Below are 56,037 nucleotides of genomic sequence, written 5' to 3' on the forward strand. Positions count from 1 at the left end.
AGAACACGTTCAGGCGTGCGGCCGGAATAGCGCCAGCGATAGACCGGCCCGGCGCGCAGGCGTCGACGCGTCTTGCGCCAGAACTCCTTCGCGACCAGCGTCCACAGACGCGTCGTGTTGCCGGCAGCAAGTGCCAAAAGCCCTCCTGGTCGTCCTCAACCCCAAGCACGAGTTTACATGATTGAACGAGACGTGCGAAGGCGAATTCCCGGGAACGGCTGCGGTTCACCCGGTTTACCCAGGCTCTCCCTAAAAAAGTCAGCAAAATGCATTAGCCGGCTCTGCGCATGCGCGCGGCGAAGAAACCATCCAGGCCCGAGCGCTCCGGCGCGCCGAGGTCGAGATCGGCGGGCGTTGTGCGCAGCGTGCCTTGCACCGTCAGGAGCGAATCGATGCCGGCGATCTCGCCCTGCCGCAGCGGATCGTCGACGACCGTCGGCGTCTCTTTGAGAAAAGCGCGATAGAGCTCTTCGCCTTCGAGCGGGTCGAGCGAACAGTTGGAAAAGACGATCCTGCCGCCCGGTTTCACCAAGGTGACGGCGCGGGCGAGCAGCCTGCGCTGCAGGTCGGCGAGCTTTTCGACGTCGGCTGTGGTCTTGGTCCAGGGCACGTCGGGATGCCGGCGCACCGTGCCGGTCGAGGAGCAGGGCGCGTCGAGCAGCACGGCGTCGAACAATTCCCTTGGTTCGTAGTTGAGCAGGTCAGCCTGGACGATATCGGCGGTGAGCCCGAGACGATCGAGATTCTGCGCCAGCCGCGCCAGCCGGTTCTTCGAGGTGTCGACCCCGGTGACCCTGGCGCCGGCCAGGATCAACTGCGCGGTCTTGCCGCCGGGCGCGGCGCAGAGGTCGGCGACGCTCAGGCCGGTGACATCACCGAACAGCCGGGCGGGAAGGCTGGCGGCTGCATCCTGAACCCACCATGCACCTGCTTCGAAGCCGGGCAGTTCGGGGACGGATGCGCTGAGTTTTTCCACCCGCACCGTGCCGGTCGGCAGGACGATGCCGCCGAGCTTTTCGGCCCAGAGTTCGGGATCGGCCTTGACCGTGAAATCGACGGGCGCCTCGTGGCGATGGGCCGCGAGGATCTGCCTGGCCTTGTCCACGCCATAGGCGGCCTTCAGACGGTCGGAAAACCATTTCGGCGCTTCGTCGGTGGCGGCGAGAGCGGCGGGCAATTCGGTTTCCTTGGCACGCGCCAGCGTGCGCAGAACGCCATTCACCAGGCCGGAAAAGCGCTGTGTGCGCGGATCGGATTTGGCGTGCGTCACCGCGAGGTCGACGGCGGCGCTGTCTGGAATGTCAAGAAATAGGATCTGCGCCGCCGCCACATGCAGGACGTGCGACAGCGCGGTGGCGTTTGGCGGCAGCGGCTTCTCCAGGCGGCGCGCCAGCAGTTCTGATATGGTCATGCGATAACGTAGCGCCGTGACAAGGATAGCGCGAACCAGACCGCGGTCACGCAAATCGAGCGCCTTGTATTGCGGATGGCCGTTCTCGTGATCGGTCAACCCGTCTAGCGGCGTCTTGGCGTCGATGACGGCGGCAAGCAGCCGCGCCGCCGCCTTGCGCGCGGCGAGGCCGGCGACGAATTCGCCGCCGGCATTATGTTCCTGATCGCCTGAAACGGTGCGTCGAGGTCGGCCGGCCACGCTCACGACCACCGGCCCTTGGGCCCGGTCGGATTGCGACCCCATGGATTGGGCCTCGGCCTGGCGGGTTCCTCCGGCTGTTCGGGCTGCGCGGCCTGGCCCCATGGGCCTGTCGGGTGCTGTTCATCCGCCCGCCGAGCCGTCGGGGCCTGGCGCGGCGCGGCCTTCGCGTCGCTGCCCCCCATCTGTTGCGCCATCGCCTGCAAGGCGGCGATGCGGTTCTCGGTGCTCGGGTGGGTGGAGAACAGACTGTCCATGCGCTCGCCATGCAGGGGGTTGATGATGAAGAGATGCGCCATCGCCGGGTTGCGTTCGGCATCGGAGTTGGGAATGCGTTCGGCCCCGCGGGCAATCTTGTCAAGCGCGGAGGCCAGCCACAGCGGGTGTCCACAGATTTCGGCGCCGCGCCGGTCGGCTTCGTATTCGCGGGTGCGGCTGACCGCCATCTGCACGATCATGGCCGCGAAGGGCGCCACGATCATCGCCGCCAGTACGCCGACAAAGCCGAACGGGTTGTTGTTGTCGCGATTGCCGCCAAGGAAAAAGGCGAAATTGCCGAGCATCGAGATGGCGCCGGCGAAGGTGGCGACAATGGTCATGGTCAGCGTATCGCGATGCTGCACATGGGCGAGCTCGTGCGCCATCACGGCGGCGACCTCTTCGTGCGTCAGCCGCTGCAGCAGGCCGGTGGAGGCGGCGACCGCCGCGTTCTGCGGGTTGCGGCCGGTGGCAAACGCATTCGGCTGCGGGCTGTCGATCAGATAGGTCCTGGGCATCGGCAGGCCGGCCTGCTTGGCCAGGGCCTGGACAATGGCGTGATATTCCGGCGCGTTCTTCTCGTCGACCTCGACGGCATGGTTCATCGACAGCACCATCTTGTCGGCATTCCAATAGCTGAACAGATTGGTGCCGGCGGCGATCAGCAAGGCGATCATCATGCCGCCCGAACCGCCGATCAGGAAGCCGACGCCCATGAACAGGGCCGTCATGGCGGCCAGAAGCATCGCGGTGCGCAAAGTGTTCATCGTCTGCTCCTGTCACGCTGGTGATGAAAGGGGGTCGATAGTCCCAGGCTCATCGCTATATGATGGGAAACGCCTGCCCCTGTTTCAATCCGCCCGAGATGTCGCATGAACGAGGAAACCAGTAAAACGCCAGCCGCCGGTCCGAATGACGGAGCGTCGCCGAAGGCACTCACTCCCGCCGCCCGCCGTGCGCTGGCCGAGGCCGAAGCACGGCGGCAGGACTACCGCCGCAAGGAAGCCGCGCTGCCCCGGGAAATCGGCGGCCGTGGTGGCAAGGAACCCGGTCGCTATGGCGACTGGGAAGTCAAAGGTCTGACCAGCGACTTTTAGAGATCGATCTAGGCTGCACTGCGCTGCGGTTCGAGCGCGATCCAGCCGCGTTCGTCGATGGCGATGCCGATCGCGTCGTAGCCTGTGATCGACGCGTGCTGCGTCGCCATGGGATGCCGGTGGGTGGCGTTGATCACCATGACCGCGGCATCCGCCGCCTCGGCCGCCGTGATGCCGGCCGGAGCATCCTCGAACACAAGGCAGTCGCGCGCATCGACGCCGAGCCGTTCGGCACCCAGCAGGAAGCAGTCCGGCGCCGGCTTGCCACGCGAAACATCTTCCGCGGCGACGAGGATGGCGGGAACCGGAATGCCGGCGGCCTTCATGCGCAGCAGCGCCAGTTCGCGCGGCGCGGAGGTCACGATCGCCCAGCTTTCGCGCGGCAGCGAATTGAGGAACACCACGGCGCCGGCGATCGGGACAATGCCGTCCAGATCGGCGGCCTCGGCCTTCAGCAGCAGGTCCGCCTCATGCGCCGGATCAATGCCTGGGAGGGCAAGGCCGGTGATGGTCTCGATCGCCCGCACGCCGTGGATCGTCGGCAGGAAGGCGGCGACGTCGAGGCCCTGTCGGCGCGCCCAATCGCTCCACACCCGCTCCGCCGACGCAATGGAATTGATGAGTGTGCCGTCCATGTCGAAGAGGAAGGCGGCGAATTTTCTGCCAGCAAACATGATTTTCCTTGAAATCCGGGGGTGCGTCGAGGGAGGGCGCAACGTAACTTCCAGCCGCGGACATGGAAAGGCGCGCCGGCCTATTTTGCGGCGGCCCGGGAACCACCGCCACCTTGCGACGTTGCAATCGCACATCCCCAACATGCGACCCAAGGGACGACGCCCATGCTGATCCGCCTCGGCTACGAGATCGCCATTGAATGCGCCGAGGCCACTCCCGTGATTTCATTGCTCGAGATCCACAAGGACAGGCAGGCCGACATCAAGCGGCAAACGCGTGTGCTGACCTCGCCCTCGGTGCCGACCAGGCTCCACGAGGATCTGCACGGCAATGGCTGCCGCCGCTTCACCGCGCCTGCCGGCACCTTTCGCATCCTCTACGACGCGGTGGTCGAGGACAGCGGCGAGACGGACGAGGTCAACACGCTGGCCAGGGAAATGCCGGTCGCCGAATTGCCCGACGAGGTGCTCGGCCATCTCCTCGGCAGCCGCTACTGCGAGACCGATCATTTGAGCAATCTCGCCTGGCAACTGTTCGGCCGTCTTCCACCCGGCTGGGCGCGGGTGCAGGCGATCGTCGACTATGTCCACAACCGCCTGTCCTTCGGCTATGGCTACGCGCGGTCGACCCGCACGGCGGCGCAGGCGCATGAGGAACGGGTCGGGGTGTGCCGCGACTTCGCCCATCTGGCGATCACGCTCTGCCGGTGCATGAACATTCCGGCGCGCTATGTGAACGGCTATCTCGGCGACATCGGCGTGCCAGCCGATCCGGCGCCGATGGATTTCTCGGCCTGGATGGAGGTGTTCCTCGACGGCAAGTGGTACACGTTCGATCCGCGCCACAATCAGCCCAGGATCGGCCGCGTCGTCATTGCGCGCGGGCGCGACGCCACGGACGTGCCCCTGCTGCACAGCTTCGGCCCGCACCGGCTGACCCTGTTCAAAGTCTGGACCTATGAACAGGAAGGCAGGCTGTTCAATCCTTCCAATCATCGCATCGACAGGACGGCCAGCGCGCAGATGTTGGGCTAAGGTGCGTCGATATTCAGGTGTGTTCGTGCCTCAACTTACCTGGCAATTTCGGGACAGGTGATCCGCTTCGGCACAAGAGGCCTGTGCCGCGACAGGACGGCTCGGAGCATTCCGTGATTGCTCCAGTTCGAGCATGGTAAGCGGTCCGTAAACGCTGCGGGCAGCCTGGTTCTCGCGTTTACCGGTCGTTCACCTTTGCAAAGGCCGTAATCAAATAAAAACAATGGGTTGACGTTGAGGGTTCCGTTTCGGCCCACGGTTGGCGCCGTCCGGCTGGAATCCTGCATTGCCCTGTCCGCGGCGACGAGGCCGAGGCATGCGGAGGCTGTTGGATGCGAAATTACGGGGGTCTTGTCCACGCGGTCGGCGGGTTCGCCAGGGATCGCGGTGGAAATTTCGCAATCCTGTTCGGCTTTGCTGCCTCGGTCTTGGCGCTAGCCGCCGGCCTTTCGGTCAACATCTCGCAGTTGTACAATGCCAAATCGAGCCTGCAGGGCGTGGTCGACGCCGCGGTGACGTCGACCGCGCGTGACCTGACGACCGGCGCCATCAAGGAGGCCGATGCCAACAAGTCGGTGCAGGCCTTTCTCGACGCCAACAGCATGGCCGGCATCCTCCAGGCCGACCAGGTCGTGCTGGACAGGCTGACGGTCAACAGGACCGCCAGCACGGTCCAGGCGGACGTCCACGCGGATGTCGCCCTGTTTTTCCCGATCTTCGGCATGGGCGACACCAAACGGGTCACCGCGTCAACGACGGCGCTCTATTCGGACAAGCGCGTCGAAGTGGCGATGATGCTCGATGTGACCGGTTCGATGGCCGCCAACTGGTGGGCCAAGACCGACAAGATCGGCGACCTGCAGGCTGCCGCTTCCGGGGCCGTCGAGGATCTGCTGAACAACAATATCGATCCCCAAAATCCGCGCGTGCGCGTGGCGGTCGTTCCCTATGCCGAAGCGGTCAACACCGGCGGTCTCGCGGACAGCGCTTTCGTCGAACAGGCGGGCGGCCCGAATTTGCCGGCAGCATTGGACGCACCGATCAACGTGAACTCATCCGCGCCTCGAAGGCCAGACAAATGCGCCACCGAGCGCAAGGACAAGGACGGCTATGCCGACTATTCGTCCGACGGCCCATCGGAGCCGCGCAAGAACAACCAGGGGCAGTACTATCCCGCCAAGGTCAACCGCGACGATCGCATGAAAACCTGCCCGAAACCGGAGCTCATTCCGCTGACGGCTGACAAGCAGACATTGCTGAGCACGATTGCGAGCTTCAAGGCGGACGGCGTGACCGCCGGCGGCATCGCCGTGCAATGGGGCTACTACATGCTCTCACCCGACTGGCGCTCGACCATCGCCGCCGCCAGACTGGGCACAGGTCCCGCCGATTTCGACAGCAGGAAGGTGGCCAAGGTCGCCATCCTGATGACGGACGGCCAGTTCAACACGGCATTCGCCGGCGGCCGCGGCGCGCCCAGGTCACAGAACGCAGGTCAGATGTCGCGGAGCAATGCCGAGAACATTTGCGACAACATGAAGCGGGACGGCATCGAGATATTCACGATCGGCTTCGACCTCGACGACCCGTCGATGACCGCGACCGAGAGGGATCAGGCAAAGAGTGTGCTCCAGGATTGCTCCACTGCGGACACATCCACGCTGAAGCACTATTACGAGGCCGCGACCGGTCCCGAACTGGACGACGCCTTCAGCGCCATCGTGCAGAACATCGAGCGCCTGGCGCTGACCAAATAGGCCTCAGCCGCATCGCGGCCCCATGAAAAGGAAAAGGCCGCCGCTTCTTTCGAAGCCGGCGGCCTTCCGTGTTTCCGTCCATGGCGCGGCTCAATGGCGGCGACGCTCACGTCACCGACCGCGCATCTCGCGCCTTAACGGGAAGACTGCTTCCCGAAAGTGCAATCCGCTGAGGCCACGTTCTGGAAAACGAAATCACTCGACATCGGATCACCTCCTTTCGATTTGTTGAACACGCCCTAATGATGGGGTGCGTCGCAGCAAATGGCAAGGTGCCGCAACGGAATGGCCGAGCCCCGCCCGGAAAATCGTCCGGCGCGATGTTTTTGCGCAACAGATAGGGATTGCGGTCCGCGGACCGATTGGACGACAGTGCAATTCGGGAGCAGGGCGATATTCGACGCATGGGAGGTGGAGATGGACGCTGCCGGCAAAGCCGCACGGATCGTGCGAAGCGTCGTCGAGACGCTGAAGCCTGGTTTCGCGGTGAGGCTGTGGACCGGTGAGCGGATCGGCCCGGCGACGGGGCCCGTGCTTGCCATCAACGACCAGGATATTGTTTGGCAGATGGTCCGGCGCCCCAGCTTTTCGACGCTGGTGGAGATGTGGATATCCAAGGCGGTCGACGTCGAGGATGGGTCGCTGTTCGACTTCTACGCCCTGCCTTCGCAAGGCAAGTTGAAGACAAAGCTCAGATCACTGCCGAAACTGGCGATTCTGCGGGACCTGCCGGCCGTGCTGTTTTCGCGAAAGCAGATGACGGCGCGGACCGATTTGTCCGGCCGCAACCCTTATGTCAGCGGGTCGAACAAGGAGGCGATACAGCATCACTACGACATATCGAATGCTTTCTACCGGCTCTTCCTCGACGAGCGCATGGTCTACAGCTGCGGCTACTTCACGGATTTTGCCAACAGCATAGACCAGGCGCAGATCGACAAGCTCGATCATATCTGCCGCAAGCTCCGGCTGAAGCCGGGCGAAAGCCTGCTCGACATCGGCTGCGGCTGGGGGGCGATGCTGATCCACGCGGCGAAGCATTACGGCGTCGTCGGCCATGGCGTGTCGCTGTCCGAAGAGCAGACGAAGCTGGCGCGCGAGCGCATCCGCGCCGAGGGGCTTGAGGACCGCATCACCATCGAGATCAAATCCTATGCCGAGCTCTCCGGCACGTTCGACAAGATATCGTCGATCGGCATGTTCGAGCATCTGGGCCTCGCCAATCATGCCGCCTATTTCTCGACCGTCCACCGCTTGTTGAAGCCGGGCGGCGTCTACCTGCACCACGCCATCACGCGGCGCAGCAAGGGCGACCCGAAGAAGACCCTGCGCAAAGGGCCGGAATACAAGGCGCTGATCAAGTACATCTTTCCGGGCGGCGAGCTCGACACGATCGGCATGACGCTCGGCAATCTCGAAGCGCATAGCTTCCTCGTCTACGACGTCGAAAATCTGCGTGAGCACTACGCCCGCACCTGCAGGCTGTGGGCCGAGCGCTTGCATGCGCGGTTCGACGAGGCCATTGCCGAGGTGGGCGAGCCTAGGGCGCGCCTGTGGCTGCTCTATCTCACCGGCTGCTCCATCACCTTCGAACGTGCCTCGGCGCAGATTTTCCAGACCGTCGCCACCAAACGCGCTCGTGGGCCGAGCGGCCTGCCGCCGACGCGGGCCGACCTTTACCGGTAGCGGCGCCTGGGCGCTTGCCGCCGTCTCACTCGGCGATGCCGAGCGAAGCGATATAGGCAGCCGACGCCGGGATCTTGGACTTGTCCTTGATCTCGATGATGAGACGCGGATTGCTTTCGAGTTTGGCCAGCGCGGCGAAAACCGAACGCCATTGGATCGTGCCTTCACCGAGGCTCCAGTGACGATCGGCGTAGCCGTCGGCATCCTGCAGGTGGACATGCTGCAGGCGGTTGCCGGCGGCGTGCACGTAGTAGTCGACCGGCGGCGCACCGGTCGAACCATGGGCATAATAGGCGTGGCCGGTGTCGATCGACACGGCGACGGCAGGGGACTTGAAGCTGTCGGCCAACGCCACGCGGATATGCGGATCCCTGTCCTCGATGTTTTCGAGAACCATGGTGCAGCCGATGTCTTCGGCCCGCCTGACGGCTTCGCTCAGCGTCAGGTGGCAATATTCGACGATCTTTTCGCGCTCGCCGGGATTGTTGTCGAGATTGTTGTAGGACCAGGTCGTGTAGGGGCTGTGGACGACCATCTGCGTCGCGCCGATGGCAGCGCAGACCTCGATACCTTGCACCAGACGTTTGCTGACCACGGCGCGAATATCGGGGTCCTGCGAGGCGATGACGAAGCCCCAGAACGGCCCGTGGATCCCGAGCCGTCCCCGGTGGCCGTCGAGGAGCTTTTTGGCGCGGGCGGCGAGCGGTGCCCAGTCGCCGTTGAGAACATCGGCGTTGGTGAAGCTCTGCAATTCCAGGTCGCGCTGCTTTTCGAGAAGCCAGCCGCGGTGCATTTCGACGTCGTCCAGGGTCATGGCGGCGCCAAGGATGGGTAGGGAAGTCATTGGTACTCCGATCGGTGGGATTTGAAATTGGCGAAAGCGACAGGGTGGGGTCGCGCCGGGCCCTGTATGGCGCCGTTTTCTGTCACGCGTATTACAGGCTGCGCGAAGGGATTTTCGAAGGCGTCGTGCCTTTATACGCAAGAGCCCGCACTTGGCGCGGCGGCTATGCCGCCAGCTAGACGAACCGCATCGTCGCGCCGACCTCGATGCTGGCCGGCCGATCGACCGTGCAATAGACGCCGAAATTGTGGGCGTTGTGTCGGACCAGGTTGCGCAGGATGCCGGGATCGTTGTCGAAGCCATCCTGGGCAATGATGGTGAAGCCGCAACGGCGGCAGGGTTCGGAGATGGTCAAGAGCAGATCGCCGATCGTAACCTTGCGGCCGATCCATTCCGTCTCCGGAAATGAGCCTTCGACCGCCGCCATATCGACGACGATGTTGGGACGGAAGCGGCGCGCATCTGGCGTTCCTTCCGGATGCAACGCCTTCAAACGCGCCAGCGAAGCCGTGGTCAAAAGATGGATGGGCGCCTTGTTGTAGCGCGCTTGGGTGAGCGGACCGGCGTAGGCGGGCGGCGCGTTCTCCGGGCCGAACGGCCGGATCGAGGCCGCGAAGCCGAGATAGGCCGAAACGGCGGCATCGCTTTCCGTGCCCGGCGCCGCCAGCCAGTCGCCGCCGGGAATGGCGATCTCGAGCTTGCGGTCACCGGTCAGCCGGGTGCGGATGCGCGGCACCTTGTGCCATTTCGCCTCGCGATCGGGCCGTGCGATCTCATTGTCGGCGGCGTCGACCAGACCGAACATGCGGTCGCCGTCGATGCTGTCGGCGCCGACCGCGACCGCTTGCAGGCGTTCGCCGGCGAGCGAACTCGCCGGATAGCGCCAGAGTTCGACAACCCTGCCGATCGCGGCCATGGCTCGTCTCAGCCTTTCCTGTTCTGCCGGTTGGCGACGAGATCGTCGACGACGGCCGGATCGGCAAGTGTCGAGGTGTCGCCAAGGGCGGCGAAATCGTCCTCGGCGATCTTGCGCAGGATACGGCGCATGATCTTGCCCGAGCGTGTCTTGGGCAAGCCCGGCGCGAACTGGATCTTGTCGGGCGAGGCGATGGCGCCGATCTCCTTGCGGACGTGGGCGATAAGGTCCTTGCGCAACTCTTCGGTAGGCTCAATGCCCTTCATCAAGGTGACGTAGCTGTAGATGCCCTGGCCCTTGATGTCGTGCGGGTAGCCGACGACGGCGGCCTCCGAGACCTTCTCATGGCTGACCAGCGCCGATTCAACCTCGGCCGTGCCCATGCGGTGACCGGAGACGTTGATGACGTCGTCGACGCGGCCGGTGATCCAGTAATAGCCATCGGCGTCGCGGCGACAACCGTCACCGGTGAAGTATTTTCCCTTGTAGGTGGAAAAATAGGTCTGCACGAAGCGGTCGTGGTCGCCATAGACGGTGCGCATCTGGCCGGGCCAGGAGTCGGTGATGCAAAGGTTGCCGTCGGCGGCTCCTTCCAGCACCTTGCCCTCGCCGTCGACCAGCTGCGGCTTGACGCCGAAGAAGGGCCGGGTCGCCGAGCCTGCCTTGAGATCGGTGGCGCCGGGCAGCGGCGTGATCAGGATGCCGCCGGTCTCGGTCTGCCACCATGTATCGACGATCGGCACCTTGCCGTTGCCGACGACGTTGAAATACCACTCCCAGGCTTCCGGATTGATCGGCTCGCCGACCGAGCCCAGCACGCGCAGCGACTTGCGCGAGGTCTTCTTCACCGGATCGTCGCCGGCGCCCATCAGCGCACGCAGCGCCGTCGGCGCGGTGTAGAAGATGTTGACCTGATGCTTGTCGATGACCTCCCAGAAGCGCGACTGCGAGGGGTAGTTCGGCACGCCCTCGAACATCAGCGTGGTGGCGCCATTGGCGAGCGGGCCATAGACGATGTAGCTGTGGCCGGTGACCCAGCCGACATCGGCGGTGCACCAGTAGACATCGCCGTCATGGTAGTCGAAGACATATTGGTGCGTCATCGAGGCATAGACGAGGTAGCCGGCGGTGGTGTGCAGCACGCCCTTCGGCTTGCCGGTCGAGCCGGAGGTGTAGAGGATGAACAGCGGGTCCTCCGCCTTCATCTTCTCCGGCTTGCACTCGGGCTTAACCGTCGCGATCTCGTCATGGTACCAGCGGTCGCGGCCCGGCGCCCAGCCGATCTTGCCGCCGGTGCGGCGCACGACAATCACGTTTTTCACCGTCACATCGTGCTTGGCAGCGATGTCGATCGCCTTGTCGGTGTTCTCCTTCAGCGGGATCGGCTTGCCGCCGCGCAGGCCCTCGTCGGCGGTGATGACGAAGGTCGATTCGCAATCGACGATGCGGCCGGCCAGCGCGTCCGGCGAAAAGCCGCCGAAGACGATCGAATGGATGGCGCCTAGCCGGGTGCAGGCCAGCATCGCATAGGCGGCTTCCGGGATCATCGGCATGTAGATGGTGACGCGGTCGCCCTTCTTGACGCCGTGCTTCTTCATGACGTTGGCAAGCCGGCAGACATGCTCGTAAAGTTCGTTGTAGGTGATCTTCTTGTCGTCGTAGGGGTTGTCGCCTTCCCAGATGATGGCGGTCTGGTTGCCACGCTTCTTCAGGTGGCGGTCGATGCAATTGTAGGAGACGTTGGTCAGCCCGTCCTCGAACCACTTGATCGAGACCTTGCCATCGAAGGACGTGTTCTTGACCTTGGTGAAGGGCTTGAACCAGTCGATGCGCTTGCCGTGCTTGCCCCAGAACTTGTCCGGGTTCTTGACGCTGTCGGCGTACCATTTGAGATAGGTGTCGTTGTCGATCAGCGCGTTCTTCTTCCACGCCGGCTGGACGCGATGGATCTTTGCCTCGGACATGTGTTCGCTTTCCTCCCGAAACCAAACCGCTGGCTTGGCGGCCAGCGGGATCGCGGCGAAGCGGCCGCGAATTCGCGCGCATTATTAACAGTTCCGCGAAGACGGCAACATTAGACGTTGGATTCGCGTGGCGCGATGCCGCAGCGGCTGCACAAAACGTTGTCAGCACTCCCGGGGCATCGCTGCTAAGCACATGTTTTGGTGGAGGAAAAGGCCGTCATGGTCTGCGAAAATCAATAGACAGTTAAGCAACCACGCGCACAATCCAGCGTTGGGAGGAAGGAGAATCAACCTGAGGACCGCAATGCGCGACCATGGCGAAATGGACCTGATGCTCAAGGGCTACGGCCTGACCACGGCCAAGATTCTCTATCACTTCCCCGACCATCCGCATCTGTTGCAGAGCTTCATCTGGCAGGATTACGATATCGCGCCGCAATTTCCGGTACTGATCAAGTTCATCGAGTTCTGGAAGGCGAGGCTCGACGGGCCGCTGCATTCGGTGGTCTACACGCACCAGAAGCTGATCGCGCCGAATGAATGGCGCAAGGTGGATGGCGAGTTCGTGCTGCACTGAGCGGAGTGATCTCCCCTCTTGAAGGGGAGATGTCGCCGAAGGCGACAGAGGGGGGGGCCGCGCGTGGAGTGCCAACGTCGTCCGCGACGCCAGATGGCGCCGGAGATCTACGTGAGACGACCCCCTCTATCCTGCCGGACATCTCCCCCCTTGAGGGTGGAGATTAGCGGCTTCAGCGCTGACATCGTCACACCGCCGGCGGGTTGAGCCGGGCAAAGGCTTCCTGGCGGCGATAGGGGAAATACGGGTAAGGCGCGGTAACTTCGCTTGCCGCGTCGAGTTTCTTCACCTGTTCGGGGGTCAGCGACCAGCCGACAGCGCCGAGGTTCTGGCGCAGCTGTTCCTCGTTGCGGGCGCCGATGATGACCGATGACACGGTCGGACGCTGCAAGAGCCAGTTGATGGCGATCTGCGGTACGGTCTTGCCGGTTTCCCCGGCCACAACGTCAAGCGCGTCAATGACCCGGTAGAGGTGCTCGTCCTCCACCGGCGGACCGAAGCTCGCCGTATCGTGCAGCCGGCTCTTTTCCGGCAAGGGCTGGCCACGGCGGATTTTGCCGGTCAGGCGGCCCCAGCCGAGCGGGCTCCACACCAGCGCGCCAACGTCCTGGTCGAGCCCAAGCGGCATCAGCTCCCATTCATAGTCGCGGCCGACCAGTGAATAATAGACCTGATGCGCGATGTAGCGGGGATAGCCGTGCCTGTCGGCGAGCCCAAGCGACTTCATCACCTGCCAGCCGGAAAAATTGGAGACGCCGACATAGCGCAGTTTGCCGGCGCGCACGAGCTCGTCCAATGTCGACAGCACCTCCTCGATCGGCGTACCGGCATCGAAGGCGTGCAGCTGCAACAGGTCGATATAGTCGGTGCCGAGGCGCCTGAGCGCCACGTCGACCGACTTGATCAGCCGCGAGCGCGAGGAGCCATAATTGGCCGGGCCGTCGCCCGTCGGCAGCGAGGTCTTGGTCGAGATCAGCACCGCATCGCGGCGGCCCTTGATGGCTTCGCCGAGCACTTGCTCCGACGCGCCGTTCGAATAGACGTCGGCGGTGTCGAACAGGTTGACGCCGGCGTCCAAGCAGATGTCGATAAGCCGCCGCGCTTCCCCGGCATCGCTATTGCCCCAGGCGCCGAACAGTGGCCCGGAGCCTCCAAAGGTTCCCGCGCCGAATGAAAGTGCGGGGACCTTCAGGCCCGATGCGCCAAGACGTCGATAGTCCATTTTCCTGCTCCTGGTGGTTTTGTGAAAGGGTCGAAAGCGATTCGGGTGTCGGCGAGCGTCACGACCGGACTGTGGCCGGTGCGCCGAGCGCTGGCGTGCGATCGAGGCGCAACGCCAGCGCGGCCACGGCGAGGGCGCCAAGCGGCAGCAGCGCGGCCACCCAGGTGAGGGCACCGAGGCCAAGGCCGTGGGCGATGACCGCGCCGCCCAGCCAGGCGCCGGCGGCGTTGCCGAGATTGAAGGCTGCGATGTTGAAGGAGGAGGCGAGGCTCTGGCCGGCGCCTTGCGCCTTCTCCAGCACCCACATTTGCAGCGGCGCCACGGTGGCGAAGGCAGCGGCACCCAGCAGGCCGACATAGATGACGGCCATGACCTGGCTGTGAATGGCGAAGCTCATTGTCGCCAGCACCAGCGCCAGCACCACGAGGCTGCCCAGCACGGCCGGCACCAGCCAACGGTCGGCGGCTTTGCCGCCGACGAGATTTCCGGCGATGAGGCCGCCGCCGAAGACGAGCAGGATCGGCGACACGGCCGCCTCCTTGAAGCCGCTGATCTCGGTCAACAGCGGTGCGATGTAGGTGAAGACGGCGAAGACACCGGCATAGCCGAGCACCGTGGTGGCGAGGCCGAGCAGCACGGGCGTGCGGCGCAGCACCGCGAGGTCGGCACGAAGCTCGCTCTTTTCAGGTGCCGCCTGGCTGCGCGGCACCAGAAGCAGGATGACGGCAAAGGCGGCGAGGCCGACCGCGGTCACCGCCCAGAAGGTTGCACGCCAGCCAAAGGCCTGGCCGAGCCAGGTGCCAAAAGGCACGCCGAGAATGTTGGCGATGGTCAGGCCGGTGAACATCAGCGCGATCGCCGAGGCCTTCTTGTTGGACGCGACCAGGCCGGTGGCGACCACCGAGCCGACGCCGAAGAAAGTGCCGTGGGCGAAGGCGGTGATGATGCGGGCGCCCATCAGTGTCCAATAGTCGGGCGCCAGCGCACAGGCGAGGTTACCAAGGGTGAAGATCGCCATCAGCGCCAGCAGCACCGTCTTGCGCGGCCAGTTGCCGGTGGCGATGGTAAGCAAGGGCGCGCCGATGACGACGCCCAGCGCGTAGCCCGAAATGAGCTGGCCGGCGGCCGAGATCGAGACGCCAAGGTCTTTGCTGACGTCGATAAGCAGGCCCATGATGACGAATTCCGTGACGCCGATGCCGAAGGCGCCGGCGGCGAGGGCGTAAAGAGCAAGAGGCATGGTGGTTTCCACTTCCAAGACGACGAGCGCCCTGTCCAATCCGCGCCCCGACCGGGAAGATCGTGTCGCCCTGCCCTGTGAACCAGACTTGCCCAAGGCATATTTTCTGTGAAATAGATTCACAGATGGCGAGACCCGACATCAACCGCTCCGGCGAGATCGAAGTGTTTGTGCGCGTCGTCGAGGCGGGCAGCTTCTCGGCGGCCGCGCGCGCATTGCGCATGACGCCATCGGCGGTCAGCAAGCTGATCGCGCGGCTGGAGGCCCGCCTAGGGGCCAGGCTGGTCAGTCGCTCGACGCGCAAGCTGCTGCTGACGCCGGAAGGAGCGGCATTCTACGAGAGCGGGCAGCGCATCCTGGCCGACATGGCGGCGGCCGAGCGCGAGGCGGCGGCGGGTGCCGCGCCGCGCGGGCGGCTGCGCGTCAACACCTACGTGCCCTTCGGGGTGCACCGGCTCATCCCGCTGCTGCCGCGCTTCCTCGAACGCTACCCGGAAATCTCAGTCGATCTGGTACTGACCGACAGCGTCATCGATCTGATGGCGGAGCGCGCCGATGTCGCCATCCGGGCCGGTCCGCTCGGCGAATCACGGCTGGTGGCGCGCAAGCTCGGGCAGAGCCCGGGGGTCGTCGTTGCGGCTCCATCCTATCTCGATGCGCACGGCACGCCGCTGACGCCGGTCGATCTCGACAGCCACAACCGCATGGGCTTCGGCTTCGTCAGGCATATCGATGGCTGGCCATTCTTCGACGCGGCCGGCGACGCGGTCATGATCCCGATCACCGGCAACACGCTGGTCAGCGACGGCGAGGCGATGCGGCTGATGACGCTGGCCGGGGCGGGCATCTCCAGGCTGGCTCGCTGGCATGTCGCGGCCGATATCGCCGCCGGGCGGCTGGTGCCGCTGCTGGAGGATTTCAATCCCGGAGACCAGGAGGCCACCCACGCCGTCTATGTCGGCCAGGGCCGGCACCTGCCGGCGCGGGTGCGGGCCTTTCTCGATTTTCTCGCGGAGAGCGTCAGGCTGGCCTGAATGGGTCTCGGGAGCCGATCGGCTCCCGAGACGTCTGCCCCAACTGCTTCATGCTTTCGGCGCAAAGGGCGCCGGACGTCGGCCGACACCCTGGCGCTCGAGCATCCAGCCGGGATATTCGGCGGGCAGCGCGCTGACTTCGTCGAGACGGGCGACATCATCGGCGTCAAGCTTCACCTCGGTCGCGGCAAGGTTCTGTTCGAGCTGGTCCATGCGACTGGCGCCGATGATGACGCTCATCACGAAGGGCTTGGCCAGGACATAACCGAGCGCCACCGTGGCAACGCTCACATCATGCTTTTTGGCGATCTCGCGCATGACGGCGACCGCCGCCCAGGCGCGGTCCTCGTTGACCGGCGGGAAATTGAACGAGGCGCGGCGGCCCTCGCCATTGCCGGGCGCACCGGGACCGTATTTGCCGGAGAGCAGGCCACCGGCCAACGGCGACCATACCATCAGACCGAGCTTCTCCTCATTGATGAGCGGCACGATCTCGCGCTCGAGATCGCGGCCGGCGATCGAGTAGTAGGACTGGATGGTCTCGAAGCGCGCAAAGCCCTTGCGGTCGGCGATGCCCAGCGCCTTGGCGATGCGCCACGCCGCCCAGTTGGAGACGCCGACATAACGGACCTTGCCGCTGGAGACGAGATCGTCAAGCGCCCGCAGCGTTTCGTCGATCGGCGTCACGGCGTCGGTGCCGTGTAGCTGGTAGAGATCGATATGGTCGAGCTGCAGCCGTTCGAGACTGGCATCGACCGAGTCCATGATGTGGCCGCGCGAGGAGCCGCGCTGGTTCGGGCCGTCGCCCATGGCGCCATGCACCTTGGTGGCGATGACCACGTTCTGCCTGGCAACGCCGAGATCGCGGAGGGACTGGCCGAGCAGGCGCTCGGACTCGCCGAAGGAATAGACATCCGCCGTGTCGAAGAAGTTGACGCCGGCGGCAAGCGAGCGGCCGACGATCTCGTTGACGCCCTTCTGGTCGAGACTGGCGATCAGGCCCCATTGGGCGTTCTGGCCGGCGGCGCCGAAGGTCATGGTGCCGAGGCACAGTTCGGAGACGAATAGCCCGGTATTTCCAAGCTGATTGTAACGCATGGTGAGGACTCCAGAGGAAGTGCGGTGACACGGCTCAAATAGGAACGGTACGTTTCGTTTCCAGCGCTGGTGCAACGAACCTGCTGGTCTGGCCTAACGCTATCTACTGCCGAAAATCGCCGAACCCACACGAACGCTGGTCGCACCGAAGGCGATTGCCGTCTCGTAATCGCCAGACATGCCCATCGACAGTTTGGCAACGCCTGCCTTCCGTGCCAGCTTTTCCAGCAAGGCAAAATGCGGGCCCGGGTTCTCGTCGGCCGGCGGGATGCACATCAGGCCTTCGATGGCAAGGCCGTGCACATCGCGGCAGCGGGCGACAAAGGCCACCGCCTCGCGCGGTTCGATGCCGGCCTTCTGCGGTTCGGAGCCGGTGTTGACCTGGACGTAGAGCCTTGGCGCGCGGCCTTGCCTGGCGATCTCCTTGGCGAGTTCGGCGGCGATCTTTTCGCGGTCGACCGTCTCGATGACGTCGAACAGGGCCACGGCTTCCTTGGCCTTATTCGACTGCAGCGGGCCGATCAGGTGCAGCTCGATATCCGGGAAAGCCTGCTTCAGATCAGGCCATTTGCCTTGCGCCTCCTGCACGCGGTTCTCACCGAAGACGCGCTGGCCGGCCTCGATAACGGGGCTTATATCGGCGGCGTCGAAGGTCTTGGAAACAGCCACAAGCGTCACCGCGCCGGCTTCGCGACCGGCTTCCTGCTCGGCTGCGGCGATCTTCGCCTTGACCGCGAAAAACTGCTGAACGGTGTCGCCCATATGCAAATCCCGCTGTTTTGACCCGCGTTTTTGTCAGCCGCGATGCCCATATGGTTGACGGGTTTGCCAAACCATGGTGAACACCCGGACCACATTCCATGAACCGCCGGGCTTCGGCGGTCCGCATGCTTTTAAGTGAAAAACGTCCCATGGCAACCGAACGATACAACCCGCGCGCGTCAGAACCCAAATGGCAGAAGGCCTGGGCCGCCAAGAAGCTTTTCGAAGCGAACAACGACGATCCGCGCCCGAAATACTACGTGCTGGAGATGTTTCCCTATCCGTCAGGGCGCATCCATATCGGCCATACCCGCAATTATACGATGGGCGACGTGGTGGCGCGCTACAAGCGGGCCAAGGGTTTCAACGTGCTGCATCCGATGGGCTGGGACGCTTTCGGCATGCCGGCCGAGAACGCGGCGATGCAGAACAAGGTCCATCCCAAGGAATGGACCTACCAGAACATCGCCACCATGCGCGAGCAGCTCAAGGTCATGGGCCTGTCGCTGGACTGGGCGCGCGAATTCGCCACCTGCGATGTCGACTATTACCACCGCCAGCAGATGCTGTTCCTCGACTTCGTCGAGAAGGGGCTGGTGACGCGCAAATCCTCCAAGGTCAACTGGGACCCGGAGGACATGACCGTGCTCGCCAACGAGCAGGTCATCGACGGGCGCGGCTGGCGCTCGGGCGCGCTGGTCGAGCAACGCGAGCTGACGCAGTGGTTCTTCAAGATCACCGACTTTGCGCAGGATCTGCTGGATTCGCTCGACGGCCTCGACGAATGGCCCGAAAAAGTGAAGCTGATGCAGCAGAACTGGATCGGCCGTTCGGAAGGCCTGCTGATCCGCTGGCCGCTGGCCTCGGACGTTGCCGGCGAGCATGAGCTGGAGGTCTATACGACGCGGCCCGACACCATCTTCGGCGCCTCCTTCATGGCGATCGCCGCCGACCACCCGCTGGCCAGGAAGGCCGCCGAGACCGATCCGGCGCTGGCGAAGTTCATCGATGAAGTCCGCCATATGGGCACTTCCGTGGCAGCGCTGGAGACAGCCGAGAAGAAGGGCTTCGACACCGGCATTCGCGTCGTCCATCCGTTCGACGACAGTTGGACGCTGCCCGTCTATGTCGCCAATTTCGTGCTGATGGAATATGGCACCGGCGCCATTTTCGGCTGCCCTGCGCATGATCAGCGCGATCTCGACTTCGCCAACAAATACGGGCTGCCGGTGGTGCCGGTGGTGATGCCTGACGGCGAGAACCCGTCCGCGTTCCAGATTATCGACGTTGCCTATGTAGATGATGGCGCGATGATCAATTCACGCTTCCTCGACGGGATGAAGCCGAGCCAGGCCTTCGACGAGGTGGCGAAGCTCTTGGAGCAGAAGACGATCGGCAACCGGCCGATGGCCGAGCGCAAGGTGAATTTCCGCCTGCGGGACTGGGGCATTTCGCGCCAGCGCTACTGGGGCTGCCCGATCCCGATGATCCATTGCGAGCATTGCGGCGTGGTGCCGGTGCCGAAGGCCGACCTGCCGGTCAAGCTGCCGGACGATGTCGATTTCGACCGGCCGGGCAATCCGCTCGACCGGCATCCGACATGGCGGCATGTGAAGTGCCCGCAATGCGGCAAGGACGCGCGCCGCGAAACCGACACGATGGACACGTTCGTCGATTCGTCCTGGTATTTCGCCCGCTTCACCGCGCCCTGGGCGCATGAGCCGACCGACCCCAGGGCGGCCAACGAATGGCTGCCGGTCGATCAGTATATTGGCGGCATAGAGCACGCGATCCTGCATCTGCTCTATTCGCGCTTCTTCACCCGCGCCATGCGCGAGACCGGCCATGTCGATCTGGCCGAGCCGTTCAAGGGCCTGTTCACGCAAGGCATGGTGGTGCACGAAACCTACCGCGCCGGCTCGGCATCCAATGGCCGCTGGCTGGCGCCGACCGAAGTGCGGCTGGAAGACACTGACGGCAAGCGCCGCGCCATCGACATCGCTACCGGCGAAGCCGTGACCATCGGCCCGCTCGAAAAAATGTCGAAGTCGAAGAAGAACACGGTGAGCCCGGAAGACATCACCGACGGCTACGGCGCCGACACGGCGCGCTGGTTCATGCTGTCCGATTCGCCGCCCGAGCGCGATGTCGAGTGGACCGACGATGGCGCGGCCGGCGCGCATCGCTTCATGCAGCGCATCTGGCGGCTGGTGTCGACGGCGGCCGAGACGCTGGCTGGAGTGAAACCCGCCTCGGCTGACGCCGGTGAGGCGGGAGTGGTCTCGAAGGCCACGCACAAGATCCTGAAGGCAGTCGGCGAGGACATCGAGAAGCTCGCCTTCAACCGTGCCATCGCCCGCATCTATGAGCTGGCCAACGCGCTGACCGCGCCGCTCAACGAAGTGGCGGACGGCAAAGCCGATCAGGCACTGCAAGGCGCCTGCCGACAGGCGGTCGAGATCCTGGTGCATCTGATCGCGCCCGTCATGCCGCATCTGGCCGAGGAGTGCTGGGAGACGCTCGGCGGCACCGAACTGGTTGCCGAACGGCCGTGGCCGGTCTTCGATCCGGCGCTGGTCGTCGACAATGAAGTGACCTATCCGGTGCAGGTCAACGGCAAGAAGCGGGGGGATTTGACAATTGCCCGCGACGCGGACCAAGGTGCGGTCGAAAAAGCGGTATTGGCTCTCGACTTCGTGCAGAAAGCACTTGAAGGTAAGGCTCCGCGCAAGGTGATCATCGTGCCGCAGAGGATCGTCAATGTCGTTGCCTGATCGGGAAAAGACAGAGCTGAGCCGTTTGCTGCGCCGCATCGCGCTGGCCGGTCTTGTCGGCTCGCTCGCACTGGTTTCGGCCTGCACGGTGCGGCCGCTCTATTCCAGCGCGCCGCTGTCGACTGGATCGACCGCCAATGCTGAAATGGCGTCGATCGCCATCAAGCCGGTCAGGACGCGTTATGCCCAGCAGGTGCGCAACAACCTGATCTTCGGATTCGGGCGCGGCGCCGGCGAACCGGCCTCGCCGCTTTATTCGCTCGATCTCGGCGTGACCGAAGCCGTCGAATCCTCGGCCCTCGTGCAGGTCGGAACCGATCAGGACGAGCCGACCGCCGGTTCGGTGACGCTCACCGCCGGCTACACGCTGACCGATGCGAATACCGGTGCGGTGATCGCTGTCGGCAAGCGGGCGATCACCTCGTCCTTCGACAAGCCGCGCCAGGAATTTGCCTCCTACCGGGCGCAGATCGATGCCGAGAATCGTGCCGCGCGCGAACTGGCCGAAGCCCTGCAATTGTCGATCGCCCAGGATCTAGCCCGGCACGGCAAGGCAGCTGGCTAGAGCTCTCTGTTTTTACGCAATTCCGGACGGAAAACCGCTACGCACTTTTCCTGGAATTGCTCTGGCGCCAGCCTTCGTTTTCGGAAAAATTCCGTCTCCATCCTGGTGCTCGGACCGCTCGCGACGGCCAAGAGCCGAACCCTTCCGTTCACCTTTTTTTGCCGGCGCGGTGAGTGGGTGATCGTGGATGGCGATCATCCGCTCGAATCCGGATCGTTCGACATCGTCGCGAAAGATACGTTTCGGACGCTCCAAACGGCGCTGACGGGAAGCAACTGTTAACCACTCGCTCCCTATTGCTCAGCAGACGTTTCAGAGTGAGTCTTGAGAATGGAATCCAAGCGTTTTCCTCGGGTCAATTTATCGAAGTCAGCTTCGCCCGATGATCCCGAGGGTGAGCGTTTCAACGGCATGAGCGACAAGGGGAATGGCCAGCGTTCCGGCGCGGCCAGGGCAGGTTCTCCGCCGCCGCCTATCGATCTCGGCGGCAACGAAAGTCCGGCATGGCAGGAGTATTTCTTCCTGGCGCCGAATGTGCGGTTTACACGCACGCCGGACTACGAGGCCAACACACGCCGTCCGCAGCCCGAAGAAGCTGCCGCCGCGCAAAACGAACCTCTGGGGCACCGGGCGCTGCAAACAATGGCGCGATCCGCCTCGGCGCCCCAGGCAGCCTCGTCCTTGTCATCGCCGACGAAAAACCGGAGCCCCGCTTCGGACGCTGCCCGGGCGCCCGCCGGCAACAGAGCTGTGCTGCATGAAAGGCAGCCTGCCCCGCCCGTGGCATCCGTTTCACCAGGGCGTGCCGGCGATAAGGCGCGGGTTGTCGCACCGACAGGGCCGCGGACGGCCGCAATGGCACGTGCATCCGTACCAGCGGCTTCCGCCCCTGGAACGGCGGCGGCGCCGGTCAAGACAACAGGGCGCGAGACTGTCCGCTGGCCCTATCTGTCGGATCACGTCTTCTTCGAACTCATGGCGCCCTATATGATCGAAGGCCCGCTACCGGCGCCGCATGCCGTCCCGACTTCGCGCCCGGTAGCGCCGGCTGTCGCCGGCCGGGTCGACATTCGCCGCGCGCCGGCGGCCGATCCCACCGCGTTGTTCCGTGTCATCGAATGCCTTCCGGGCCTGCAAGCTCCACCCGCCTTGCCGGATGTCCGTCCGGCCAATTCGAACGAAGCCGCGACTCAGCCGGTAGCGAGCAGCGCGCCGCGACAGGCCCAGGCGGCGGATGCAATTCCGGCCGCCGCGAACAACGCCGTTCCGGCGCCGGTCGGGCAAGGGGCGGAGGAGGCCGTTTCGGCTCCAGCCATGCGCGTCTCTTCGCCGCTGCCCATGGTCGGCAAGATTGTGCCGGCCACGACCGGCGAAGGATACGAACTTCCCTCGGAAGAGCTGCTGCAGCAGCCGCCGGAAGGGCAGGGCTTCTACATGTCGCAGGAGCGGCTCGAGCAGAACGCCGATCTGCTGGAAAGCGTGCTCGAGGATTTCGGCGTGCGCGGCGAGATCATCCATGTTCGGCCCGGTCCGGTCGTCACCCTCTATGAGTTCGAGCCGGCCCCGGGCGTCAAATCCTCCCGCGTCATCGGTCTCGCCGATGATATCGCCCGTTCGATGTCGGCGGTCTCGGCACGCGTCGCCGTCGTGCCCGGCCGCAACGTCATCGGCATCGAGCTTCCGAACGAGACGCGCGAGACGGTCTATTTCCGCGAACTGATCGAATCCCAGGGTTTCCGCAAGACCAGCTGCAAGCTGGCGCTTTGCCTGGGCAAGACGATCGGCGGCGAGCCTGTCATCGCCGAACTGGCGAAGATGCCGCATTTGCTCGTCGCCGGCACCACCGGCTCGGGCAAGTCGGTTGCCATCAACACCATGATCCTGTCGCTGCTCTACCGGCTGAAGCCGGAAGAATGCCGGCTGATCATGGTCGATCCCAAGATGCTCGAGCTTTCCGTGTATGACGGCATCCCGCATCTTCTGACCCCCGTCGTCACCGATCCCAAAAAGGCCGTCACCGCGCTCAAATGGGCGGTGCGCGAGATGGAGGACCGCTATCGCAAGATGGCGCGGCTGGGTGTACGCAACATCGACGGCTACAACGAGCGCGCCGCGGCTGCCCGCGACAAGGGCGAGACGGTCGTCATGACGATCCAGACCGGCTTCGAGAAGGGCACCGGAGAGCCGCTCTTCGAGCAGCAGGAGATCGACCTGGCGCCGATGCCGTACATCGTCGTCATCGTCGACGAGATGGCCGACCTGATGATGGTCGCCGGCAAGGAGATCGAAGGCGCCATCCAGCGCCTGGCGCAGATGGCGCGCGCGGCCGGCATCCACCTGATCATGGCGACGCAGCGCCCGTCCGTCGATGTCATCACCGGCACCATCAAGGCCAACTTCCCGACCCGCATCTCCTTCCAGGTCACCTCCAAGATCGACAGCCGCACCATCCTCGGCGAGCAGGGCGCCGAGCAGCTGCTCGGCCAGGGCGACATGCTGCACATGATGGGCGGCGGGCGTATTTCCCGCGTGCATGGCCCGTTCGTTTCCGACGCGGAGGTCGAGCACGTCGTGGCGCACCTGAAGGCACAGGGCCGCCCCGAATATCTGGAAACCGTGACAGCCGACGAGGATGAAGAGGAAGACGAAGGCGACCAGGGCGCGGTCTTCGACAAGGGATCCGTTGCCGCCGAGGACGGCGATTCCAGCTATGACGAGGCGGTCAAGGTGGTGTTGCGCGACAAGAAGTGCTCGACGTCCTACATCCAGCGTCGGCTTGGCATCGGTTACAACCGTGCCGCTTCCTTGGTCGAGCGCATGGAGAAGGAAGGATTGGTCGGCGCGCCCAACCATGTCGGCAAGCGCGAGATCATCATGGGGCGGCGCCCGCCGGTGGCCGCGCCTGACGATGACGGCGCGGAGTGATCGGGAGGCTCCTCCTGATCCGCAGCGCATAAAAAAGGCCGGTTGCCCGGCTTTTTCTTGAAAGCGGATTGTTTTAGAGCAGTTCACCGTTTCCCGGAAACGGCCAACCGCTCTCAATTCCCAAGGGAAAGCGCTATGCGCTTTTCCCGGGAAACCGTTTTCACACTTTTCCTGGAATTGCTCAGCCGATCTTCTGACCGGTCTTGGCCCAGTCGGCGAGGAAGGCGGCAAGGCCCTTGTCGGTCAGCGGATGATTGACCAGCGCCTTCAGCGTCGCCGGCGGGGCGGTGATGACATCGGCGCCGATGAGCGCGGCCTGCTTGACGTGGTTCACCGTGCGCACCGATGCGGTCAGGATCTCGGTCTGGAAATCGTAGTTGTCGTAGATCTGCCGGATCTCCTGGATCAGCTCCATGCCATCCGAGCCGGTGTCATCGATGCGGCCGACGAACGGCGAGATGAAGGACGCGCCGGCCTTGGCGGCGAGCAGTGCCTGATTGGCCGAGAAGCACAGCGTGACGTTGACCATGCGGTTCATCTCGGTGCGGATCGTCTTGCAGGCCTTAAGGCCGTCGAGCGTCAACGGCACCTTGATGGCGATATTGGGTGCGATCTTGGCCAGGACCTCGGCCTCGGCCATCATGTCCTTGTACACGGTCGCCACGACCTCGGCCGAAACCGGGCCTTCGACGATGTCGCAGATCTGCTTGGTGACTTCGACGATCTTGCCACCCGATTTCAGGATCAGCGATGGGTTGGTGGTCACGCCATCAAGCAGCCCCAGATCGTTCAGCTCACGGATTTCCTTGATGTCGGCTGTGTCGGCAAAAAATTTCATGGCGGGTCTCCTGAAGATTTCGTCGTGCTTGGGAAGGCACGTTCAGCGTTGCTCTTTGATCTAGACCAAAGTCGGGGCAAGGTCACGCCTCATGAGTGAAGATTCGCCCTTTGTCGCGGCCGCACCGGTGCTGGTGCCGATGCCGGCCGAACGCCCCTACACCTATGCCGTGCCGGCCGGCATGCGTGTCGTGCCGGGTTCGATCGTGCGCGTGCCGCTTGGGCCCCGCCAGGTCGCCGGCATCGTCTGGGACGGCGCGGTCGAGAAGGTCGATGCGAAAAAGCTGCGTCCGATCGAACAGGTCTTCGACTGCCCGCCGATCGACCGTGCCATGCGCCGCTTCGTCGACTGGGTGGCGCAATACACGCTGTCGGCACCGGGCATGGTGGCGCGCATGCTGCTCAGGGCGCCGGAGGCTTTCGATCCCGAACCCTGGATCGAGGGGCTGCAGCGAACCACGGCCGTTCCCGACCGGATGACGGATGCGCGCGCGCGCGTGCTGGAGACGGCGGAAGGTGGTCTTGCCTGGACGCGTTCCGGCCTCGCCCATGCCGCCGGCGTGTCGTCGACTGTTATCGAGGGGCTCAAGGCGCAAGGCGTGTTCGAGACGGTGATGATCCCGCCGCGCCCGGTCGTGGCCGCGCCTGATCCGAACTATACCGCGCCGGGGCTGATGCCGGACCAGAATGATGCCGCGTCGATGCTGCGCGCCAATGTCGCGGCCGGCATCTTCAATGTCGCGCTGCTCGACGGCGTCACCGGTTCGGGCAAGACGGAGGTTTATTTCGAGGCGGTGGCGGCGGCCCTCGACCAGGGCAAGCAGGTGCTGATCCTGCTGCCGGAAATCGCGCTGACCCACGCGTTTCTGGAGCGCTTCCAGCGCCGCTTCGGCGCCAAGCCGGCCGAATGGCATTCGGACCTGCCGCCCAGGATGCGCGAAAAAGTCTGGCGGCAGGTGGCGGAAGGCGGCGTGCGCGTCGTTGCCGGCGCCCGCTCGGCGCTGTTCCTGCCGTTCAAGGAGCTTGGCCTGATCGTCGTCGACGAGGAGCACGACCCCGCCTACAAGCAGGAAGACCGTGTCTTCTACAATGCACGTGATATGGCGGTGGTGCGCGGCCATATTGGCGGCTTTCCCGTGGTGCTGGCGTCGGCGACCCCATCGGTCGAAAGCCGGGTCAACGCCAGCCAGGGCAAATACAACAGGGCGGTGCTCTCCGCTCGCTTCGCCGAGGCGGCATTGCCCGATCTCAAATCGATCGACATGCGCCGCGCGCCGCCGGCGCGTGGCGGATTCCTGTCGCCGGTGCTGATCGAGCATATGCGCCGGACGCTGGAAAAGGAGGAGCAGTCTCTGCTGTTCCTCAACCGGCGCGGCTATGCGCCGCTGACGCTGTGCCGCGTCTGCGGCCACCGCTTCGGCTGCCCGGTCTGCTCGGCCTGGCTGGTCGAGCATCGCTTTCGCGGCCAGCTGGTCTGCCACCATTGCGGGCACAATGAGCGCCGCCCCGAGGCTTGTCCCGAATGCGGCACGCTCGACCATCTCGTCGCCTGCGGGCCGGGCGTCGAGCGCATCGCCGAGGAGGTCGTCACGCATTTCCCCGACGCGCGCACCATCGTCCTGTCGTCGGACCTGATGGGCGGCGTTCGGCGGCTGCGGCTGGAACTGGAGGCGATCGCCGACGGCGAGGCCGATATCGTCATCGGCACGCAGCTGGTTGCCAAGGGCCACAACTTCCCCAACATGACGCTGGTCGGCGTCGTCGATGCCGATCTCGGTCTGGCCAATGGCGATCCGCGTGCCGCCGAGCGCACCTTCCAGCTGCTCAGCCAGGTGACCGGCCGTGCCGGCCGCACTGGCAAGAAGAGCCTCGGTCTGCTGCAGACCTTCCAGCCTGACCATCCGGTGATGCGGGCGATCGTCTCCGGCGATTCGGAAGCCTTTTACGAGCGCGAGATCGCCGAGCGCGAGCGCGCGGCCTTGCCGCCCTTCGGACGGCTCGCCGGCGTCATCGTCAGCGCGGTGACGCGGGCGGAGGCCGAAGGCCATGCACGCGGTCTGCGCCGGGCGGCGCCCGAGGCATCGGACTTGTTCGTGCTCGGCCCAGCCGAGGCGCCGCTGTCCCTGCTCGGTGGCCGCCATCGCTTCCGGCTTTTGATCCAGGGCGAGCGGCGAGCCGACATGCAAGGTTTCATCCGCGCCATGCTGGCCAACGGGCCGAAACAGCGCGGTTCAGTGCGCGTGCAGGTCGACATCGATCCGCAGAGCTTTTTGTAAGGACGTTCAGCCTTCGCGTGGATTGCTGGTCGTGTCCTTCAGTTCGAGGCGTTGCCGAAACTCTTCAGGATAAAGTCGATAAGCATCATCAATCGAAATCACCATGGCCACTGGTCGCCCCCGCTTGGCGATCGTCGTCGGACTGCCTCTGCTGGCCTCAGCGACCACGGCGCACAGTTCACTGCGTGCCCTGCTGCTGGATTTTGTTTTCATTGAGTGTCCCTCAATATCTCTTTGGAATGTATCATAAGTCGCTGCAAGGAAAGGAAACTGTTTTGAAAACCCTTGGCCTACTCGGCGGCATGAGTTGGGAATCAACCGCCATCTACTACCGCCTGCTGAACGAGATTGTGCGCGAGCGCCTTGGTGGGCTGCATTCGGCGAAACTGCTGCTCTGGTCGTTCGACTTTGCCGAGATCGCCGAGCGGCAGCATCACGGCGACTGGGAAGGCGCCGGCGTGCTTCTCGTCGAAGCGGCGCGCAAGCTGGAGGCGGGCGGCGCCGAAGGGCTGCTTTTGTGCACCAACACCATGCACAAGCTGGCCGGCCAGGTGCAGGCGTCCATATCCATCCCGCTGATCCACATCGCCGATGCCACCGCGGTTGCGATCAAGCGCGCCGGCATGCAGCGCCCGGCGCTGCTGGCGACGCGGTTCACCATGGAGCAGGATTTCTACAAGCGCCGGCTCACCGACGAATACGGATTGCAGCCGGTGGTGCCTGACGCGGCCGGTCGCGACATGGTCCACCGCGTCATCTATGACGAGCTCTGCCAGGGCATCGTCACCGACGTTTCGAAGGCGGCCTACATCGCCGAGGTCGAGCGTCTGCACCGCGAAAAGGCCGCCGACAGCCTCATCATGGGCTGCACCGAGATCACCATGCTGATTGGCCAGCGCGATTTCGACATTCCGGTCTTCGACACGACGCGTATCCATGCCGAGGCGGCAGTGCAATTCGCGCTCGGTTGAAGCGCTTGGCTTAAAATGCCTGGAGTCATCTGGCGCGGCACTTTTCCTCCGCTAGAATGCCCGCAATTTTTCAAAACAGGCATTTCGAGGGGACGATTATGGATTATGCGTTTCCATGGCCGGCGAGCCAGGGCGAGTGGCTGGCCTGGTCGAGCGCCGTCGTCACCGTGCTGCTCGGCCTGCTGTTTTTCCTGGCGCCGGGGCTGGCCTTCCGCATCCTGCGCCTGCAGGCCAGGCCGGAGAAGGCGGCGGCGATCGCCGAAGGGCGGGGCAGGATGTCGGGCTTCTATCTCGGCGTCGGCCTGTGCTGCATCCTCCTGGCTCAGCCGTTGGTCTACATGGCGCTCGGCTTCTCCTGGCTGTTCACCGCCTTCGGCCGTCTGCTGTCGATGATGTCGGATGGCGCCAACACACCTTTCAATTGGGCCTCCATTGTGGTGGAATTGGCCTTGGCGGCATTGCCGCTCGCCTTTGCCTTCGGCTTTGTGCCCTGAATCCAGGGGTATCGCGGCGTCGAAGGCGCCGATCTTTCGCTGGATGCGACAATAGTGCCTGAAAACCATGCGGAACGACGCATTGCGGTCTTAAAATGCCTGTGCTAGACGGCAATCGACTTTCGGCCGGGGATAGCGGAAGCCGCGCCTCCGTGCTTGAAAAAATGCAGTAAGGTCAAAGATTTAGCCAGAGTTTTTGCTCGCGCCAACAATCTGCGGCCTGTCAGACAAGAGAAAAGACGGTCCGTGGCTCAATCGTCATCGCCAATCTCAGGTGTCGCAGAACGCTATGCCGGTTCGCTGTTCGAACTCGCATCGCAGGCAAATTCCGTCGCCAAGGTCGAAGCCGACCTCAACAGCTTCGAGGCGATGCTCGCCGGCAGCGCCGACCTCACCCGGCTGATCAACAGCCCGGTGTTTTCCAGCGAGGATCAGGCCAAGGCCATCGCGGCGATCGCCGACACGGCTGGCATCACCGGCCTCACCGGTAATTTCCTGCGCGTCGTGGCCAAGAACCGCCGCCTGTTCGCGGTGCCCGGCATGATCAAGGCGTTCCGCCAGATCGCCGCCGAACATCGCGGCGAAACCGCCGCCGAAGTGACGTCGGCACACGCGTTGACCGCTGACCAGGAAGCCGAACTCAAGGCGACGCTGAAGAGCGTTGCCGGCAAGGACGTTGCCATCTCCGTTACCGTCGATCCGTCGCTGCTCGGCGGGCTGGTGGTCAAGATGGGCTCGCGCCAGATAGACACGTCGCTCAAAACCAAACTCAATTCGCTCAAGCTTGCACTGAAAGAGGTCGGCTGATGGACATCCGCGCCGCGGAAATTTCCGCAATTCTGAAAGACCAGATCAAGAATTTCGGCAAGGAGGCCGAGGTCTCCGAAGTTGGGCAGGTGCTGTCCGTCGGTGACGGTATCGCCCGCGTCTACGGCCTCGACAATGTCCAGGCCGGCGAAATGGTCGAATTCCCCGGCGGCATCCGCGGCATGGCGCTCAACCTCGAAGCCGACAATGTCGGCGTCGTCATCTTCGGCGCCGACCGCGACATCAAGGAAGGCGACACCGTCAAGCGGACCGGCGCCATCGTCGACGCGCCCGTCGGCCCCGGCCTGCTCGGCCGCGTCGTTGACGCGCTTGGCAACCCGATCGACGGCAAGGGCCCGATCAAGGCGACCGAGCGCAAGCGCGTCGACGTCAAGGCGCCCGGCATCATTCCGCGCAAGTCGGTGAACGAGCCGATGTCGACCGGCCTCAAGGCCATCGACGCGCTGATCCCGGTCGGCCGCGGCCAGCGCGAGCTGGTCATCGGCGACCGCCAGACCGGCAAGACCGCGATCATCCTCGACACGATGCTCAACCAGAAGTCGGTGCACGACAACGGTCCCGAGAAGGAAAAGCTCTACTGCGTGTACGTCGCCGTCGGCCAGAAGCGCTCGACCGTCGCGCAGTTCGTCAAGGTGCTGGAAGAGCGCGGCGCGCTCGAATATTCGATCATCGTCGCCGCCACCGCTTCCGATCCGGCGCCGATGCAGTTCCTGGCGCCGTTCACGGCCTGCACCATGGGCGAATATTTCCGCGACAACGGCATGCATGCGCTGATCAGCTATGACGATCTGTCGAAGCAGGCCGTCGCCTATCGCCAGATGTCGCTGTTGCTGCGTCGTCCGCCGGGCCGAGAAGCCTATCCGGGCGACGTCTTCTATCTGCACTCGCGCCTGCTCGAGCGTGCCGCCAAGCTCAATGACGATCTCGGCGGCGGCTCGCTGACCGCCCTGCCGGTCATCGAAACGCAGGCCAACGACGTGTCGGCCTATATCCCGACCAACGTGATCTCGATCACCGATGGCCAGATCTTCCTCGAAACCAACCTGTTCTTCCAGGGTATTCGTCCGGCCGTCAACGTCGGCCTGTCGGTGTCGCGCGTCGGTTCCTCGGCGCAGATCAAGGCGATGAAGCAGGTCGCCGGCTCCATCAAGGGCGAGCTCGCGCAGTACCGCGAAATGGCGGCCTTCGCGCAGTTCGGCTCGGATCTCGACGCCGCCACGCAGCGCCTGCTCAACCGCGGATCGCGCCTGACCGAACTCCTGAAGCAGCCGCAGTTCTCGCCGCTGAAGACGGAAGAGCAGGTCGCGGTGATCTTCGCCGGCGTCAACGGCTATCTCGACAAGCTTCCGGTCAACCAGGTCGGCAAGTTCGAGCATGGCCTGCTCAGCCACATGCGCTCGACCGGCAAGGACGTTCTCGACGCCATCCGCAACGAGAAGGCGCTGTCGGACGATCTGCGCGCCAAGCTGAAGGCCGAGATCGACGCTTTCGCCAAGACCTTCGCCTGAGCGAAGCGCCAGTCCGGATGAGACAAGACGGGATCAGGTTTGAAGCATGCCTTCATTAAAAGACCTTCGTAACCGTATCGCCTCGGTCAAGGCGACGCAGAAGATCACCAAGGCGATGCAGATGGTCGCCGCGGCGAAGCTGCGCCGTGCGCAAGAGGCCGCGGAAGCGGCGCGCCCCTATTCGGAGCGCATGGGTTCCGTGCTGGCCAACATCACCCAGGCGGTCGGCGGCGGTGGCGATGCCCCGGCGCTGATGACCGGCACCGGCAAGGATGACGTGCATCTGCTCATCGTCTGCACGGCCGAGCGCGGCCTTTGCGGCGGCTTCAATTCGCAGATCGCCCGTCATGCCCGCGACCACATCCGCCGGCTGCTGGCCGACGGCAAGCAGGTCAAGATCATCTGCGTCGGCAAGAAGGGTTTCGACATACTGCGCCGCGACTATGCGTCGATGATCCTCGAACGTATCGATCTGCGCGAGGTCAAGACGCTCGGCTTCGTCAATGCCGACGCGATCGCCCGCAAGGTCATCCACCTCTTCAACGAGGGCAGCTTCGACGTCTGCACCCTGTTCTATTCGCAGTTCAAGTCGGTGATCAGCCAGGTTCCGACCGCGCAGCAGATCATTCCGGCCGCCACCGCTTCTTCGGCCCAGGCCGAATCGGCGGATGGCGCCAGCGCCGTCTATGAATATGAGCCGGAGCCGGGCGAAATCCTGTCCGACCTCATCCCGCGCAACATCGCGGTGCAGATCTTCCGCGCGTTGCTCGAAAACGCGGCCGGCGAAATGGGCGCCAAGATGAGCGCCATGGACAATGCGACGCGCAACGCCGGCGAGATGATCAACAAGCTGTCGATCACCTACAACCGTCAGCGGCAGGCGCAGATCACCAAGGAACTGATTGAGATCATTTCGGGCGCCGAGGCGCTCTAGGCGCGGTTCGCGGGTCATCGGCCCGCGACTGGACCGCGTGAAAAACAAAGGACGAAAAAGGGTAAAGACGATGGCGAAAGCAGCGACCCCCAAGATGGCGGCTCCCGCGAAGGCGGCAAAGGCTCCGGCAGCAGCCGCAAAGGCGGCTCCGGCCAAGGCATCCCCGGCAGCGCCGGCCAAGGCAGCCGCGGCCAGGACGTCGGCAGTGGCGACCAAGGCAACCGGTGTTGTCGGCAAGGTCCGCCAGGTCATCGGCGCCGTCGTCGACGTGCAGTTTGGCGAGCATCTGCCGCCGATCCTGAACGCGCTGGAGACGACCAATGTCGGCAATCGGCTCGTGCTCGAAGTTGCCCAGCATCTGGGCGAGAACACCGTGCGCTGCATCGCCATGGACTCCACCGAAGGCCTGGTGCGCGGCCAGGAAGTGCGTGACACCGGCGGCCCGATCGCGGTGCCGGTCGGCCCGGGCATGCTCGGCCGCATCATCAACGTCATCGGCGAGCCGGTCGACGAAGCCGGCCCGGTCGACGCGGTCGAACTGCGTTCGATCCATCAGCCGGCTCCGGCCTATATCGACCAGTCGACGGAAGCGCAGATCCTGATCACCGGCATCAAGGTGCTCGACCTCCTGGCTCCCTACGCCAAGGGCGGCAAGATCGGCCTGTTCGGCGGCGCCGGCGTCGGCAAGACCGTGCTGATCCAGGAACTGATCAACAACATCGCCAAGGCCCATGGCGGCTATTCGGTGTTCGCCGGCGTCGGCGAGCGCACCCGCGAAGGCAACGACCTCTATCATGAGTTCATCGAATCCGGCGTCAACAAGAAGGGCGGCGGCGAAGGCTCCAAGGCGGCCCTCGTCTATGGGCAGATGAACGAGCCGCCGGGCGCGCGCGCCCGCGTCGGCCTGACCGGCCTGACGGTTGCCGAATATTTCCGCGACCAGGGCCAGGACGTGCTGTTCTTCGTCGACAACATCTTCCGCTTCACGCAGGCGGGTTCGGAAGTCTCGGCTCTGCTCGGCCGTATTCCGTCGGCCGTGGGCTATCAGCCGACGCTCGCCACCGACATGGGCGCGTTGCAGGAACGCATCACCACCACCACCAAGGGCTCGATCACATCAGTGCAGGCGATCTACGTGCCGGCTGACGACTTGACCGACCCGGCGCCGGCGACCTCGTTCGCCCACCTTGACGCGACGACGACGCTGAACCGCGCCATCGCCGAAAAAGGCATCTACCCGGCGGTCGATCCGCTCGACTCGACCTCGCGCATGCTCGACCCGCTGGTCGTCGGCGACGAGCATTATGGCGTTGCCCGCCAGGTGCAGTCGATCCTCCAGCGCTACAAGTCGTTGCAGGACATCATCGCCATCCTTGGCATGGACGAGCTCTCGGAAGAGGACAAGCAGACGGTGGCCCGCGCCCGCAAGATCGAGCGCTTCCTGTCGCAGCCGTTCTTCGTCGCCGAAGTGTTCACCGGCGCGCCGGGCAAGCTGGTCGACCTCGCCGACACCATCAAGGGGTTCAAGGGCCTCTGCAACGGCGACTACGACCATCTGCCGGAAGCCGCCTTCTACATGGTCGGTGGCATCGAGGAAGCGGTCGAGAAGGCACAGCGCCTCGCGGCTGAAGCGGCGTAATCAAGGCAATAGGGAGTAGTCAGTAGTCGGTAGTGAATAGCAGCTGGGTTATCGGGGGCAGTTGGCCTCTCTCCCTACTTCCTACTCACTATTCCCTACTCACTAAATTGACATGGCTGAAGCTTTCAAGTTCGAACTGGTCTCACCGGAACGCCTGCTGGTTTCCGCCGAGGTCGAATCCGTCGTCATTCCGGGTGCCGAGGGCGAGATGACCGTCATGGCCCATCACGCACCGGTCATGACGACGATCAAACCGGGTGTCGTGACGGTGAAGAGCGCCTCGGGCAACGAAGAACGCTATGTCGTGTTCGGCGGCTTCGCCGACATCGTCCCGGCCGGCTGCACGCTGCTGGCGGAGTCGGCTGTCGCGGTGAAGGATCTGGATCGCGCTGATCTCGCCCGCCGCATCCAGGAAGCCAGGGAAGACGCCAACGACGCCAAGGACGACCAGGCGCGCAGCAAGGCGGAACAATTCCTTAGCCAGCTCACCACGCTGGACGGCGCCATTCTGCCGGCTTGAAGTTCTTCTGGAGTAAGTGACTGAAAGCGGGGCCTTGCCTCGCTTTTTGTTGAGCTGGCGGGAGTTCAGGCGGCGGCGATGCTGTCGCGCCGCCCCCAAAAGTCCTCTACCGCCTGCCGATCCGCGCCAGTTCCGCCCTACGACCCTGCGCCCTCTATGCCGAGCGCGGCGAAGGCCAAGGTCGTGCCGTCCCGTCGCAGGTGGACGAGATGGATGGCGACAAGTTCGATCAGCGTCTGGCGCTCGGCGTGGTCCCTGGCGAAGCCGGCCAGGTCGAACACTCCGGTCACGGTTTCGTTCGCCGGCAGTTGCTGGCTCAAAAGCGCCGTCAGCGGCGCATCGAGCGGATCGGTGAAATGGCCCTCCGGCAAGGTCTTTCCCCGCGCCGCGCAAGCGGCGATCCAGGCTGCAACCACCAGCGTGAGGTGGACCAGTTCGGTGCCGGCCTCGAGGCACTCGATAGCCGAGGCGATGATGCGCTGCGGCAGTTTCTGGCTGCCGTCATTGGCGATCTGCGCCGTGCGGTGGGCAAGGGCCGTGTTCGAAAAACGCTCGGCAAGCTCGGCCGTATAGGCCGATGGGTCGAGGCCGGCATCGTCGGGCAATGTCGATTTGGCTTCTTCCCAGAGCGCATCGACAAACCGTCTTATCGCAGGGTCGGCGAAGGCGCGGTCGACGGTGGCGTGGCCGCTGAGCAGGCCGAGATAGGCGATGCCCGAATGCGCGCCGTTGAGCAACCTCAGTTTCATGTCCTCGAAGGGGGCGACATCCCCGACCATGGTGACGCCGAATTTCTCCCAGGCCGGACGGCCTGTCGGGAAATCGTCTTCGATCACCCATTGGCGGAAGGGTTCGGTCATCACGGGCCAGGCGTCCTCGACACCAAGTTCGCCCGATATCCGCGCCCGGTCGGCATCGGTCGTCGCCGGCACGATGCGGTCGACCATGCTCGAGGGAAACGCGACATGATCGGCAATGTGGCCGGCGATTGCGGCATCGCCCGCCGAACCTGGGCCGGCATCGCGCAACGTGGCGAATTCGATCAGCAGCCTGTGCAAGGTGGCGCCGTTGGCGGGCAGGTTGTCGCAGCAGAGCACGGTGAAGGGCGGGGCGCCTGCAGCCAGCCTGCGGGTGAGCGCTTCGGTCAGAAAACCATGCGCGGTCTTGGGCGTTTGCGGGTTGGCGAGGTCGTGGACGATGTCGGGATGCGCCGCGTCCAGCCCGCCGCCGGCCGCCCGCAGATAGGCCTTCTCGGTGATGGTCAGCGTCACGATGCGTGTGCGCGGATCGGTCAGCGCCGCCAGCACCGCGGCCGGGTTTTCCGGGGCGACCAGCATCGAACCGATGGAGCCGATGACATGCAGTTTCTCGCCGCCGCTGTCGCGCACCGCCAAGGTGTACAGCCCGTCCTGCGGCGCCAGCGCGTCGCGCGTATCGGCGCTGCGTAGCGACACACCCGTTATGCCCCAGCCCGTCTCGCCGGCCGCCAGGCATTCATCGATATAGGCGGCCTGGTGGGCGCGGTGAAACGCGCCGACGCCGAGATGCACGATGCCCGGTTCAACCGTGCTGCGATCATAGCGGGGCGCGGCGACCTCGGTGGGCAATGCCTGCGCCGTGCGGTTGGAAAGGCGATCCGTCATCGGTCGGGGTGCTCATCTGCTGGAAAACGGCATGGTGGTCTTCGGGCGTGCCGCAAGTTGCGTAACATCGGCGACGCTTATCGACAATGCTCAGCTTGGCTCAAAAGTCATCATACAACAATCCAATTTTTGTATGTTGACATTATTTCCGGCCAACCCTACCGATAGGGACCGGGAGGATGGCCGTGGCACTGACGAATGCGGATTTGCTGTTTCCAGCCGAGGCGCGCGCTCTCTCGGTCGCCCGCGATCTCCATGCCAGCATCAAGGACCTCCCCATCATCAGCCCGCACGGGCACACCGATCCGCGCTGGTATGCGCTGAACGAGCCGTTCCCCGATCCCGCGCAACTGCTGATCGTGCCTGACCATTACATCTTCCGCATGCTGTTCAGCCAGGGCGTACGGCTGGAGGCTCTCGGCGTGCCGACCCTCGATGGGGCGCCCGTCGAGACCGACGGCAGGGCGATCTGGCGGCTGTTCGCCGAACATTATTATCTCTTCCGTGGCACGCCGACGCGGCTGTGGTTCGACCATGTGCTGGAGCATCTGTTCGGCATCGGCGAGCCGCTGAGTGCCGCGACGGCCGATCGTCACTACGACATGATCGCGACCTTGCTTCAGTGGGAGAATTTCCGCCCCCGCGCCCTGTTCGAGCGCTTCAACATCGAGGTCATCGCGACGACCGAAGGTGCGCTGGACGATCTCAAATGGCACAGGATGATCCGCGACAGTGGCTGGGATGGCCGCGTCGTCACCGCCTATCGGCCGGACGCGGTCGTCGATCCCGATTTCGAGGGTTTTGCGGCCAATCTCGACCGGCTCGGCGAAATCACCGGCCGCGACACCGGCACCTGGGCCGGCTATCTCGACGCGCATCGCCAGCGCCGCGCCTTCTTCAAGGAGTTTGGCGCAACCTCGTCCGATCACGGCCATCCGACCGCCGAGACGGCCAACCTTTCCGATGCGGCGGCGCAAGAGCTGTTCAACCGCATCCGCGGCGGCTCGGAGGACGAACGCGAGCGAAAACTGTTTCGCGCCCAGATGCTGACCGAGATGGCCAAGATGAGCCGGGACGACGGGCTGGTGCTGCAGATCCACCCCGGCTCCTGGCGCAACCATTCGCCCGGCATCTTCCAGAAGTTCGGCCGCGACAAGGGCTTCGATATCCCGACGCGGACCGACTATGTGACGGCGCTGAAGCCGCTGCTCGATTGCGTCGGGCTGGAGCGCGACCTGACCGTCATCGTCTTCACGCTGGACGAAAGCAGCTACGCGCGCGAACTGGCGCCGCTTGCCGGCGTCTATCCGGCGCTGAAGCTCGGGCCGGCCTGGTGGTTCCATGACAGTCCGGAAGGCATGCGCCGCTTCCGCGAGAAGACGACGGAAACAGCGGGCTTCTACAATACAGTCGGTTTCAACGACGACACCCGTGCCTTTCCCTCGATCCCGGCTCGTCATGACGTGGCCCGGCGGGTCGACTGTGCGTTCCTCGCGCGCCTCGTCGCCGAGCACCGGCTGCGCGAGGACGAGGCGCATGAACTGGCCAGGGAGCTTGCCTACACGCTTGCCAAGAAGGCGTACCGGCTCTGAGCCGGGCGTTTTGATTTCAAAGGGAGGAAGTCATGTTGTTTTTATCGAAAGTGACGGCGGCCACATTCGCCTTCGGCTCGTTGCTGATCGGCATTGCCAACGCTGAAAACGTACTTCGATCGTCGGATACCCATCCGGACGGCTATCCGACGGTCGAGGCGGTGAAATACATGAGCGACCTGATCAAGCAGCGCAGCAACGGCCGCTATTCGATCGAGGTCTATCATTCCGCGCAGCTCGGCGAGGAAAAGGACACGATCGAACAGACCCAGGCCGGCGTCATCGATCTCGACCGCGTCTCGATGGGTCCATTCAACGGCATCGTACCGGAAACCGCGGTTCCGTCGCTGCCCTACATGTTCCGCTCGGTCGAGCATATGCGCCATGTCATGGACGGGCCGATCGGCGATCAGATCCTGAAAGCCTTCGAGGCGCATGACCTCATCGGCCTGGCCTTCTACGATTCGGGCGCGCGTTCCTTCTACAACACCAAGAAGGACATCACCTCGATGGCCGACATGAAGGGCATGAAGTTCCGCGTCATCCAGTCGGACGTGTTCGTCGACATGGTCAATGCGCTCGGCGCCAATGCCACGCCAATGGCCTATGGCGAGGTGTATTCGGCGCTGCAGACAGGCGTTATCGACGGTGCCGAGAACAACTGGCCGAGCTTCGAATCCGCCAAGCATTACGAAGTTGCCAAGCACTATACGATGGATGAACACCAGATCGTTCCGGAGGTGCTGGTGATGTCCAAGGCAAGCTGGGGCAAGCTTTCGCCGGAGGACCAGGCGATCGTGCGACAAGCAGCCAAGGACAGTGTCGTCAAGATGCGCGAACTCTGGGACGCGCAGGAGAAGAAGTCGCGCGGCATCGTCGAGGCCGCCGGCGTGAAGGTTAGCGACATCGACAAGCAGCCGCTGATCGATGCCATGAAGCCTGTCTACGACAAGTATTTGTCGACGCCCGAGCTGAAAGACCTGGCCGCGCGGATACAGGCCGAGAAATGACGATGACGGGCAGCACGCCAGGGAGCGCGGAGACCCCCGCGCTGCCCTCCGGCCGGTCGGGTCTGACAGGGTTCTGGCTGCGGGCGGAGCGCTTTCTTTCCGGGCTTGCCCGGCTGGCCCTATGGGTCAGCGGAGCGGGATTGACGCTGATGACGATTGTCATCTTCTGGCAGGTGTTCTCGCGCTACGTGCTCAACCGGTCGCCAAGCTGGACCGAATCCTTCTCGGTGCTTTTGATGGGATGGTTCATCTTCCTTGGTGCCGCCGTCGGTGTGCGCGAACGCACGCATCTTGGTTTCGATGTGCTGCTCTATGTGTTGCCCGCCTCGGCGAAGGCGGTGCTGCGCAGTATTTCCGATCTTGTCGTGCTGGCCTTCGGCGCCGGCATGATCATCTACGGCATACAACTGGCAAAGCTGACCTGGAACACCGTGATGCCCTCGCTCGCCCTGCCGGGCGGGGTCAGCTTCCTGCCGGTCATTCTGGGCGGTGCGCTGGTCTGCCTGTTCTCGCTGGAGCGCCTGGCCGGGCGTTTTGCCGGACTGCCAGTCGATGCTGACATTTATGCGACCGGCGAGGAGCCCTGAACCATGGCGCTGATCGTCCTGTTCGGAACCTTTGTGTTTCTGCTCGTCATCGGCACGCCGATCGCTTTCTGCCTCGGCGTTGCCAGCTTCGCGACGATCCTCACGCTGGGCCTGCCGCCGGTGGTGGTGTTCCAGCGGCTCAATTCCGGGGTCAGCGTTTTCTCGCTGATGGCCATTCCCTTCTTCATCTTCGCCGGCGATCTGATGGTGCGCGGCGGCATCGCGGCGCGCCTGGTGGCGCTGGCCGGATCGCTGGTCGGCCATCTGCGCGGCGGCCTAGGCCAGGTCAACATCGCCGCCTCGACCATGTTCGGCGGCATTTCCGGTTCGGCGGTGGCGGACGCCTCGGCGGTCGGCGGCCTGATGATCCCGCAGATGAAGGCGCGCGGCTACGGGATAGACTATGCCGTCAACATCACCTCGGTCGGCGCCATCATCGCCTTGCTGATCCCGCCGTCGCACAACATGATCATCTATTCGATCTCGGCCGGCGGCCGCATCTCGATCGCCGACCTGTTCACGGCGGGCGTCATACCGGGCCTGCTCCTGGCGCTTTCACTGATGATCACGGCTTATTGGGTCGCCAGCCGGCGCGGCTATCCCACCGAGCCCTTCGCCGGCTTCGGTCGCGCGATGCAACTGCTTGTCGCCGCCATTCCCGGCCTCGTGCTGATCGGCATCATTTTCGGCGGCGTCAGGTCGGGCATATTCACGGCGACGGAAAGCTCGTGCATCGCCATCGTCTACGCCTTCCTGGTGACGCTTGTCATCTACCGTTCGATGAGCTGGGGCGACTTCGTTGCCGCGACCACGGCGGCGGTGCGCACCACGGCGATGGTGCTGATGATCATCGGCTGTGCCGCCGCCTTCGGCTGGCTGCTCGCCTACCTCAGGGTTCCCGCCGCGCTGGTCGCCTTTCTGCAGTCGGTATCCGACAACAAGCTGGTCATCCTGCTGTTGATCAACATCGTTCTGCTCATCCTCGGCACATTCATGGACATGTCGCCGCTGATCATCATCACCACGCCGATCTTCCTGCCCGTGGTCATGGCCTATGGCGTCGATCCCGTGCATTTCGGCGTCATCCTGATCCTCAATCTCGGCATCGGCCTGTGCACGCCGCCGGTGGGCGCCGTGCTCTTCGTCAGCTGCGCCATCGGCCGCATCCCGATCTGGACGGCGATGCGCTCGATCTGGCCATTCTATGGCGCGGCCTTCGCCGTGCTGATGCTCGTCACCTACATACCGGAAATCTCATTGTGGCTGCCTAGTCTGTTTCACTAGAGCGGGCCAGCGATCGGTAGAATCGCTGGCCCGCTCCAACTCTTTGTTTCTACGCAATTCCGGACGGAAGACGGCTACGCACTTGTCCTGGAATTGCCTCAGGAGGTTCACCACGTGTCCGAAACAGTTGCCGACCTCCGGGTCGAGAGAAAACCCAAACTCTCGGAGACCGTCGTCGCGGCGATCCGCAAGCAGCTGCAGGCGGGCGAGATCCTGCCCGGCCACAAACTGCCGACCGAAGGCCAGTTGACCGAGACCTTCGGCGTCAGCCGCACCGTCATCCGCGAGGCCTTGGCCAAGCTTGCCGCCGACGGCCTGGTCGAGCCTCGCCAGGGGGCGGGCGTCTTCGTCACCGAGCACATCTCGACGATGTTCGGCGCGCTCGCCGCCGACATGGGCACCAAGGATTCCATCGCGCTCAACGTGCTGGAGGTACGCCTGGCGATCGAGATCGAATCGGCCGGGCTCGCCGCCATCCGCCGCAATGCCGCGCAGGAAGCGGCGATCCAGGAAGCCTTCTTCGAGTTCGAACGGCTGCTGCTCAACGGCGAGCCGACCGGGCCGGCCGATCTCGCCTTCCACCGCGCCATCGCCAGCGCCACCAACAATCCGTTCTATGTCGAAATGCTCGACGTGCTCGGCCGGCGCGCCATACCGTGCGACGTGACCTCGCCCTGGTCGACGGAACTGGTGCAATCCGACAGCTACCAACGCGGGCTGCAGGGGGAGCATCTGGTGATCCTCAACGCGATCACGTCCGGTGATGCAGAAGCCGCGCGCGAGGCGATGCGCGCGCACCTCACGGCCAGCCAGCAGCGCTATCGCGAACGCCTGCACGCTAGGCAGGTCTTCTATGCCAGTTCGGTCAAGGCCGCCGCCGGCGAGTGATCTATCGGAAGTCAGGACAGAGATGAGCCAGAACCATACCGACTACACATCGCGCTTCGCCATCGACCCGGTCGCCGCGGCGGCCATGGGCACCGACGAACTGCGCCATAACTTCCACATCGAAGACCTGTTCCAGCTCGGCCGGATCCGTCTGACCTATACCCACTACGACCGGATGATCGTCGGCGGCGCCGTTCCGGCCGGCAAGCCGCTTCGGCTGGAAGTGATCAAGCCGACAGGGACGAAGGGTTTTCTCGATCGGCGCGAGATGATCGCCGTCAACATCGGCGGGTCCGGCACGATAGAAGCCGGTGGCCAGCTGTTCACGCTCCAGGCGCGCGACATGCTCTATCTCGGCATGGGGACCAGCGACGTATCGTTCGCGTCCACGGGTAACGATGAGCCGGCTAAGTTCTACCTGTTGAGTGCGCCGGCGCATCAGGCTCATCCCAATCGGCTGATCCGCATCGGCGACGCCAAGCGCGTCGATCTCGGCAGCAAGGAAGCCTGCAACGAGCGCTCGATCTTCCAGTTCATCCACGCCGATGGCGCGAAAACCTGCCAGCTCGTCGTCGGCATGACGCAGCTCGCGCCCGGCTCCGTCTGGAACACCATGCCGTGTCATGTGCATGACCGGCGCATGGAGGCCTATCTCTATTTCGATCTGGCGGACACGGCGCGGGTCTTCCATTTCATGGGCGAGCCCGACGAGACGCGCCATATCGTCATGCGCAACGAGGAGGCTGTGCTGTCGCCCGGCTGGTCGATCCATTCGGGCGCCGGTACGTCGAACTACGCCTTCATCTGGGCAATGGCCGGCGACAATGTCGATTACACCGATGTCGATCCGGTGGCGATGGAAGAACTGCGGTGATCGACCTCTCCGCTTTCAGCCTGGCCGGCAAACGCATCCTCGTTACCGGCGCCAACACCGGCATCGGCCAGGGCATAGCGGTGTCGATCGCGCGGGCCGGCGGTGCGGTCGTCGGCGTCGGCCGCTCATCGATGGATGAAACGGCGGCAAGGATCGCCGGGGTGGGCGGGCAGTTCGAAGCTGTAACCGCCGACCTTGCCGACACGGCGGCGGCCGGACCGATGCTGGACCGGGTCTGGGAAAAAAGCGGACCGCTCGACGGGCTCGTCAACAATGCCGGCATCATCCGGCGCGCCGATGCCGTCGATCTGAGCGAGGCCGATTGGGACGAGGTGCTCGACCTCAACCTGAAGGCGGTCTTCCTGCTCTGCCAAGCCTTCGCCAGGCGCGTCCTGGCTGCTGGACGCAAGGGCAAGATCGTCAACATCGCCTCGGTGCTGAGCTTCCAGGGCGGCATCCGCGTCGCGTCCTACACCGCCTCCAAACATGGCGTGCTCGGCATCACCCGGCTGCTCGCCTGCGAATGGGCGGCGAAAGGCATCAACGTCAACGGCATCGCGCCGGGTTATATCGAAACCAACAATACGCAGGCGCTGCGTGCCGACCCTGACAGAAGCGCTGCCATCCTGGCGCGCATTCCGGCGGGCCGATGGGGCGAGCCGGGAGATATCGGCGATGCCGCCGTTTTCTTACTGGCTCAGGCATCGAACTACATGCATGGCGCGGTGATGCCGGTGGATGGCGGCTGGCTGGCGCGGTGAGGAGGTGACGATGACGAAACCGAAGATTTTCGCGCAGGCCGGCGAGGCGGCCTGGACGCCGACGCCGGACGGCAACAGGCGGCGCGTTTTGCTGCATACGGACGAATTGATGATGGTCGAGTTCGGCTTCGACAAGGGCGGTGTCGGCGCATTGCACTCGCATCCGCATGTCCAGGCAAGCTACGTTGCCGAGGGTCGCTTCGAGGTGACCATCGATGGCCGGACCGAGATCCTTGGGGCCGGCGGAAGCTTCATCGTGCCGTCCGGTCTGGTGCATGGCGTCAAGGCGCTGGAAGCGGGGCGGCTGGTCGACAGTTTCACGCCGCGACGGGCTGATTTTCTGACCTGATGGACGCCTTCTGCTTGGGTTGACACTGTGTAGATGAGAACCCGCGCCTCCGAAGAGGCGCGGGCGTTGCCTGGGCGCTTGTGGCGCCGCGGTACTCAAAACATCACCGCAGGATTGGAAACCTGCCGGATCATGGTGAATATAAGCTTAACTTAATAGACTAAATCCGCGTGGTCACGGCGACCGGCGGCGAGCAAGCGGTGCGTGGCCTCGAGAATGGCCTCGACCGGCGTGTCGGCGACTTTGGCTGTTCTGCCGCGCCTCGGCGCCGTCACCACCTCGACCCGGTTCGACAGCGGCCGCCACCGCTCGAGATTGGCGCCGTTGTTGACGATCACCGTCGGCGTCATGACCGTGGCGAACAGGTGCCCCAGCCCGCCTTCCATACCGACATAGGCGGCAGCCATCTCGCCAAGCGCCAGCAGGAGGTCGCCGAACGCCTCGACTCCGAGCCCGAGTTCCGGACCGATCACCGAAAGACGGCTCTCCCTGGCGAGAAGGGCCTGCGGCGTCGGTCCGTCGCCCGGGGTTACCAGATACAGGACCTGATAGCCGGCATCGATGAGATTGCCGGCTATGGCAGCGACCTGGGCCTCGCTCATGAACTTGTTGCCCCTGGCATTGCCGCCAAGCAGGATCAGCGGCCGGTCGCCGGTTCCGCGAAACCGGCGCGCCTGGGTCCGGGCGGCCTGCGGGACATCAAGCCGATGGTCGAATGGCAAGTGCCGGCCGGCGAGGCGCTCGATCAGCCGGTGGTAGCGCCAGGCATTGTGTTCGGGCCGCAAGGTCCATCTTGTGCCCCAACGCAGCGACAAGAGATGACCGGCAAAATTGGGCTCGTAGCGGACGCTGCGGCCGACAAGCTGCAATGCGGTCACCATCAGCCCGGGCACGCCCGCCCGGAAGTCGACGACCGTTGTTTGTCCGCCGGGCCGGGCGAACTCAGCCAGAATGGCGGAAAGCGGCACAATCGTCCTGAAGTCATCGACGAGGGGAGCCGCATGCTTGTGCAACATGCCCGTAAGCGAGGACTTGCCCCGGCTGCCATAGACGATATGGCTTCGTGGGAAGGCCGTTCTTGCCGCCCGCAAGGCCGGTATCCTCAGCAACCCGTCGCCGAGGGCATCGTTGCGGCCGTAGAAGATAAGCAGCGGCGCGAGCAAATCCATGGCCAGGCGGATCCGTTAGCTATGAGGTCGGGAATAAGCCGGAAAAGATCGTGCAAAAAAGACAGCAAATCCCGACTGAATCCAGAGGGAACGTGCTTCAAACGCAACAATAGGGAGCGGTATCAACGAATATCGTCGCCGATGCGCTGGTCATTGCGGCACCAAAACGCCGACGTTGTTCAGGTGATATGCGTGAGCAGGCTGAAAAGCCGCTCGAACGTCTTGCCGTAGGGCGGGCGTAGAAGTCCTCCCGCACTCAGTTTGGACTGCAGGAAGACCGGCTTTTCCTTGCTGAAGGTGCGGAACCCCCATTCGCCGTGATAGGCGCCCATGCCGCTGGCGCCGACACCGCCGAAAGGCTGGTTCTCCTGCACCAGATGCAGCATGCAGTCGTTGATCGTGACGCCGCCGGCGAGGGTCTCATGCAGGATGCGTTGGCGGTTGCGGCTGTCGTGGCCGAACCAGTAGAGCGCCAGCGGCCGGTCGGCTCGGTTCACATGATCGATCGCATCGCCGACCGTGGCATACTCGACGATCGGCAGCACCGGGCCGAAAATCTCTTCACGCATCAGCCGCAGGTCCGGACCGGCATTGCAGACCAATGTCGGCGGCAGCTTCCGGTTGGCAGTGCCGAATTCTTCGCCGGCCGGGTTGATTTCGACGACATCGGCGCCGGCGTCGCGGGCTTCCGCGATCATGGCGCGCAGGCGCTGGTAATGCCGGTCGCTGATGATGGCGGTGTAGTCGGGGTTGTCGCGCAAGGTGGGGTAGAGCCGCGCCACCGCCGTGGCGAGCTTCATGGCGACCGTGGCCGCCTGTCCCCTGGGCACCAGCAGATAATCCGGCGCGATGCAGGTCTGCCCGGCATTGAGCAGCTTGCCGTAGGCGATGCGGGATGCGGCCGTGTCCAGGTCGCATGAGGGATCGAAGATCGCAGGAGACTTGCCGCCGAGTTCGAGTGTGACCGGGGTCAGGTTGGCGGCGGCGGCGATCGCGACCTGGCGGCCGACGGCGGTCGAGCCGGTGAACAGCAGATGATCGAAGGGCATCGACACGAAGGCCTTGCCCATCTCGGCATCGCCGGTGATGACGCTCAACTCGTCGGGGGCAAAGTGCTCGCCGGCCAGTCTGGCGAGCAACGCCGAGAAAGCAGGCGTCAGTTCGGAAGGCTTAACCAGCACGCGGTTGCCGGCGGCCAGGGCTGCGGTCACCGGCGCAATTGCGAGCTGAAAAGGGTAGTTCCAGGGCGAGACGATGCCGACAACGCCGAGCGGCTGCGGCAGCAGGCGATTTCGGCCGGGCAGGAACGGCAAGGTGGTGGCGACACGGCGCTCCCGCATCCAGCCTCTCAGATGGGAAAGCGTGTGGCGGATGCCGGCGCGCACGACAAACAGTTCCGCGAGGCGGGTCTCGTGCGCCGAGCGGCCGCCGAAGTCGGCATCGATGGCCGCACAGATGTCCGCCTCATGCTTTTCGGTGAGCGCCAGCAGGCGTTTCAGCCGGTCCTTTCGTACGCCAAGATCCGGAAAGGGTTGTGCCTGGAAGGCCGCACGCTGCCGTTCGAACCGGTCGCGGAGCGTGTCCTGTCTGACCTGCAGCATCGCGTCCTCCTCCTGTCGTAGGGCTGAGCTTACATCCCGGTCCCTGCAGGAATCCAGCCGGCCCGCGGCTCCCGCAAGGGAAGGTGCCAGGGCTTCGGCCAGCCCGCGCCGGGTCCGCATGCTTTTCGAAGTTGGGCGGTGTGGCTGCCAGCCAGAACCGATCTGTCCACCGAAACGGCCTCCGATTCTCTAAAGCGTGAGGCCCCAACCTATACATCCTATGCGGGAATCTGCGGTCTGACATGGCCTTACGGATGAGTTGCCAGCTCGGACTTTACGGACGAGTTCGCGGTGGCATTCCCGCGCGCTTCGCTTTAGGACCATGGTTCAGCCAACGAGGAACCATCTCTCCATGCACGGATCGACGGCGGACAGGCCGGATGCCAAGCGGCGCGTCCTCAAGGACGTGTTCGGCTTCGACGATTTTCGCCCCGGCCAGGCCGACGTCATGGACGCGCTGCTTAGCGGGCGCCATGTGCTGGCCGTGATGCCGACAGGCGCCGGCAAGTCGCTCTGCTACCAGGTTCCGGCGCTGGTCCTGGGCGGGCTCAGCATCGTCGTCTCGCCGCTGGTGGCGCTGATGCAGGATCAGGTCGCCGCCTTGCGCTTTGCCGGCGTCGGCGCCGACACGATCAATTCCTCGCTCGACCGCGAGGCCAATGTCGCGGCGTGGCGCCGTGTCGCGTCGGGCCAGACGCGGCTGCTTTATCTGGCGCCGGAGCGGCTGATGACCGAGCGCATGCTCGAGGCGCTTTCGCGGCTCGACGTCAGCCTGATCGCCATCGACGAGGCGCATTGCATCTCGCAATGGGGGCCGGCGTTCCGGCCCGAATATGAGGATTTGTCGCGGCTGCGCGGCATCTTCCCCAACGTGCCTATCATCGCGGTGACGGCAACGGCTGACGAGAGCACGCGCACCGACATTGAAGCCCGGCTGTTCGCCGAGCGGGTCGAAACCCTGGTGCTGGGTTTCGACCGGCCAAACATCAAGCTGGCGATCGAATCCAAGCAGGACAGCAAGCGGCAATTGCTGCGTTTCATCGAGCGCCACGCCGGCAAGAGCGGCATCGTCTACTGCCTGTCGCGCAAGAAGACCGAGGAGATGGCGGCCTTCCTCGAGAAGAACGGCGTCACCGCGCTCGCCTACCATGCCGGGATGAGCAAGGAGGCGCGTGAGGCCAATCAAAACGCCTTCATGACGCTCTCCGGCATCGTCATGGTGGCGACCATCGCCTTCGGCATGGGCATCGACAAGCCCGACGTCGCCTATGTCTTCCATACCGATATGCCAGGCAGCCTGGAGGCCTATTACCAGGAGATCGGGCGCGCCGGCCGTGATGGGCGCAAGGCCGAGGCGCATATGCTTTACGGCCTTGGCGATATCCGCATGCGCCGGCTGTTCATCGACGACGAGGACGCGTCCACCGAGCACAAGCGGCGGGCGCATCGCCGGCTCGATACGCTGATCGGCTATTGCGAGACGGCGCAGTGCCGCCGCCAGGTGTTGCTCGGCTATTTCGGCGAGGAGGCGCAGCCTTGCGGCAATTGCGACAACTGCCTCGACCAGGTGCCGCGCGCGGACGGCGCCGCCGAGGCACGTGTCATCCTGGCGGCGGTGGCGCAGAGTGGCGAGCGCTTCGGCGCCACCCATGTCATCGACATCCTGCTCGGCCACGAGACCGAGAAGGTCCTGGCCAGGGGCCATGAGCGGCTGGCGAGCTTCGGCAGCGGCGTGGCGCACAAGAAGGATTTCTTGATATCGTTGATCCGGCAGCTTGTCGCCGGAGGCTTCCTGGAGCCGGACCCGAGCGGCCATGGCGGCCTTGCCATTGCCGACAAAGGCCACGCGCTCGGCCAGGGCGAGGTGCCGTTCCACTATCGCGTCGAGATGCGCGGCCGCGCCCTGCGCAAGATGCGAGCGGCCGAGGGCGCCGCGAACACCGAAGGCGTGGATGCATCGCTGCTCGCCACGCTCAAATCGCTGCGGCTGCGTCTCGCCAAGGAGCGTCAGGTGCCGGCCTATGTCGTGTTCTCCGATCGCACGCTGATCGACATGGCCGAACGCCGCCCGCGCGATCTCGACGCCTTCGCCGAGGTGAATGGCGTGGGCGGGGCGAAGCTCAAGGAGTTCGGCCAGCTTTTTCTCGCCGCGATCGCCGCGCACCAGGCGGGCGAATCGGCCTGAGGCGATCCGGCGCTATCCGTGGATGTCCGGCGGCCAAGTGGCGGTTGGGGCGACCTGCTTCACCGCGCCAATGGCGTGCGTTCGCTGCCCTTGCCGGCGGCGTCGCGCTGCACGCGATCAAGCCGACCGTCATCCTGTCTTCGACAAGGAGAGGGGACCGATAGGTTTGGCCGCCTTTTGCCCTGCCTGTTAGAGCGTTCCATCATTTCGCGGAAATGCAGAACCGCCCTATCTGTTTGCTTTTACGCGACGCCGTCATGTTCAAAGGGCGCAGGCAAGTCGGCATCACTGTCGGCGAAATCCTTGGAGTCCATTTTCTGGGGTGCGCGCCCAATGACCAGCATCATCACGGCGACGAAATACCCAATCTGCAAAACTATCGCGGCGACCGCGGTCCAGCCAAGCGCATGCCATAAGGAACCCGTTGCCGCAAAGATCCAGACAGCCACGAAGCCCAGCGTGCCGAACATACCCACCAGAAACTGCGGAAAATACATTTTTGCCAGAACGTTCCTGACTGTCACCAGTCTCGAAACGTCTCCCTAACTGGAACGCCACATCCCGGTTTGAAGGTTTTTCATTATTTTAGCAATTACGCAAGTACCTGCGGGTGAAGAGACTGGCCGGCTTCGCGATTGGCCAGCCGCGGCTAGGCGTGACGATGCGACAAGTCAAAACCGCCGTCCGACCGAGGCCCCGACAAGCGCTCTGCCGCAGACCGGAACATGTCCTCGAACTCCAGTTCCTGCTCAAACACCACACCTCCGAGTTTCACGGCCAGGACTTCTTCGCCTCCTTGGGGCGCGAAATAGACTTGCGAGACGCCGGCACGAATACGCTCGCCAATCTTTCTGGCGTCGGCTTCGCTTGCTCCGGGCAGAAACACCCCGAACATCGAAGCGCCGATGCGGCCAATCACATCCTCCGAGCGAACGGAGGATCGGATAGCCGAGGCTATGAGGCGCAGGGCTTCATCGCCCCAACCAAGGCCGAAGCGTAGGTTGATGGCGCGCAGATGCTCGGGGTGAATCACCAGGAAGGCGCCCGATCGCGAGCCCGGCGCCGAGGGCTTGACCGCTCTGCGTTCGATGAGTGACGCGAAAACGGTCCCGTTCAGGCAGCCGGTCAACCCGTCATAGCTCGCCGCCTTGTTGAGTTCCCGTCGATAGTGGCGGATATCGGCCAACTTCAGACCTATGAACACAAACAGCGGCAGGCAAATCACCAGAGGCAGGACCGTTGCGGTGATCACGCCGCGGCCGAACGGGGTCAAGGCATCGCTGAATAAAAGCAGGTAGTTCAAGGCGAGGGAAACGAGTAAGCTGCCGGTAGTTCCCAGGATGGCCAAGTACACAATGTCCTTCCATGCTTTGGCCGGGGCCTCGGTCGATGTTCTTGTCACGGCCAATCTCCTGTTTGATCGGCACCATACAGCCGGCAAGTTACGATTTCGGTCTCAAGGAACAATACAATTTGATGGATCGGGAGGGATCGTCTCGCCAGGGATCGGCGCTGGGAGGTCAATCCCGGAGCTGACGAATGCCTGACGCGCTTACGCAGGCGGGCCGAAGATTCCCATTGCCGCGGCCCTGGCTGTCGCCTCGGCCTTGGCATAGATACCATTCGGCAAAGCCAGGGCCCAGCCATTGGATACGAGCCAGGCGCCGACATCCTGCTTTCCCAGCCGGCATGGCGCGGCGATCGGGAAACGGTCAATTTCCGGTGGCACGAAACATTTCAACGCCCGTCCGCGGAGCCAGCTGTTGAAAGCAGCGCGTGCCCTTTGCCCGCAAGGCCAGGAGATGTCGCCAAACAGGCACGTTCTGTCGATCTCGACGCCCTGCACGCCGCTGATCGTCACTTTTCGGCCCATGGATTCGAAGCCGGCCGACGATGTGGCCTGTGGGCTGTACAGCAGCATCTCCCGCCAATCCTGTGGCATGGGCGTTTTCGGGGGGGACGCAAGGCCGAGTTCGCCGAGCGGCGAACGTGGCTCCGCTCGCTCGATGTCCGTCGGGTCGATCTGCGGCGGCGCGATGAGGTCCTGAGCGATCTTGCGTGCCGAACCGGAAAGGAAGCGAACCGGGCCCCGAAGGTTCTTGTGCCCGACGTCGGGGGCGGAGGCGACAATTGGCGGATCGACCCGGAACAGGTGCGCTGCCCGGACAATCAACAAAATTCCGATCAAGAGCTCAAGGCTTCCGATCGCGATCATGATGCGGACGCGTTGTGCTTTCCCCATCGAGTCTACGTCCAGTCAGAAACCCGACGTCGATTTGGCAACCAGTTTGAGCGCGCCTTTTTCAATTCGGTAGAAAGGCATCGACCGTTCGCTGGATCCGTCGGCGCGAAACCGGAACAAACCGGTCGACCCGCGAAACCCGCTCGGATTCTCGAAGGCTTTTCTGCTGAAACTGGCAGGTCCAAGTGCGCTTGCGATCCCGGCTGTCAGGGCGACCGTATCATAAGCATAAGCGACATTGACATCAGGCTCGTATTTGAAGGTCGTCTTGAAACGATCCGCAATGGGACCCGTCTCGCGTGGATCGAGCGTTGCGATATAGGCGCCTTCGAAAAGCGGATCGATGGGGCGATCCAGCCAGCGATTTGTCCCGACCACGGAGGTCGTCTTTCCCGGAATGCCTTTTGATTTCAGGGCGATGAGGATCGGCGACGGGCTGCCGTCACCGCTGGCAACGATGACGGCATCGGGCATCTCCACAAGCGAACCCATGTCGGCGACCGCCTTGGCGCCGTTGTCGGCGGCCGAATAGGGTATGGTGACCGCAAGTGTGGCTCCGTATACGCTGAGACTGTTGGCAACCCGCTTCTCGACTATGCCGGCATTCGACCCTGCCGGGACAAGCAGGACGAATTTCTTGCCGCCCTTGGCCGCGATGGCGCCGGCACCCGCCGCGGCGCTGTCTGCTTCAGTGAGGCACACGGCGTAGACGCCCGGGCCGCCGGCGAAATTGTCGGAAAGAGCCAGAACCGGCGGCCGGTTCGACCCCGACAATTGAGCGACATGTTGTGCCGCGGGCAGTTCGGTCGGGCCGATGACAACTTTCGCCCCCGACGTTATGGCCTTGATCGCCAATTGCTGGGAATAACTCACGTCGCCTCGCGTGTCCTCGACGGTCAGCGTAAGCAGCGGATTGCCAAGATCGGTCATCGCGAGTTTTGCGGCATCGAGCATCTTCCTGCCACTTTCCCCCGCCGTTCCCGGCGCGGAGAGGGGCAGCAGCATGGCAACCTTCGTGGGGCCCGTGCCGAGAGACTGCGTTGCCTGGCTTGCGTTGGCGACAGCGACAACGGCCGGTTGATTGCCGGCCTGGACGGCGGCCGGATCGAGCGCGTCGGACACGCTGCCTTTCGACTGACAACCCAGCAAGGATCCCGCCAGCACCGAGGCCGCCGCCAACGTCCGAAGACGGTGTACCTGTCGGCCAAATCCCATGCTTGCTCCCACCCAACATGCCGCCAGATTGTGCGACCTTGCCCTTCCCGGTCTCATCTTCAAAATATGTTACGGCGGATTTGCGCCGTTCTCGGCTGGCGAAGGGCCGCGTTCTTCTGCTTCCAGCCCTCGTCCTGGCGCACGCTGGCAATGGCGAATGAAAGTGGAGGCTTGTTCGCGGGCCCGCTCCCTCGAACCGGCCGGCGTGACACACGGCAAGGGACCGACCAATGCGATCGTTCCCGTGATCGCAGTGACATGGGACCGTCAATCATCGGCCCGACGTTCCCGCCTGCCTGGTCAGTTCATGTACTCGACCATGCGCTCGTGAAAACACTCGCATTTGTCGAGTGTATCCTCGTCGCGATAATTCGTCTTCAGGTAGCCGTAAGCCATGCCGCAGGCCACCTTGGCTTCCGACGCCCAGACGAAAACCGGCCTGGACGAGTTGATCCATTCCGGGCTGTTGGCGACAGAGACCGACTCGTCCATCAGCTTCACCACCTGGTTCTTCAGATCGACGATGTTGTCGGTCCGCACCAGGTCCGAGTTGCCGGCGACACGGCAATAGTCGGCCGTCGAGCCGCCGATGATATCGGCGGCGTAGCCCGCCGATCCAGCCGTCAACAACAGGGCCGCAGCCGAAACCAGTAGCTTTGCAACAGTCTTCATGTAAGTCCCCTCTCCAACCAATTCATGCTTTAGCCACTGTATAACAGGGAGTCCGCCCGCTCATAAGCACTAAATCGTGGCGGTATGCTGTGCGTGGTTCGTATCGTCGTAGAGGATATTGATCGTGCCGACGGGCGGCGCGTTCTGCAGAACGGCAACATCCACGAAGTTGGCCGGATTGCCCGAGCCGCTGGTGTCGACGCTTACCGTGCTGGTCGCGCTGTTGTAATGCACATAGTCGGCGATGTTGCCAGCCGGTGCCCTATCGAACAGCGCGCTCAAGTCGATCTTGTCCCCCTCGGCGCCATGATAGTCCGAGATCAGATCCTTGATGTTCAGATTATCGATCTTGAACGTGTCTGCGCCCGAGGTGCCGTCGATAGCCACCGACGGCTGCGTCGGGGCAACCAGCGAAGTATCGAGTTCCACCTCGACATAGTTGCCGCTCGTGCCATCGGCCATCTGGAAAGTGCCGTTGCCGGTCACGGTCTGCCCGTCGATTTCGCCGACAGCCGGGTGCGCTGCCGTGCTGATGGAGACAACACCGTTGTCGGCGAGGTGCGACAATTCCCCGGCATCGCTGATGCCGTTGGCATTGGCATCCTTCCAGATCAGCAGGCTGCTGAACGCCGCGTCGTTGTGGTCGATCACGCCATCGTGGTTGCTGTCGAGCGATGCTAAAGCGGCCACGCCGCTGGCGAAGTTGCCACCGCCGAAATTCGGCGTGAACAGTTCGGTGCCGTCGTTGATCTTGCCGTCATGGTTGAGGTCGACAGCCAGCATGCCGTCATGGGATGTGTTCCAGGCGATCTGTTCCTTGGTGCCATCGCCGTTCATGTCGAACTGAACACCGTGGCTGACATCGGAGAAGGCAAAGCCATTGTGGTTCAGGTCGAGAATGATGGGGTCGACGGAGCCTCCGATGAGGGTGTTCAGGTTAGATATGGTGACGCCCTGGAGATCGACCAGTGCTCCCACGCCGGCATTCGTGGTTGCCTGAGTATAGACGTAGGTATGGTTTACCCCTGAGATCGTTGCAGTGAATGCGAGCGTCGCCCCGGCGTTGCCGATGTCTGTAGCATTAAGATACTGGACAACCGCCGCTAGGCTTGCGGCGGACGTGACCGCCAATGGCGCGGTAAAGCTGTCGGTGCCAAAGAAGCTGGCGATGCCGTTCGTGACCGAATGGGACTGAACCGTGTCACCACCGATCGTCAACGTGGAATCCCCGCCATTGACGTTGCCGGAGGTGGCGGCCACCAGACTGCCGGGCAGGGTCAACTTGTCGGTGCCGGCGACGAAATCGGTGATGATGTCATATCCGGAGATCGTGCCGGCGTTGCCCGATCCGCCGATGACGGGCGTCGACTCCCCAGCGCCGATCACGAAGGTGTCGTTGCCGGCTCCTCCTGTCATCGTGTCCGCACCCGCTCCGCCGATTAGGGTATCCTTTCCATCGAGGCCCGTCAGTGTATCGTTACCCTGTCCTCCTGATAGAATCGTATCGTGCCCATTGATGCCGGTCAGATGATCGTCGCCATCCTGGCCAAGCAAAATGGTCTTCACCGCGGTAGCTACGAGATTGTCGACGCCGTTGGTGCCTTCGAGCGTTGTGGCGGTTGGGTAAAGATGTGCGGTCACGCTGCCAGCCGCCGTATCGCTGTCGCCATCCGTTCCCGTCACCGGGATATTGATGTCAAACGGGTCAACCGCGTTGGCGGTAGCGAAGCTGGCCGCGCCAAGCTTGAAGGTTCCTGACGACGCTCCCGAGATCTCGACCGCGCTAAACGGGTCCGAACTGGCCGTGACGGTGAAGGTGTCGCCTTGGTCCAATCCATGAAGCGTGAAGGTGCCGTCGCCATTGTTCGTCAGTGTGGGCGCGGCGCCGCCAGAACCGTTCACAAAGGTCACGGTAATTCCGGTAGCCGTGGCTTCCCCCGAGCCGTCGCCGACGAAAGTCTTGTCGTCGTCAGCATTTACGGCCCTGATCGTGATATCCACCGTGCCATTTGCTTTGGTGATCCCCTGGGTGAAACTCGATACCTCGTAGTGAGTGGTATAGTTGGTTCCGGCGATGGTTCCTGTGGTCGATGCGTTCGTCACGAAGTCGAAACGGATTGTCTCCCCGCTTGTAATGCTCTGGCCGCTACCGACCCCGAAGTTTCCGGTGCTGGTATTGACGTTGTTGGAGCCGTTTGCCGTGACCAACAAGTCGTTCGGTGTATCCGGGCTGGTGAGAGCTGTGAAGGCATTCACCTGGTTGTTGCCGCCCGTGGCTGTGGCGCCTGCCGTCGTGAATTGAGATCCGTTGAAGATCGTACCATTCAAGACAAAGGACCAAGTGTCGGTTGCCGGATCGAGCGAGGCGGTGAATCCGAGATCGTTGCCATTTGCCACTGACGATCTTCCCTCGACCGTGTGACCATCCGCGGAGACTTGATAGAACAGCTGCTCCCCGTTGAGGTAGACGTTCGCACCGCTGGCGTCTTGAACGGCGGCACCTGTCGTCACGTTGAACACGACATTTCCGACACCGTCTGCTCCCGCGCCCGGTGCAAAGTTCAGGTGTTCGGTCAGCGCGGTGTGCAATGTGTCCGGCAGACTGATGCTGTCGCCGACGAAAGGCAGCGGGGTGTCGTCCAGAACCGTCAGGTTGACCGCGCCGGAAACATGGTCACCGCTGGTGTCGGTTGCCACCACCTGAAGACCATTGATGGTGATGTTGCCAGAGCCGGCGGTATGCTGGAGCTGGTCGGTCAGTGTGGCGGTGACCACGGGAGTCAATGAGCTGTTGGCGCCGGCGCTCGTGTTCGACAGCGCCAGGTAGATTGCAGGTCCGAGGTTGGTGACACCTTGCATCAGCGTGCCGACAAGCTGGCCGCCGCTGAGTGCCCAGCTGATCGAATATCCGGCTGCCAGACCGGAGACCGCCGGCGCTACCCAGTTCGGATCACCTGTTGGATTGGCAAAGGCTACGGTGATCGCCTCACCCGTCGTGGTGAAGGTAATCCCGCTGGTCGCTTGTGCCGATTCGCCAGGGCTGGTGGGATTGGTCCCAGTCACCGCGCCCGCGTGGAGGTCGGCGGCGTCTTGGGTGGTGTCGAGAGCTGCTTCGTTCAACGTCAGAGATGCGGTGCCGCCGCCCCCCGGAACCGTATTGGTCTGCACGTTCACCGTCACAGTGGCGGTCGAGGTGTCGCCATCACCGTCCTTGATAGTGTAGGTGAACGAGTCCGATCCGACATAGATGCCTGTCGGCGTATAGGTGAATGTTCCGTCGTTGTTGTAAGTGACGGTGCCGTGCGCGCCGTTGGTGGTTGTTACCATCCCGGGGGTGGTTGTCGCGACCCCGTCGGCGCCGAAGACGTCATTACCCAGGAGGCCGGTCAGCACCGTAGGCGCGGTGATTACCGGTGCCCAACTGTCGGCATGGGCCGTCGGAACGTCGTCGACGATGTTGATGGTCAGCGTCTTGTCGTTGTGGTCGCCGTCGGCGTCCGTCACCGAGACCGCGAAGTCGTCATGCGTGGTGTCGCCGGAGGTGTTGGTGGTCAGCGTGTAGCTGTAGCCGACCGAGCCGGCGGCAATGCTGGTGATGGTCAGCGTGCCGAAGCTGCCGGCAAATGTCTGGCCGACCGCGCTCACCGCCAAACCGCCGATCGTCACCGTGGCCGGACCGTCCGGCGCCGTATAGGTGATCGAACCGGTGGTCGTCTCCGAGGTGTCGGAGTTGTTGTTGGGGAGCCCATCGGCGCTCTCGCCGGAGCCCGCCGGCAAGGCACCATGCGGCGGAAGACCCGCTTCCGACACCTGCGCCCCGGCCGTGCCGGCCACCGGAACCGTCGTCGTCACCCCGCTGTCGCCGATGGAGATGGTCAG

At 63.8% G+C, this 56,037-nt stretch carries 48 protein-coding genes (1 of these 48 running past the window's edge); 26 read left to right on the forward strand and 22 right to left on the reverse strand.

The window, feature by feature from the left end; genetic code table 11:
* The 3 genes from FJ958_RS20705 to htpX form a co-directional block, all read right to left on the reverse strand.
* Positions 1-137, reverse strand: the 5' portion of a protein-coding gene (locus FJ958_RS20705) for a heparinase II/III family protein (protein ID WP_140745035.1). The gene continues 1,588 nt to the left of window position 1, outside the view; 137 of the gene's 1,725 nt are visible here — the first part of the coding sequence; its start codon is at positions 135-137; the stop codon falls past the left edge of the window.
* A 134-nt stretch (positions 138-271) separates the two neighbouring features.
* The gene (locus FJ958_RS20710; protein WP_140745036.1) at positions 272-1,696 is read right to left on the reverse strand and encodes an RsmB/NOP family class I SAM-dependent RNA methyltransferase; all 1,425 of its coding nucleotides are present in this window, start codon (positions 1,694-1,696) and stop codon (positions 272-274) included.
* Positions 1,654-2,676: a zinc metalloprotease HtpX gene (gene htpX, locus FJ958_RS20715; protein WP_140745037.1), complete on the reverse strand. Its 1,023-nt coding sequence runs from the start codon at positions 2,674-2,676 to the stop codon at positions 1,654-1,656. Before htpX ends, FJ958_RS20710 begins: the two co-directional genes overlap by 43 nt.
* Before the next feature lie 105 nt (positions 2,677-2,781).
* On the opposite strand from htpX, the gene FJ958_RS20720 reads away from it, so the two are divergent.
* Complete coding sequence (locus tag FJ958_RS20720; protein ID WP_140745038.1) at positions 2,782-3,006, forward strand: DUF1674 domain-containing protein; 225 nt, start codon at positions 2,782-2,784, stop codon at positions 3,004-3,006.
* 8 nt (positions 3,007-3,014) lie between these two features.
* On the opposite strand, the gene FJ958_RS20725 is transcribed toward FJ958_RS20720, so the two are convergent.
* Entirely contained in the window at positions 3,015-3,680 is a 666-nt protein-coding gene (locus tag FJ958_RS20725; RefSeq protein ID WP_140745039.1) for an HAD-IA family hydrolase, read from the reverse strand.
* A gap of 165 nt (positions 3,681-3,845) precedes the next feature.
* Between FJ958_RS20725 and FJ958_RS20730 the strand changes: the two genes are divergently transcribed.
* The 3 genes from FJ958_RS20730 (at position 3,846) to FJ958_RS20740 (ending at position 8,158) form a co-directional block, all read left to right on the forward strand.
* Positions 3,846-4,715 (forward strand): transglutaminase family protein, encoded by an 870-nt coding sequence (locus FJ958_RS20730; protein ID WP_140745040.1) that lies wholly within the window; start codon positions 3,846-3,848, stop codon positions 4,713-4,715.
* Between the two features lie 332 nt (positions 4,716-5,047).
* Positions 5,048-6,472 (forward strand): TadE/TadG family type IV pilus assembly protein, encoded by a 1,425-nt coding sequence (locus FJ958_RS20735; RefSeq protein WP_140745041.1) that lies wholly within the window; start codon positions 5,048-5,050, stop codon positions 6,470-6,472.
* A gap of 417 nt (positions 6,473-6,889) precedes the next feature.
* Positions 6,890-8,158, forward strand: coding sequence for a cyclopropane-fatty-acyl-phospholipid synthase family protein (locus FJ958_RS20740; RefSeq protein WP_140745042.1), 1,269 nt, complete (start codon positions 6,890-6,892; stop codon positions 8,156-8,158).
* Positions 8,159-8,183: 25 nt separating this feature from the next.
* Here FJ958_RS20740 and FJ958_RS20745 read toward each other — a convergent pair whose 3' ends face one another.
* From FJ958_RS20745 to acs, 3 genes are all read right to left on the reverse strand, one after another.
* Complete coding sequence (locus FJ958_RS20745) at positions 8,184-9,002, reverse strand: sugar phosphate isomerase/epimerase family protein (protein ID WP_140745043.1); 819 nt, start codon at positions 9,000-9,002, stop codon at positions 8,184-8,186.
* A gap of 175 nt (positions 9,003-9,177) precedes the next feature.
* Positions 9,178-9,918: an MOSC domain-containing protein gene (locus tag FJ958_RS20750; RefSeq protein ID WP_140745044.1), complete on the reverse strand. Its 741-nt coding sequence runs from the start codon at positions 9,916-9,918 to the stop codon at positions 9,178-9,180.
* 8 nt (positions 9,919-9,926) lie between these two features.
* Positions 9,927-11,882 (reverse strand): acetate--CoA ligase, encoded by a 1,956-nt coding sequence (gene acs / locus FJ958_RS20755; protein ID WP_140745045.1) that lies wholly within the window; start codon positions 11,880-11,882, stop codon positions 9,927-9,929.
* Positions 11,883-12,186: 304 nt separating this feature from the next.
* Between acs and FJ958_RS20760 the strand changes: the two genes are divergently transcribed.
* Positions 12,187-12,459 (forward strand): usg protein, encoded by a 273-nt coding sequence (locus FJ958_RS20760; protein ID WP_140612202.1) that lies wholly within the window; start codon positions 12,187-12,189, stop codon positions 12,457-12,459.
* Between the two features lie 187 nt (positions 12,460-12,646).
* On the opposite strand, the gene FJ958_RS20765 is transcribed toward FJ958_RS20760, so the two are convergent.
* Positions 12,647-13,681, reverse strand: a complete 1,035-nt coding sequence (locus FJ958_RS20765; RefSeq protein WP_140745046.1) for an aldo/keto reductase — start codon at positions 13,679-13,681, stop codon at positions 12,647-12,649.
* A gap of 58 nt (positions 13,682-13,739) precedes the next feature.
* Positions 13,740-14,921, reverse strand: a complete 1,182-nt coding sequence (locus FJ958_RS20770) for an MFS transporter (RefSeq protein ID WP_140745047.1) — start codon at positions 14,919-14,921, stop codon at positions 13,740-13,742.
* Between the two features lie 125 nt (positions 14,922-15,046).
* Between FJ958_RS20770 and FJ958_RS20775 the strand changes: the two genes are divergently transcribed.
* Entirely contained in the window at positions 15,047-15,955 is a 909-nt protein-coding gene (locus FJ958_RS20775) for a LysR family transcriptional regulator (protein WP_140745048.1), read from the forward strand.
* 48 nt (positions 15,956-16,003) lie between these two features.
* Here FJ958_RS20775 and FJ958_RS20780 read toward each other — a convergent pair whose 3' ends face one another.
* Together FJ958_RS20780 and FJ958_RS20785 are read right to left on the reverse strand one after the other, a co-directional pair.
* Complete coding sequence (locus FJ958_RS20780) at positions 16,004-17,053, reverse strand: aldo/keto reductase (RefSeq protein WP_140745049.1); 1,050 nt, start codon at positions 17,051-17,053, stop codon at positions 16,004-16,006.
* A gap of 99 nt (positions 17,054-17,152) precedes the next feature.
* Complete coding sequence (locus tag FJ958_RS20785; protein WP_140745050.1) at positions 17,153-17,815, reverse strand: YggS family pyridoxal phosphate-dependent enzyme; 663 nt, start codon at positions 17,813-17,815, stop codon at positions 17,153-17,155.
* A 149-nt stretch (positions 17,816-17,964) separates the two neighbouring features.
* Here FJ958_RS20785 and leuS point away from each other — a divergent pair, with 149 nt between their 5' ends.
* The 3 genes from leuS (at position 17,965) to FJ958_RS20805 (ending at position 24,079) form a co-directional block, all read left to right on the forward strand.
* On the forward strand, positions 17,965-20,589 hold the full coding sequence (gene leuS / locus FJ958_RS20790) for a leucine--tRNA ligase (RefSeq protein WP_140745051.1): 2,625 nt from the start codon (positions 17,965-17,967) through the stop codon (positions 20,587-20,589).
* Positions 20,576-21,154 carry an LPS assembly lipoprotein LptE gene (lptE, locus tag FJ958_RS20795; protein WP_140745052.1) on the forward strand — a complete coding sequence of 193 codons (579 nt, stop codon included), beginning with the start codon at positions 20,576-20,578 and terminating at the stop codon, positions 21,152-21,154. The genes leuS and lptE overlap by 14 nt, the downstream gene beginning before the upstream one ends.
* 330 nt (positions 21,155-21,484) lie before the next feature.
* Positions 21,485-24,079, forward strand: coding sequence for a DNA translocase FtsK (locus FJ958_RS20805; protein ID WP_140745054.1), 2,595 nt, complete (start codon positions 21,485-21,487; stop codon positions 24,077-24,079).
* 181 nt (positions 24,080-24,260) lie between these two features.
* On the opposite strand, the gene fsa is transcribed toward FJ958_RS20805, so the two are convergent.
* A complete protein-coding gene (gene fsa, locus FJ958_RS20815; RefSeq protein ID WP_140612222.1) occupies positions 24,261-24,917 on the reverse strand; it encodes a fructose-6-phosphate aldolase in 657 nt (218 codons plus the stop codon).
* A gap of 91 nt (positions 24,918-25,008) precedes the next feature.
* Here fsa and FJ958_RS20820 point away from each other — a divergent pair, with 91 nt between their 5' ends.
* A complete protein-coding gene (locus tag FJ958_RS20820) occupies positions 25,009-27,192 on the forward strand; it encodes a primosomal protein N' (protein ID WP_140745056.1) in 2,184 nt (727 codons plus the stop codon).
* Positions 27,193-27,198: 6 nt separating this feature from the next.
* Here the strand turns inward: FJ958_RS20820 and FJ958_RS20825 are convergent, their stop codons facing one another.
* Entirely contained in the window at positions 27,199-27,405 is a 207-nt protein-coding gene (locus FJ958_RS20825; protein WP_140745057.1) for a type II toxin-antitoxin system prevent-host-death family antitoxin, read from the reverse strand.
* Between the two features lie 62 nt (positions 27,406-27,467).
* Between FJ958_RS20825 and FJ958_RS20830 the strand changes: the two genes are divergently transcribed.
* From FJ958_RS20830 to FJ958_RS20860, 7 genes are all read left to right on the forward strand, one after another.
* On the forward strand, positions 27,468-28,163 hold the full coding sequence (locus tag FJ958_RS20830; RefSeq protein ID WP_140745058.1) for an aspartate/glutamate racemase family protein: 696 nt from the start codon (positions 27,468-27,470) through the stop codon (positions 28,161-28,163).
* Between the two features lie 98 nt (positions 28,164-28,261).
* Entirely contained in the window at positions 28,262-28,657 is a 396-nt protein-coding gene (locus FJ958_RS20835; protein ID WP_140745059.1) for a DUF4345 family protein, read from the forward strand.
* Between the two features lie 246 nt (positions 28,658-28,903).
* Positions 28,904-29,464, forward strand: a complete 561-nt coding sequence (locus FJ958_RS20840) for a F0F1 ATP synthase subunit delta (protein WP_140745060.1) — start codon at positions 28,904-28,906, stop codon at positions 29,462-29,464.
* Complete coding sequence (gene atpA / locus FJ958_RS20845; protein ID WP_140745061.1) at positions 29,464-30,993, forward strand: F0F1 ATP synthase subunit alpha; 1,530 nt, start codon at positions 29,464-29,466, stop codon at positions 30,991-30,993. The genes FJ958_RS20840 and atpA overlap by 1 nt, the downstream gene beginning before the upstream one ends.
* Before the next feature lie 46 nt (positions 30,994-31,039).
* Positions 31,040-31,927: a F0F1 ATP synthase subunit gamma gene (locus tag FJ958_RS20850; protein WP_140745062.1), complete on the forward strand. Its 888-nt coding sequence runs from the start codon at positions 31,040-31,042 to the stop codon at positions 31,925-31,927.
* A gap of 70 nt (positions 31,928-31,997) precedes the next feature.
* On the forward strand, positions 31,998-33,566 hold the full coding sequence (atpD, locus tag FJ958_RS20855; protein WP_181176454.1) for a F0F1 ATP synthase subunit beta: 1,569 nt from the start codon (positions 31,998-32,000) through the stop codon (positions 33,564-33,566).
* Positions 33,567-33,678: 112 nt separating this feature from the next.
* Positions 33,679-34,086 (forward strand): F0F1 ATP synthase subunit epsilon, encoded by a 408-nt coding sequence (locus tag FJ958_RS20860; RefSeq protein ID WP_140745063.1) that lies wholly within the window; start codon positions 33,679-33,681, stop codon positions 34,084-34,086.
* A 137-nt stretch (positions 34,087-34,223) separates the two neighbouring features.
* Here FJ958_RS20860 and FJ958_RS20865 read toward each other — a convergent pair whose 3' ends face one another.
* On the reverse strand, positions 34,224-35,729 hold the full coding sequence (locus FJ958_RS20865) for a mannitol dehydrogenase family protein (protein ID WP_140745064.1): 1,506 nt from the start codon (positions 35,727-35,729) through the stop codon (positions 34,224-34,226).
* A gap of 179 nt (positions 35,730-35,908) precedes the next feature.
* On the opposite strand from FJ958_RS20865, the gene uxaC reads away from it, so the two are divergent.
* The 8 genes from uxaC to FJ958_RS20905 all read left to right on the forward strand — a co-directional run bounded on the left by uxaC (position 35,909) and on the right by FJ958_RS20905 (position 43,074).
* On the forward strand, positions 35,909-37,321 hold the full coding sequence (gene uxaC / locus FJ958_RS20870) for a glucuronate isomerase (protein ID WP_140745065.1): 1,413 nt from the start codon (positions 35,909-35,911) through the stop codon (positions 37,319-37,321).
* A 32-nt stretch (positions 37,322-37,353) separates the two neighbouring features.
* The gene (locus FJ958_RS20875) at positions 37,354-38,331 is read left to right on the forward strand and encodes a TRAP transporter substrate-binding protein (protein ID WP_140745066.1); all 978 of its coding nucleotides are present in this window, start codon (positions 37,354-37,356) and stop codon (positions 38,329-38,331) included.
* A gap of 2 nt (positions 38,332-38,333) precedes the next feature.
* Entirely contained in the window at positions 38,334-38,918 is a 585-nt protein-coding gene (locus FJ958_RS20880) for a TRAP transporter small permease (protein ID WP_181176455.1), read from the forward strand.
* Positions 38,919-38,921: 3 nt separating this feature from the next.
* On the forward strand, positions 38,922-40,202 hold the full coding sequence (locus FJ958_RS20885; protein WP_140745067.1) for a TRAP transporter large permease: 1,281 nt from the start codon (positions 38,922-38,924) through the stop codon (positions 40,200-40,202).
* A 114-nt stretch (positions 40,203-40,316) separates the two neighbouring features.
* On the forward strand, positions 40,317-41,090 hold the full coding sequence (locus FJ958_RS20890; protein ID WP_140745068.1) for a FadR/GntR family transcriptional regulator: 774 nt from the start codon (positions 40,317-40,319) through the stop codon (positions 41,088-41,090).
* Positions 41,091-41,112: 22 nt separating this feature from the next.
* Complete coding sequence (gene kduI / locus FJ958_RS20895; protein WP_140745069.1) at positions 41,113-41,964, forward strand: 5-dehydro-4-deoxy-D-glucuronate isomerase; 852 nt, start codon at positions 41,113-41,115, stop codon at positions 41,962-41,964.
* A complete protein-coding gene (gene kduD / locus FJ958_RS20900; RefSeq protein ID WP_140745070.1) occupies positions 41,961-42,725 on the forward strand; it encodes a 2-dehydro-3-deoxy-D-gluconate 5-dehydrogenase KduD in 765 nt (254 codons plus the stop codon). The genes kduI and kduD overlap by 4 nt, the downstream gene beginning before the upstream one ends.
* Before the next feature lie 10 nt (positions 42,726-42,735).
* A complete protein-coding gene (locus tag FJ958_RS20905) occupies positions 42,736-43,074 on the forward strand; it encodes a cupin domain-containing protein (RefSeq protein ID WP_140745071.1) in 339 nt (112 codons plus the stop codon).
* Between the two features lie 152 nt (positions 43,075-43,226).
* Here the strand turns inward: FJ958_RS20905 and FJ958_RS20910 are convergent, their stop codons facing one another.
* Complete coding sequence (locus tag FJ958_RS20910; protein WP_140745073.1) at positions 43,227-44,243, reverse strand: glycosyltransferase family 9 protein; 1,017 nt, start codon at positions 44,241-44,243, stop codon at positions 43,227-43,229.
* Positions 44,244-44,422: 179 nt separating this feature from the next.
* Entirely contained in the window at positions 44,423-45,844 is a 1,422-nt protein-coding gene (locus FJ958_RS20915; protein WP_140745075.1) for a coniferyl aldehyde dehydrogenase, read from the reverse strand.
* 352 nt (positions 45,845-46,196) lie between these two features.
* Between FJ958_RS20915 and recQ the strand changes: the two genes are divergently transcribed.
* Positions 46,197-48,029, forward strand: a complete 1,833-nt coding sequence (recQ, locus tag FJ958_RS20920; RefSeq protein ID WP_140745076.1) for a DNA helicase RecQ — start codon at positions 46,197-46,199, stop codon at positions 48,027-48,029.
* A gap of 242 nt (positions 48,030-48,271) precedes the next feature.
* Here the strand turns inward: recQ and FJ958_RS20925 are convergent, their stop codons facing one another.
* The 6 genes from FJ958_RS20925 to FJ958_RS20950 all read right to left on the reverse strand — a co-directional run bounded on the left by FJ958_RS20925 (position 48,272) and on the right by FJ958_RS20950 (position 56,010).
* On the reverse strand, positions 48,272-48,526 hold the full coding sequence (locus tag FJ958_RS20925; RefSeq protein ID WP_140745078.1) for an exopolysaccharide production repressor protein: 255 nt from the start codon (positions 48,524-48,526) through the stop codon (positions 48,272-48,274).
* Positions 48,527-48,678: 152 nt separating this feature from the next.
* Entirely contained in the window at positions 48,679-49,431 is a 753-nt protein-coding gene (locus tag FJ958_RS20930; protein WP_140745080.1) for a GGDEF domain-containing protein, read from the reverse strand.
* A 150-nt stretch (positions 49,432-49,581) separates the two neighbouring features.
* Positions 49,582-50,244 carry a thermonuclease family protein gene (locus tag FJ958_RS20935; RefSeq protein WP_246679676.1) on the reverse strand — a complete coding sequence of 221 codons (663 nt, stop codon included), beginning with the start codon at positions 50,242-50,244 and terminating at the stop codon, positions 49,582-49,584.
* Positions 50,245-50,286: 42 nt separating this feature from the next.
* Positions 50,287-51,486 carry an ABC transporter substrate-binding protein gene (locus FJ958_RS20940; RefSeq protein ID WP_140745084.1) on the reverse strand — a complete coding sequence of 400 codons (1,200 nt, stop codon included), beginning with the start codon at positions 51,484-51,486 and terminating at the stop codon, positions 50,287-50,289.
* A 300-nt stretch (positions 51,487-51,786) separates the two neighbouring features.
* Positions 51,787-52,158, reverse strand: coding sequence for a hypothetical protein (locus FJ958_RS20945; RefSeq protein ID WP_140745086.1), 372 nt, complete (start codon positions 52,156-52,158; stop codon positions 51,787-51,789).
* Between the two features lie 69 nt (positions 52,159-52,227).
* A complete protein-coding gene (locus tag FJ958_RS20950) occupies positions 52,228-56,010 on the reverse strand; it encodes an Ig-like domain-containing protein (protein WP_210243463.1) in 3,783 nt (1,260 codons plus the stop codon).
* Between the last annotated feature and the right edge of the window lie 27 nt (positions 56,011-56,037).

The organism is Mesorhizobium sp. B2-3-5, from assembly GCF_006442395.1.
In the GTDB taxonomy this organism is placed as follows: Bacteria; Pseudomonadota; Alphaproteobacteria; order Rhizobiales; family Rhizobiaceae; genus Mesorhizobium.

Excerpts from the sequence above, each read along its gene's own strand:
- FJ958_RS20710 (WP_140745036.1), bottom strand. The coding sequence starts at position 1,696 with ATGGGGTCGCAATCCGACCGGGCCCAAGGGCCGGTGGTCGTGAGCGTG.
- htpX (WP_140745037.1), bottom strand. The coding sequence starts at position 2,676 with ATGAACACTTTGCGCACCGCGATGCTTCTGGCCGCCATGACGGCCCTG.
- FJ958_RS20720 (WP_140745038.1), top strand. The coding sequence starts at position 2,782 with ATGAACGAGGAAACCAGTAAAACGCCAGCCGCCGGTCCGAATGACGGA.
- FJ958_RS20725 (WP_140745039.1), bottom strand. The coding sequence starts at position 3,680 with ATGTTTGCTGGCAGAAAATTCGCCGCCTTCCTCTTCGACATGGACGGC.
- FJ958_RS20730 (WP_140745040.1), top strand. The coding sequence starts at position 3,846 with ATGCTGATCCGCCTCGGCTACGAGATCGCCATTGAATGCGCCGAGGCC.
- FJ958_RS20735 (WP_140745041.1), top strand. The coding sequence starts at position 5,048 with ATGCGAAATTACGGGGGTCTTGTCCACGCGGTCGGCGGGTTCGCCAGG.
- FJ958_RS20740 (WP_140745042.1), top strand. The coding sequence starts at position 6,890 with ATGGACGCTGCCGGCAAAGCCGCACGGATCGTGCGAAGCGTCGTCGAG.
- FJ958_RS20745 (WP_140745043.1), bottom strand. The coding sequence starts at position 9,002 with ATGACTTCCCTACCCATCCTTGGCGCCGCCATGACCCTGGACGACGTC.
- FJ958_RS20750 (WP_140745044.1), bottom strand. The coding sequence starts at position 9,918 with ATGGCCGCGATCGGCAGGGTTGTCGAACTCTGGCGCTATCCGGCGAGT.
- acs (WP_140745045.1), bottom strand. The coding sequence starts at position 11,882 with ATGTCCGAGGCAAAGATCCATCGCGTCCAGCCGGCGTGGAAGAAGAAC.
- FJ958_RS20760 (WP_140612202.1), top strand. The coding sequence starts at position 12,187 with ATGCGCGACCATGGCGAAATGGACCTGATGCTCAAGGGCTACGGCCTG.
- FJ958_RS20765 (WP_140745046.1), bottom strand. The coding sequence starts at position 13,681 with ATGGACTATCGACGTCTTGGCGCATCGGGCCTGAAGGTCCCCGCACTT.
- FJ958_RS20770 (WP_140745047.1), bottom strand. The coding sequence starts at position 14,921 with ATGCCTCTTGCTCTTTACGCCCTCGCCGCCGGCGCCTTCGGCATCGGC.
- FJ958_RS20775 (WP_140745048.1), top strand. The coding sequence starts at position 15,047 with ATGGCGAGACCCGACATCAACCGCTCCGGCGAGATCGAAGTGTTTGTG.
- FJ958_RS20780 (WP_140745049.1), bottom strand. The coding sequence starts at position 17,053 with ATGCGTTACAATCAGCTTGGAAATACCGGGCTATTCGTCTCCGAACTG.
- FJ958_RS20785 (WP_140745050.1), bottom strand. The coding sequence starts at position 17,815 with ATGGGCGACACCGTTCAGCAGTTTTTCGCGGTCAAGGCGAAGATCGCC.
- leuS (WP_140745051.1), top strand. The coding sequence starts at position 17,965 with ATGGCAACCGAACGATACAACCCGCGCGCGTCAGAACCCAAATGGCAG.
- lptE (WP_140745052.1), top strand. The coding sequence starts at position 20,576 with ATGTCGTTGCCTGATCGGGAAAAGACAGAGCTGAGCCGTTTGCTGCGC.
- FJ958_RS20805 (WP_140745054.1), top strand. The coding sequence starts at position 21,485 with ATGGAATCCAAGCGTTTTCCTCGGGTCAATTTATCGAAGTCAGCTTCG.
- fsa (WP_140612222.1), bottom strand. The coding sequence starts at position 24,917 with ATGAAATTTTTTGCCGACACAGCCGACATCAAGGAAATCCGTGAGCTG.
- FJ958_RS20820 (WP_140745056.1), top strand. The coding sequence starts at position 25,009 with ATGAGTGAAGATTCGCCCTTTGTCGCGGCCGCACCGGTGCTGGTGCCG.
- FJ958_RS20825 (WP_140745057.1), bottom strand. The coding sequence starts at position 27,405 with ATGAAAACAAAATCCAGCAGCAGGGCACGCAGTGAACTGTGCGCCGTG.
- FJ958_RS20835 (WP_140745059.1), top strand. The coding sequence starts at position 28,262 with ATGGATTATGCGTTTCCATGGCCGGCGAGCCAGGGCGAGTGGCTGGCC.
- atpA (WP_140745061.1), top strand. The coding sequence starts at position 29,464 with ATGGACATCCGCGCCGCGGAAATTTCCGCAATTCTGAAAGACCAGATC.
- FJ958_RS20850 (WP_140745062.1), top strand. The coding sequence starts at position 31,040 with ATGCCTTCATTAAAAGACCTTCGTAACCGTATCGCCTCGGTCAAGGCG.
- atpD (WP_181176454.1), top strand. The coding sequence starts at position 31,998 with ATGGCGAAAGCAGCGACCCCCAAGATGGCGGCTCCCGCGAAGGCGGCA.
- FJ958_RS20860 (WP_140745063.1), top strand. The coding sequence starts at position 33,679 with ATGGCTGAAGCTTTCAAGTTCGAACTGGTCTCACCGGAACGCCTGCTG.
- FJ958_RS20865 (WP_140745064.1), bottom strand. The coding sequence starts at position 35,729 with ATGACGGATCGCCTTTCCAACCGCACGGCGCAGGCATTGCCCACCGAG.
- uxaC (WP_140745065.1), top strand. The coding sequence starts at position 35,909 with ATGGCCGTGGCACTGACGAATGCGGATTTGCTGTTTCCAGCCGAGGCG.
- FJ958_RS20875 (WP_140745066.1), top strand. The coding sequence starts at position 37,354 with ATGTTGTTTTTATCGAAAGTGACGGCGGCCACATTCGCCTTCGGCTCG.
- FJ958_RS20880 (WP_181176455.1), top strand. The coding sequence starts at position 38,334 with ATGACGGGCAGCACGCCAGGGAGCGCGGAGACCCCCGCGCTGCCCTCC.
- FJ958_RS20885 (WP_140745067.1), top strand. The coding sequence starts at position 38,922 with ATGGCGCTGATCGTCCTGTTCGGAACCTTTGTGTTTCTGCTCGTCATC.
- kduI (WP_140745069.1), top strand. The coding sequence starts at position 41,113 with ATGAGCCAGAACCATACCGACTACACATCGCGCTTCGCCATCGACCCG.
- FJ958_RS20905 (WP_140745071.1), top strand. The coding sequence starts at position 42,736 with ATGACGAAACCGAAGATTTTCGCGCAGGCCGGCGAGGCGGCCTGGACG.
- FJ958_RS20910 (WP_140745073.1), bottom strand. The coding sequence starts at position 44,243 with ATGGATTTGCTCGCGCCGCTGCTTATCTTCTACGGCCGCAACGATGCC.
- FJ958_RS20915 (WP_140745075.1), bottom strand. The coding sequence starts at position 45,844 with ATGCTGCAGGTCAGACAGGACACGCTCCGCGACCGGTTCGAACGGCAG.
- recQ (WP_140745076.1), top strand. The coding sequence starts at position 46,197 with ATGCACGGATCGACGGCGGACAGGCCGGATGCCAAGCGGCGCGTCCTC.
- FJ958_RS20925 (WP_140745078.1), bottom strand. The coding sequence starts at position 48,526 with ATGTATTTTCCGCAGTTTCTGGTGGGTATGTTCGGCACGCTGGGCTTC.
- FJ958_RS20935 (WP_246679676.1), bottom strand. The coding sequence starts at position 50,244 with ATGATCGCGATCGGAAGCCTTGAGCTCTTGATCGGAATTTTGTTGATT.
- FJ958_RS20940 (WP_140745084.1), bottom strand. The coding sequence starts at position 51,486 with ATGGGATTTGGCCGACAGGTACACCGTCTTCGGACGTTGGCGGCGGCC.
- FJ958_RS20945 (WP_140745086.1), bottom strand. The coding sequence starts at position 52,158 with ATGAAGACTGTTGCAAAGCTACTGGTTTCGGCTGCGGCCCTGTTGTTG.